General features: G+C 52.0%; 66 protein-coding genes and 1 pseudogene (2 of these 67 running past the window's edge). 52 read left to right on the forward strand and 15 right to left on the reverse strand.

Annotated elements, in window-relative coordinates; translation table 11 throughout:
* Positions 1-258: the 5' portion of a Crp/Fnr family transcriptional regulator gene (locus KVT34_RS01975; protein WP_217556402.1), read on the reverse strand. The gene continues 240 nt to the left of window position 1, outside the view; only the first 258 of its 498 coding nucleotides appear in the window; its start codon is at positions 256-258; its stop codon lies off the left edge, out of view.
* A 133-nt stretch (positions 259-391) separates the two neighbouring features.
* Between KVT34_RS01975 and KVT34_RS01980 the strand changes: the two genes are divergently transcribed.
* Positions 392-592: a hypothetical protein gene (locus KVT34_RS01980; protein ID WP_103995322.1), complete on the forward strand. Its 201-nt coding sequence runs from the start codon at positions 392-394 to the stop codon at positions 590-592.
* A gap of 136 nt (positions 593-728) precedes the next feature.
* Here the strand turns inward: KVT34_RS01980 and KVT34_RS01985 are convergent, their stop codons facing one another.
* Both KVT34_RS01985 and KVT34_RS01990 read right to left on the reverse strand, forming a co-directional pair.
* Positions 729-2027 (reverse strand): NCS2 family permease, encoded by a 1299-nt coding sequence (locus KVT34_RS01985; RefSeq protein WP_483311425.1) that lies wholly within the window; start codon positions 2025-2027, stop codon positions 729-731.
* A gap of 283 nt (positions 2028-2310) precedes the next feature.
* Positions 2311-3207 (reverse strand): LysR family transcriptional regulator, encoded by an 897-nt coding sequence (locus tag KVT34_RS01990; RefSeq protein WP_217556404.1) that lies wholly within the window; start codon positions 3205-3207, stop codon positions 2311-2313.
* Positions 3208-3378: 171 nt separating this feature from the next.
* Here KVT34_RS01990 and KVT34_RS01995 point away from each other — a divergent pair, with 171 nt between their 5' ends.
* Positions 3379-4293, forward strand: coding sequence for an NADP-dependent oxidoreductase (locus tag KVT34_RS01995; RefSeq protein WP_217556405.1), 915 nt, complete (start codon positions 3379-3381; stop codon positions 4291-4293).
* Between the two features lie 39 nt (positions 4294-4332).
* Here KVT34_RS01995 and KVT34_RS02000 read toward each other — a convergent pair whose 3' ends face one another.
* The 3 genes from KVT34_RS02000 to KVT34_RS02010 all read right to left on the reverse strand — a co-directional run bounded on the left by KVT34_RS02000 (position 4333) and on the right by KVT34_RS02010 (position 6647).
* On the reverse strand, positions 4333-4485 hold the full coding sequence (locus KVT34_RS02000) for a hypothetical protein (protein WP_217556406.1): 153 nt from the start codon (positions 4483-4485) through the stop codon (positions 4333-4335).
* A 6-nt stretch (positions 4486-4491) separates the two neighbouring features.
* Positions 4492-4959, reverse strand: coding sequence for a DinB family protein (locus KVT34_RS02005; protein WP_217556407.1), 468 nt, complete (start codon positions 4957-4959; stop codon positions 4492-4494).
* Positions 4960-5162: 203 nt separating this feature from the next.
* On the reverse strand, positions 5163-6647 hold the full coding sequence (locus KVT34_RS02010; protein WP_217556408.1) for an aldehyde dehydrogenase family protein: 1485 nt from the start codon (positions 6645-6647) through the stop codon (positions 5163-5165).
* Between the two features lie 246 nt (positions 6648-6893).
* On the opposite strand from KVT34_RS02010, the gene KVT34_RS02015 reads away from it, so the two are divergent.
* Positions 6894-7049 (forward strand): hypothetical protein, encoded by a 156-nt coding sequence (locus KVT34_RS02015; protein WP_217556409.1) that lies wholly within the window; start codon positions 6894-6896, stop codon positions 7047-7049.
* Positions 7050-7157: 108 nt separating this feature from the next.
* On the opposite strand, the gene KVT34_RS02020 is transcribed toward KVT34_RS02015, so the two are convergent.
* Complete coding sequence (locus KVT34_RS02020) at positions 7158-7385, reverse strand: hypothetical protein (protein ID WP_009675610.1); 228 nt, start codon at positions 7383-7385, stop codon at positions 7158-7160.
* A gap of 301 nt (positions 7386-7686) precedes the next feature.
* Here KVT34_RS02020 and KVT34_RS02025 point away from each other — a divergent pair, with 301 nt between their 5' ends.
* The 20 genes from KVT34_RS02025 to KVT34_RS02120 all read left to right on the forward strand — a co-directional run bounded on the left by KVT34_RS02025 (position 7687) and on the right by KVT34_RS02120 (position 23082).
* Positions 7687-8145 (forward strand): NUDIX hydrolase, encoded by a 459-nt coding sequence (locus tag KVT34_RS02025; protein ID WP_217556410.1) that lies wholly within the window; start codon positions 7687-7689, stop codon positions 8143-8145.
* A 359-nt stretch (positions 8146-8504) separates the two neighbouring features.
* Positions 8505-8978 (forward strand): hypothetical protein, encoded by a 474-nt coding sequence (locus KVT34_RS02030; protein WP_217556411.1) that lies wholly within the window; start codon positions 8505-8507, stop codon positions 8976-8978.
* A gap of 106 nt (positions 8979-9084) precedes the next feature.
* Positions 9085-10533 (forward strand): phage tail sheath family protein, encoded by a 1449-nt coding sequence (locus KVT34_RS02035; RefSeq protein ID WP_217556412.1) that lies wholly within the window; start codon positions 9085-9087, stop codon positions 10531-10533.
* Between the two features lie 14 nt (positions 10534-10547).
* Positions 10548-11069, forward strand: coding sequence for a phage major tail tube protein (locus KVT34_RS02040; RefSeq protein WP_042228246.1), 522 nt, complete (start codon positions 10548-10550; stop codon positions 11067-11069).
* 38 nt (positions 11070-11107) lie between these two features.
* The gene (locus KVT34_RS02045; protein ID WP_217556413.1) at positions 11108-11455 is read left to right on the forward strand and encodes a phage tail assembly protein; all 348 of its coding nucleotides are present in this window, start codon (positions 11108-11110) and stop codon (positions 11453-11455) included.
* 2 nt (positions 11456-11457) lie between these two features.
* Positions 11458-11610 carry a hypothetical protein gene (locus KVT34_RS02050; RefSeq protein ID WP_217556414.1) on the forward strand — a complete coding sequence of 51 codons (153 nt, stop codon included), beginning with the start codon at positions 11458-11460 and terminating at the stop codon, positions 11608-11610.
* 6 nt (positions 11611-11616) lie between these two features.
* A complete protein-coding gene (locus KVT34_RS02055) occupies positions 11617-14055 on the forward strand; it encodes a phage tail tape measure protein (protein ID WP_217556415.1) in 2439 nt (812 codons plus the stop codon).
* Positions 14052-14261, forward strand: coding sequence for a tail protein X (locus tag KVT34_RS02060; RefSeq protein WP_217556416.1), 210 nt, complete (start codon positions 14052-14054; stop codon positions 14259-14261). The genes KVT34_RS02055 and KVT34_RS02060 overlap by 4 nt, the downstream gene beginning before the upstream one ends.
* Positions 14258-15289, forward strand: coding sequence for a phage late control D family protein (locus KVT34_RS02065; RefSeq protein WP_217556417.1), 1032 nt, complete (start codon positions 14258-14260; stop codon positions 15287-15289). Before KVT34_RS02060 ends, KVT34_RS02065 begins: the two co-directional genes overlap by 4 nt.
* Before the next feature lies 1 nt (position 15290).
* Positions 15291-15707 carry a phage baseplate assembly protein V gene (locus tag KVT34_RS02070; RefSeq protein ID WP_217556418.1) on the forward strand — a complete coding sequence of 139 codons (417 nt, stop codon included), beginning with the start codon at positions 15291-15293 and terminating at the stop codon, positions 15705-15707.
* On the forward strand, positions 15704-16093 hold the full coding sequence (locus tag KVT34_RS02075) for a phage tail protein (protein ID WP_042228236.1): 390 nt from the start codon (positions 15704-15706) through the stop codon (positions 16091-16093). The genes KVT34_RS02070 and KVT34_RS02075 overlap by 4 nt, the downstream gene beginning before the upstream one ends.
* The gene (locus KVT34_RS02080; RefSeq protein WP_254634501.1) at positions 16090-16422 is read left to right on the forward strand and encodes a GPW/gp25 family protein; all 333 of its coding nucleotides are present in this window, start codon (positions 16090-16092) and stop codon (positions 16420-16422) included. Before KVT34_RS02075 ends, KVT34_RS02080 begins: the two co-directional genes overlap by 4 nt.
* On the forward strand, positions 16419-17546 hold the full coding sequence (locus KVT34_RS02085; protein WP_309244052.1) for a baseplate assembly protein: 1128 nt from the start codon (positions 16419-16421) through the stop codon (positions 17544-17546). Before KVT34_RS02080 ends, KVT34_RS02085 begins: the two co-directional genes overlap by 4 nt.
* Positions 17539-18102 carry a phage tail protein I gene (locus tag KVT34_RS02090; protein WP_217556419.1) on the forward strand — a complete coding sequence of 188 codons (564 nt, stop codon included), beginning with the start codon at positions 17539-17541 and terminating at the stop codon, positions 18100-18102. The genes KVT34_RS02085 and KVT34_RS02090 overlap by 8 nt, the downstream gene beginning before the upstream one ends.
* A complete protein-coding gene (locus tag KVT34_RS02095; RefSeq protein ID WP_217556420.1) occupies positions 18102-20555 on the forward strand; it encodes a phage tail-collar fiber domain-containing protein in 2454 nt (817 codons plus the stop codon). The genes KVT34_RS02090 and KVT34_RS02095 overlap by 1 nt, the downstream gene beginning before the upstream one ends.
* A gap of 20 nt (positions 20556-20575) precedes the next feature.
* Positions 20576-20902: a hypothetical protein gene (locus tag KVT34_RS02100; RefSeq protein ID WP_217556421.1), complete on the forward strand. Its 327-nt coding sequence runs from the start codon at positions 20576-20578 to the stop codon at positions 20900-20902.
* A 48-nt stretch (positions 20903-20950) separates the two neighbouring features.
* Positions 20951-21163, forward strand: a complete 213-nt coding sequence (locus KVT34_RS02105) for a hypothetical protein (RefSeq protein ID WP_217556423.1) — start codon at positions 20951-20953, stop codon at positions 21161-21163.
* Positions 21164-21196: 33 nt separating this feature from the next.
* Complete coding sequence (locus KVT34_RS02110) at positions 21197-21598, forward strand: hypothetical protein (protein WP_217556424.1); 402 nt, start codon at positions 21197-21199, stop codon at positions 21596-21598.
* Positions 21599-21667: 69 nt separating this feature from the next.
* Entirely contained in the window at positions 21668-22438 is a 771-nt protein-coding gene (locus KVT34_RS02115; RefSeq protein WP_254634502.1) for an N-acetylmuramoyl-L-alanine amidase family protein, read from the forward strand.
* A gap of 245 nt (positions 22439-22683) precedes the next feature.
* Complete coding sequence (locus KVT34_RS02120) at positions 22684-23082, forward strand: phage holin, LLH family (protein WP_217556425.1); 399 nt, start codon at positions 22684-22686, stop codon at positions 23080-23082.
* 383 nt (positions 23083-23465) lie between these two features.
* On the opposite strand, the gene KVT34_RS02125 is transcribed toward KVT34_RS02120, so the two are convergent.
* Entirely contained in the window at positions 23466-23894 is a 429-nt protein-coding gene (locus tag KVT34_RS02125; RefSeq protein ID WP_217556426.1) for a helix-turn-helix domain-containing protein, read from the reverse strand.
* A 240-nt stretch (positions 23895-24134) separates the two neighbouring features.
* Between KVT34_RS02125 and KVT34_RS02130 the strand changes: the two genes are divergently transcribed.
* Positions 24135-24608, forward strand: a complete 474-nt coding sequence (locus tag KVT34_RS02130; RefSeq protein WP_217556427.1) for an ArpU family phage packaging/lysis transcriptional regulator — start codon at positions 24135-24137, stop codon at positions 24606-24608.
* A 165-nt stretch (positions 24609-24773) separates the two neighbouring features.
* Here KVT34_RS02130 and KVT34_RS02135 read toward each other — a convergent pair whose 3' ends face one another.
* Positions 24774-26069 carry an MFS transporter gene (locus KVT34_RS02135; protein WP_217556428.1) on the reverse strand — a complete coding sequence of 432 codons (1296 nt, stop codon included), beginning with the start codon at positions 26067-26069 and terminating at the stop codon, positions 24774-24776.
* 13 nt (positions 26070-26082) lie between these two features.
* Positions 26083-26547: a MarR family winged helix-turn-helix transcriptional regulator gene (locus KVT34_RS02140; protein WP_217556429.1), complete on the reverse strand. Its 465-nt coding sequence runs from the start codon at positions 26545-26547 to the stop codon at positions 26083-26085.
* A gap of 173 nt (positions 26548-26720) precedes the next feature.
* Between KVT34_RS02140 and KVT34_RS02145 the strand changes: the two genes are divergently transcribed.
* From KVT34_RS02145 to KVT34_RS02165, 5 genes are all read left to right on the forward strand, one after another.
* A complete protein-coding gene (locus tag KVT34_RS02145) occupies positions 26721-27254 on the forward strand; it encodes a hypothetical protein (RefSeq protein WP_309244053.1) in 534 nt (177 codons plus the stop codon).
* A 392-nt stretch (positions 27255-27646) separates the two neighbouring features.
* The gene (locus tag KVT34_RS02150; protein ID WP_217556431.1) at positions 27647-29086 is read left to right on the forward strand and encodes an amino acid permease; all 1440 of its coding nucleotides are present in this window, start codon (positions 27647-27649) and stop codon (positions 29084-29086) included.
* A 222-nt stretch (positions 29087-29308) separates the two neighbouring features.
* Complete coding sequence (locus KVT34_RS02155; protein ID WP_217556433.1) at positions 29309-30493, forward strand: anhydro-N-acetylmuramic acid kinase; 1185 nt, start codon at positions 29309-29311, stop codon at positions 30491-30493.
* 375 nt (positions 30494-30868) lie between these two features.
* Positions 30869-31432 (forward strand): RNA polymerase sigma factor, encoded by a 564-nt coding sequence (locus tag KVT34_RS02160; RefSeq protein WP_217556435.1) that lies wholly within the window; start codon positions 30869-30871, stop codon positions 31430-31432.
* Positions 31398-32681 (forward strand): DUF4179 domain-containing protein, encoded by a 1284-nt coding sequence (locus tag KVT34_RS02165; protein ID WP_217556436.1) that lies wholly within the window; start codon positions 31398-31400, stop codon positions 32679-32681. The genes KVT34_RS02160 and KVT34_RS02165 overlap by 35 nt, the downstream gene beginning before the upstream one ends.
* A gap of 422 nt (positions 32682-33103) precedes the next feature.
* On the opposite strand, the gene KVT34_RS02170 is transcribed toward KVT34_RS02165, so the two are convergent.
* Genes KVT34_RS02170 through KVT34_RS02180 form a run of 3 tightly spaced genes read right to left on the reverse strand, consistent with a single transcriptional unit; the run spans position 33104 to position 35470 of the window.
* A complete protein-coding gene (locus tag KVT34_RS02170; RefSeq protein WP_217556438.1) occupies positions 33104-34510 on the reverse strand; it encodes a nucleoside recognition domain-containing protein in 1407 nt (468 codons plus the stop codon).
* Positions 34488-35219, reverse strand: a complete 732-nt coding sequence (locus tag KVT34_RS02175; RefSeq protein ID WP_217556439.1) for a FeoB small GTPase domain-containing protein — start codon at positions 35217-35219, stop codon at positions 34488-34490. Before KVT34_RS02175 ends, KVT34_RS02170 begins: the two co-directional genes overlap by 23 nt.
* A complete protein-coding gene (locus KVT34_RS02180) occupies positions 35216-35470 on the reverse strand; it encodes a FeoA family protein (RefSeq protein WP_217556441.1) in 255 nt (84 codons plus the stop codon). Before KVT34_RS02180 ends, KVT34_RS02175 begins: the two co-directional genes overlap by 4 nt.
* 470 nt (positions 35471-35940) lie before the next feature.
* On the opposite strand from KVT34_RS02180, the gene KVT34_RS02185 reads away from it, so the two are divergent.
* The 17 genes and pseudogenes from KVT34_RS02185 to KVT34_RS02265 form a co-directional block, all read left to right on the forward strand.
* Positions 35941-36453 (forward strand): metallophosphoesterase, encoded by a 513-nt coding sequence (locus KVT34_RS02185; protein WP_217556443.1) that lies wholly within the window; start codon positions 35941-35943, stop codon positions 36451-36453.
* The gene (gene coaD, locus KVT34_RS02190) at positions 36450-36956 is read left to right on the forward strand and encodes a pantetheine-phosphate adenylyltransferase (RefSeq protein WP_217556445.1); all 507 of its coding nucleotides are present in this window, start codon (positions 36450-36452) and stop codon (positions 36954-36956) included. Before KVT34_RS02185 ends, coaD begins: the two co-directional genes overlap by 4 nt.
* A gap of 299 nt (positions 36957-37255) precedes the next feature.
* Positions 37256-38119 (forward strand): MurR/RpiR family transcriptional regulator, encoded by an 864-nt coding sequence (locus KVT34_RS02195; protein ID WP_217556447.1) that lies wholly within the window; start codon positions 37256-37258, stop codon positions 38117-38119.
* Positions 38120-38144: 25 nt separating this feature from the next.
* Positions 38145-38441, forward strand: a complete 297-nt coding sequence (locus tag KVT34_RS02200) for a hypothetical protein (protein ID WP_217556449.1) — start codon at positions 38145-38147, stop codon at positions 38439-38441.
* A gap of 257 nt (positions 38442-38698) precedes the next feature.
* A complete protein-coding gene (gene murQ, locus KVT34_RS02205) occupies positions 38699-39613 on the forward strand; it encodes an N-acetylmuramic acid 6-phosphate etherase (protein ID WP_217556450.1) in 915 nt (304 codons plus the stop codon).
* A gap of 32 nt (positions 39614-39645) precedes the next feature.
* Entirely contained in the window at positions 39646-41067 is a 1422-nt protein-coding gene (locus KVT34_RS02210; RefSeq protein ID WP_217556451.1) for an ABC transporter substrate-binding protein, read from the forward strand.
* Between the two features lie 86 nt (positions 41068-41153).
* Positions 41154-42056: a carbohydrate ABC transporter permease gene (locus tag KVT34_RS02215; RefSeq protein ID WP_016424014.1), complete on the forward strand. Its 903-nt coding sequence runs from the start codon at positions 41154-41156 to the stop codon at positions 42054-42056.
* Between the two features lie 18 nt (positions 42057-42074).
* Positions 42075-42935 carry a carbohydrate ABC transporter permease gene (locus tag KVT34_RS02220; RefSeq protein ID WP_009675553.1) on the forward strand — a complete coding sequence of 287 codons (861 nt, stop codon included), beginning with the start codon at positions 42075-42077 and terminating at the stop codon, positions 42933-42935.
* 285 nt (positions 42936-43220) lie between these two features.
* Positions 43221-44192: a GNAT family N-acetyltransferase gene (locus KVT34_RS02225; protein ID WP_217556452.1), complete on the forward strand. Its 972-nt coding sequence runs from the start codon at positions 43221-43223 to the stop codon at positions 44190-44192.
* A 250-nt stretch (positions 44193-44442) separates the two neighbouring features.
* Positions 44443-45033 carry a hypothetical protein gene (locus tag KVT34_RS02230; RefSeq protein WP_217556453.1) on the forward strand — a complete coding sequence of 197 codons (591 nt, stop codon included), beginning with the start codon at positions 44443-44445 and terminating at the stop codon, positions 45031-45033.
* Between the two features lie 242 nt (positions 45034-45275).
* Positions 45276-45770, forward strand: a complete 495-nt coding sequence (locus KVT34_RS02235) for a hypothetical protein (protein WP_217556454.1) — start codon at positions 45276-45278, stop codon at positions 45768-45770.
* Positions 45767-47536: an ATP-binding cassette domain-containing protein gene (locus tag KVT34_RS02240; protein ID WP_217556456.1), complete on the forward strand. Its 1770-nt coding sequence runs from the start codon at positions 45767-45769 to the stop codon at positions 47534-47536. The genes KVT34_RS02235 and KVT34_RS02240 overlap by 4 nt, the downstream gene beginning before the upstream one ends.
* Before the next feature lie 25 nt (positions 47537-47561).
* Positions 47562-48017 carry a TlpA family protein disulfide reductase gene (locus KVT34_RS02245; RefSeq protein ID WP_217556457.1) on the forward strand — a complete coding sequence of 152 codons (456 nt, stop codon included), beginning with the start codon at positions 47562-47564 and terminating at the stop codon, positions 48015-48017.
* Between the two features lie 302 nt (positions 48018-48319).
* Entirely contained in the window at positions 48320-48715 is a 396-nt protein-coding gene (locus tag KVT34_RS02250; protein WP_254634504.1) for a hypothetical protein, read from the forward strand.
* A 48-nt stretch (positions 48716-48763) separates the two neighbouring features.
* Entirely contained in the window at positions 48764-49297 is a 534-nt protein-coding gene (locus KVT34_RS02255) for a MauE/DoxX family redox-associated membrane protein (RefSeq protein ID WP_254634505.1), read from the forward strand.
* Positions 49272-49685, forward strand: coding sequence for a hypothetical protein (locus KVT34_RS02260; RefSeq protein ID WP_217556459.1), 414 nt, complete (start codon positions 49272-49274; stop codon positions 49683-49685). Before KVT34_RS02255 ends, KVT34_RS02260 begins: the two co-directional genes overlap by 26 nt.
* A 55-nt stretch (positions 49686-49740) precedes the next feature.
* Positions 49741-49887, forward strand: a pseudogene (locus tag KVT34_RS02265) (ABC transporter substrate-binding protein); the annotation flags it as partial.
* A gap of 78 nt (positions 49888-49965) precedes the next feature.
* Here the strand turns inward: KVT34_RS02265 and KVT34_RS02270 are convergent.
* Both KVT34_RS02270 and KVT34_RS02275 read right to left on the reverse strand, forming a co-directional pair.
* Positions 49966-50841, reverse strand: a complete 876-nt coding sequence (locus KVT34_RS02270; RefSeq protein WP_217556460.1) for a deoxyribonuclease IV — start codon at positions 50839-50841, stop codon at positions 49966-49968.
* A 226-nt stretch (positions 50842-51067) separates the two neighbouring features.
* On the reverse strand, positions 51068-51523 hold the full coding sequence (locus KVT34_RS02275; RefSeq protein WP_217556461.1) for an SMI1/KNR4 family protein: 456 nt from the start codon (positions 51521-51523) through the stop codon (positions 51068-51070).
* An 81-nt stretch (positions 51524-51604) separates the two neighbouring features.
* On the opposite strand from KVT34_RS02275, the gene KVT34_RS02280 reads away from it, so the two are divergent.
* The 6 genes from KVT34_RS02280 to KVT34_RS02305 form a co-directional block, all read left to right on the forward strand.
* Positions 51605-52033: a GNAT family N-acetyltransferase gene (locus KVT34_RS02280; protein ID WP_217556462.1), complete on the forward strand. Its 429-nt coding sequence runs from the start codon at positions 51605-51607 to the stop codon at positions 52031-52033.
* Entirely contained in the window at positions 52026-52823 is a 798-nt protein-coding gene (locus KVT34_RS02285; protein ID WP_217556463.1) for a hypothetical protein, read from the forward strand. The genes KVT34_RS02280 and KVT34_RS02285 overlap by 8 nt, the downstream gene beginning before the upstream one ends.
* A 212-nt stretch (positions 52824-53035) precedes the next feature.
* Entirely contained in the window at positions 53036-53515 is a 480-nt protein-coding gene (locus KVT34_RS02290; protein ID WP_042228856.1) for a DUF6530 family protein, read from the forward strand.
* Between the two features lie 23 nt (positions 53516-53538).
* Positions 53539-55749, forward strand: a complete 2211-nt coding sequence (locus KVT34_RS02295) for an AAA family ATPase (RefSeq protein WP_217556465.1) — start codon at positions 53539-53541, stop codon at positions 55747-55749.
* A 39-nt stretch (positions 55750-55788) separates the two neighbouring features.
* Complete coding sequence (locus KVT34_RS02300) at positions 55789-56148, forward strand: GIY-YIG nuclease family protein (protein WP_217556467.1); 360 nt, start codon at positions 55789-55791, stop codon at positions 56146-56148.
* Positions 56149-56271: 123 nt separating this feature from the next.
* Positions 56272-56290, forward strand: the beginning of a protein-coding gene (locus KVT34_RS02305; RefSeq protein ID WP_217556469.1) for a basic secretory protein-like protein. 1580 nt of this gene lie beyond the right edge of the window; only the first 19 of its 1599 coding nucleotides appear in the window; it begins with the start codon at positions 56272-56274; its stop codon lies off the right edge, out of view.

A 56290-nucleotide genomic window follows, 5' to 3' on the forward strand; every position in this document is an offset into this window, starting at 1 on the left:
CTCTTCAAGACCGGCGTACCACTGCGCGGCCGGAATGACTTCGACTTCGCTTGTAATCAGAGCGATCGCGGTCCCGTGGTATTCTTTGGGCGTGAGCAGCGAATGATGCGGAATCAGCTCGCCGGGGTTCAGAATGTTGAACAGAAACTGTTCCCCGTTCTCCTGAAGGCGAACGACTTTAAATAGACCGCTTCGGATGCGGAACAAGGGACCTTGTTCGCCTTGGCGGAACAGCACCTCGCCTTTATGTAAAATCATCGGGGAACCCGCCTTTCTTTTTGTTCATAGAAATGTAGAAAGAATGTACCGTTTTCGCCCAGTTTCCGGTTATAATCGAGGAAGGATCTTTACAGGATACCGGAAAACCAATTTTATCGAGGTGGAAAACGTCGTGGCAACAACTTCTTTGGACGCGTTAACAACCGGCATGTTCGTAACGAGCCTGCTGCTGATCCTTTTTATCGGGTCAATGGTCAGCATGAGCATCATGCGGTTTTTTCAGAAAAAGAAAGTCCAGGGGGCCGTCTACCTCGTAGTCGGCCTCGCGGCCCTCGTAACGTTCATCGTCATGGCTTCGGGATGGAGTTCGTAACCGTCCGGCCCCGGTTAAAAAATTCGCCTGCCCGTCTTCCCGAGAAGGAAGCGCGGACAGGCGTTTTTTTGTGCCGTACCAAAAAAGTGCGCAAAGCCGGTAAACCCGGGTAAACCGGATTTGTCCGCAAAATCCGTTACTTGTTCATAACCTGCAAAATTTCGTACAGGAGAAAGAGCAGGGCAATGACGTACAAGGTTGCGGAAACCTGGCGGCCTTTACCGGCGGCAAGCTTCACGACCGGGTAAGCGATAAAGCCGAACGCGATTCCGTCGACGATGCTGTAAGTCAGCGGAATCATCGCGATCACGAGAAAAGCGGGAAACGCTTCGCTGAAATCCTCGAAAGGGATCGCTTTAATGCTGCCGAGCATAAGCGAGCCGAGGATAATCAGCACGGGCGCGATCGCGCTGTCCGGAATGGCCTGAAGCAGCGGCACCGCAAAGTAGGAGCCGAGAAACAGCACGCCGGTGAACACGGCGGTCAGACCCGTGCGTCCGCCGGAAGCGATGCCGGCCGAGCCTTCGACCGCAGATACGGTCGGACTCGAGCCGAGCAGCCCGGCGGCCACGTTCGACACCGCCGCGGCCTGAAACGCGCGGCGGTAGGTGTCCGGGCGCCCGAAGCTGGCCGTCTGGCTGTGGATCAGGCCCAGATTCTCGAAGACGATGACCATCGCCATCGAGAAGGCCGCGATCCAGAACGGAAGCGACCATAGGCTCCCGAAGGAAAGCGCGCCGAAGACGGCGGCGGCATCGCGAAGCCCGAACCCGGGGCCTTCCGCAGCCGGGTTGACCAGGCCGAGCAGCCAGGCGACGGCGGTTCCGAACACGATGGCGATGAGGAAGCTGCCGTTCACCCCGCGGACGTACAGCACGGACATGAGGGCGAGCGTCAGCAGGGTCACGACCGCTTCGGGACTGCCGAGATCGCCCAGCGCGATAAACGTCGAGGCGCTCGGCACGACGATCCCGCTTTTTTGCAGCCCGATAAACGTCAGGAACAGCCCGATGCCGACCCCGATCGCTTCTTTCAGCGTATGCGGGACCGATTGCGAGATCCGCCCGGCCAGCCCCGTGAAGGCGACCAGGCAGAAGAGAAGCCCCGAGACGAAGACGGCCGCAAGCGCTTCCTGCCACGACAGTCCCATCGTATGCACGACCGTGTACGTGAACAAGGCGTTGATCCCCATGCCCGGGACGATAACAAGCGGCGTGTTGCTCCACCAGCCGACCAGCCAGCAGCCGACGAACGAAGTGGCGATGGTGGCGATCATCCCCGCTTGAACGGGAATTCCGGCGTCCGCAAGAATCGCGGAATTGACAATAATAATATAGACGCTGGTCACGAATGACACCAATCCGGCCATGAGCTCGCGGCGCACGGTCGTTCCGTGGGCTTTAAGCCCGAACCGGCGATCGAAAAAACGTACCAACATTCATCCTTCTTTCTGAAGTATCCCTCGCCCCACCCTCGAAACGCCGGGTATGAAAATCCGTATCCGTTTCGCTTGAATCATTATAACCAGAAACACCTATGGAAGCTACCGTTATTGTGTTAGTATGGCAGCTTTCTCTCTAAAGTATCGAAGGGGGTGGACAAGCCAAGCTTCCGCAAGTCGGGCCGAACTCCGTCACAGCCCGGATCAGGATATTCTTGCACAGGGAAACTGCGTGAAACGATGAAACGATGACAAAAAGCCCTATCACAGTTCTAGATCAAATCTCCGTTGGCGTGCCGGCCGAAAAATAATGACGGATGAAGTCCCGGAATTTTTGCGCGGCTTTGGACAAATAGCGCTTTTCGTGCCAGGCCAGCTGGTAAGAGCTTAAACAGACGGGGTCCGTAATCGGAATCCGCACCATTAGAGCCGTCGGCGGCTCTTCGCTGCGGTTGCAGGCTCCTACGAAGGCGACGCCGAGACCCGCCTGAACGAGCGCCGCTTTGGCCGACGGTTCGTTGACTTCGCACGCGAAATCGGGCGTCATGCCCGCCTGCCGGAACAGCGCGTCGTCCCTTTTGCGGAAGACGTGCTCTTTTTTGTACCCGATAAAAGACTCCCCGGCCGCTTCGTTCAATGTGATGCTCGTACGGTCCGCCAACCGGTGCCCGGGCGGTACGGCCAGAAAAACTTCCTCGCTGAGGATCGGCTCCTCGACAATACCGGGGCGGCCGACCGGATAAGCGGTGAAGCAGAAATCCGCTTCCCCGCTTTCGAGCATCCCGGCCAGCTCCTCCGTCGGTGCCTGTGTGAGACGGAAGCGGACATGGGGATACAGCGCGAGGAATTCGCCCAAAGGACCTGACAGCCGGTTAAGGACCGGCGAAGCGACGGAGATGCTTCCCTGCTCCATCCCGGCCAGATCCTCGACCTCTTTGCGGCCTTCTTCCAGTGCGGTGAGGGCGACCTCCGTTTTTTTCAGGAAGGCTTTCCCGAACGCGTTGAGGGTGATTTTCCGTCCTTGGCGGTCGAATAAAGGCACGCCCAGATCGTCCTCGAGACGGGCGATTGTTTTGCTCAGCGCGGGCTGGGCGATGTGGAGCTCTTCGGCGGCTTTGGTCATGTGCTGGAGCCTGGCGACTGTGCGGAAGTACTGGAGCTGTAAAATTTCCATACGCCCCTCCTCTTATATACTCTATGGAATAAGTAATATGCGGTAAGATGTATTTTTTATTATGAGATCTTCATTATAAAATGCAGATAAGGGTGCAGGCAACAACTGAAAATGAAGCGCAGGCGGCCTATCGTGCAGCACGTGCTGCCGCATAAAGAGGAGGAAACATGGATGAAAGCAATGGGGTTTACCAAGTTCGGCTCTCCGGAGGTTCTGGAACCGATGGAGCTTGCAACGCCGCAGGCAGGCGAAGGGGAAGTGAGAGTGCGGGTTAAGGCGGCTGGCGTCCAGCCGGTCGATTGCGCGATCCGCACGGGGTTCCGGCCCCAGGGCGTAACCATATCGCTGCCTCACGTGACCGGCGGCGAGTTCGCGGGCATCGTGGATCAGACGGGGAGCGGCGTTACCGCGTTCGCGCCCGGGGACGAAGTACTCGGCTTCCGCATGCAGTACACGTACGCCGAATATGTCGTCGTCCCTCAGGAGCAGCTCGTCCGGAAGCCGGCCGCGATGCCGTGGGACGCGGCGGGCGGCCTGTCGGGAGCGGGGCAGACGGCTCTCACGGCGCTGGAAGAGCTGGCCGTCGGTCCCGGCGATACGCTGCTGATCAACGGGGCTGCGGGCGGGGTCGGGACCGTTGCGGTACAGGCGGCCCGCGCGAAGGGAGCCGCCGTGATCGGGACCGCCAGTCCCGCCAACCACGACTATTTGCGCTCGATAGGAGCCATGCCTGTCACGTACGGGCCGGGACTTGCGGAGCGTGTCCGGGCACTCGCGCCGGGCGGAGTAGACGCCGCTCTGGATGCGGGGGGAGCGGACGGGCTGCTTGCGGCGGCGGAACTCGTTGCCGACCGGAACCGGATCGCGACGACGGTCGCCTTCGAGCTTGCCGGCGAACTCGGCGTCCGCTGGATCCGCAGCAGACGGTCGGCGCAGCGGCTGGCCGAGCTGGTTGAGCTGTATACCCGGGGACAGCTCCGCATTCACATCCGGAGAGCGTACCCTTTGAGCCAAGCCGCCGAAGCGCACAGAGAGATGGAGACCGGTCACGGCCGGGGTAAAATCGTGCTGACGCTGGAAGATTGAAACCTCCACGAAGGCAGAGAGAAAAGCCTGTTGAATCATTCAACAGGCTTTTTCGGCGCCGAAGACGATCTGGTGAGCCGGCGAAGGAGCTTTGATCGGCTCTACGGATTGGAGCTGCGCCTGCGTCTTCACGGCAGTGCCTACGTTCACACGGCCTGCGCCCCGGGTGCGGTTTCGAGCGGACGCATGCACGGGGATTTACACTCCTTCGAAGCGCTCTTTCAACAGGACTATCTGTCCCAAGTGATGCTCCAGATGTTCTTCATAATCTTCGATGAGCCAGCGGAGAGTAACGGGCTCGTTTTCTCCGATTTTGCAGAGCAGATCCCCCTGCTCCGGGGTGATGGACGCGATAGTTCGCGCAGCCTGGCGGTTCAGGCTTCCCCATAAGGCGATAATTTCCTCCGAAGGAGTATGCCGGTAATCCTGCGCGGCTACCCACTCATCCTGTTTGTAGGGCTGGAACGCCGCAGGCTGCTCGGCATACCGGGTGACGATAAAACGCGGCAGATTGTTGAGAGCCGAATCGCAAAGATGGCCGAGTATTTCGTTCACGGACCATTTGTCCGCTCCGGGCCGCCTCGCAAGAAGCGTATCATCTACCGGTTCTAATAGGGACGCAATCTCATACGTTCTGTCGTGAATTCTTGCGGCAATTTCTTTCATAGGAATACCTCCGTCGGGTAGATTGATTGCTGATTTCTTACTCCAGCATACACGGAAAAATGAAATCGGAAAATTCGAAAATTTAGTTGGAATCAATCGGATATTCCGATTTATTATCTCTTTTTTTGCGCGTAAAAAAAGGCTCTATCCCTTATGGGGACAGAGCTTGACTCGGCCGAACCGTAAAACCCGTACGATCCGGCTTAGTTCATATTGATCCAGACGCTTTTGACTTCACAGTAATTGTTCAGCGCATAGGAACCCATCTCGCGTCCGAGACCGGACTGCTTGTAGCCGCCGAACGGAGAAGCCGCGTCGAATACGTTGTAGCAGTTGACCCAGACGGTGCCCGCCCGGAGCTTGCCCGCGATGTAGTGGGCATTTTTGACGTTTTCCGTCCACAGGCCGGCGGCCAGCCCGTAATCCGTATCGTTGGCGCGGGCGATCACATCGTCCAGATCTTCGAAAGGCAGGGCCGTGACGACGGGGCCGAATATTTCTTCTTTGGCGATGGTCATGCTGTCCTGAACGCCGGCAAAAACCGTCGGCGCCACGAAATAGCCTTCCTCGAATGGATTCGTTCCTCCCGTCAGCAGCTCGGCGCCTTCCTCAAGACCGCGCTCGATATAGCCGAGCACCCGGTTCTGCTGCTCCTCCGACACAAGCGGCCCGATCTGGGTGTCGGGGCTTAAGCCCGCGCCCTGCTTGAGCTTGCGGGAATACAGCACCAGGTCGGCGACGACGTTGTCGAACATCTTCTTCTGGATGAACAGCCGGGAGCCTGCGCAGCAGACCTGCCCCTGGTTGAACATAATCCCCGAAAGCGCCCCCGGAATCGCCCGGGACAAATCGGCATCGGGGAGAATGATGTTCGGGGATTTCCCGCCCAGCTCCAGCGTCACCCGCTTCAGACGGTCGGCGGCCTGGCGCATAATCGAGCGGCCGACTTCCGTGGAGCCGGTGAAGGCGATTTTGTCGACCTGCGGGTGGCCTACCAGCGCCTGGCCCGCCGTCTCGCCGTAGCCCGGCACGATGTTGACCACACCCGGCGGGAAGCCCGCTTCCTGGATCAGCCCGGCGAGATAGAGGGCCGAGAGCGGCGTCTGCTCGGCTGGCTTGAGCACGACGGTGCAGCCGGAAGCCAGCGCGGCGCCGAGCTTCCACATCGCCATGAGCAGGGGGAAGTTCCACGGGATAATCTGCCCGACCACTCCGACCGGCTCATGCCGCGTGTAGTTGAAGTAACCGCCGCTGACCGGGATCGTCTGGCCGACGATTTTCGTGGACCAGCCGGCGAAGTAGCGGAGATGCTCGACGGCCAGCGGCAGATCGGCGGCGCGCGTCTCCGCGATGGGCTTGCCGTTGTCTAGCGTTTCGAGCTGGGCGAGCTCCTCCAGATTGTCTTCGACGAGATCGGCCAGCCGGTAAATAAGCCGGCTCCGTTCCGCGGCGCTTAACCCGGGCCAGGGGCCTTCGTCGAAAGCGCGTCTGGCGGCTTTTACGGCCAGATCGATATCTTCTTCGGTCGCTTCGCTCACGACCGCCAAAATATCGCCCGTTGCCGGGTTAGGTGTCGTGAAGGTGCTCCCGTAAACGGAATCGACGAATTCTCCGTCGATGAAAAGCCGCTTTGTTCCGTTCAGGAACCGCTGGATTTTGGGTCGGACTGTCAGGGTCAGTTCGTTCATGTCACACTGCCTCCTTAGGAAAGGTATCATGCTCGGCTCAGCTAGCATCGCTTGTCATCCGTGATATTGTATCTATATCAAACTAGCGCGGAAAATATGACAGAAGTCTTGCAAAGTTTCCGGGTCTATCCCGCAGATAAGCGAACATGATAAAATAATGAGACCTTTGTTAAAAAGGGAAGAGAAGGAAGCCGGCCAGACGAGCGGGCGTACATAAGATTTGCCGGGGAAAGGGAGGTTGGGATCATGCTGCTCAGCCGGGATCAGAAAGAGCTTATTTTAGCGGTGTTGAAGAAGGAGAACAAACGGATGCTTTCGGGCCATAAAGGGCCGCTGCTTAAAAAGACCATCGCCGATTTGGAGCAGGCGCTCCGCAATGAAGCGATTAACGAAAAGCGTTGAGCGGGGAGAGATTTCCGGTCACCGGTTAAACAACAAAAAAGATCCCGGACGGGATCTTTTTCGCGGGGCCGTATGTAAGAGGCCGGATCAACTAATCGTGACTGAGTTTTAGTAGAGAGACAGGGCAAGTGTATCGCTTTCGCGGCGGGAGTGCAGAATCGCTTCCGTTCCCTCGATTTCGATGGAGATTAGGTTCTCCAGACACGTCTTTACAGCGCGTTTTCCGTTGTTCCACTTCGCTTCCAGGGCAATTTTCAATAAGCTTAATGCTTTCTTGCTCGCTTCTGTATAAAAGACGGGTATTTTTTGATTGTTAAATACGATAATGGTTTTCATGTGATTTCTACCTCCTGTAAGATAGATCAATCTTTGAAAATAGTATAAATTACGAATATTAAAGGAAACTTAAAAAAACGATAGATTTTTCAATTTTTTTTTGGAAACGATCAACCTCCGCCACAGAATGTTTGAAATTTAAGGGGAAAAGCGTTTGTTTTCATAAATTTAAAGTCAAAAACTAGGAGTTTGCCGGCTAATCCGCAAAGATCCACTTCCTACTAAACGGTTTTTCATAATATGAAACGAAATATGTTTCAGAAAAGTTTTGCTTAATGTTCAAATCCTTGGAGGTTTTAAAATGAGAACACCTATATTTTACGGTTCCGTTCATGTTTTTCTGTCCCGCAATGGGGAAACGCTTCTATTAAAGAGAAAAAATACGGGGTTCATGGACGGGAAGTGGAGTGTCGTAGCCGGAAGAATCGACGGCGGAGAAGAAGTGAAAGCCGCCGCCGTACGGGAAGCGAAGGAAGAGGCGGGAATTGACATCCGGCCCGAGGACCTGGAGATCGCCGGCATTATGCACCGCAAAAACACGAATTCCGAGTGGATCGACTTTTTTCTGAAGGCGCGCAGCTGGCAGGGCGAAATCGGCAACATGGAGCCCCATAAGTGCGAAGAGCTCCGCTGGTTCCCGGAAGACGCGCTTCCCGCCGAGATGGTGCCCTATGTGCGCGAGGCGCTTTTGAACCGGCAGGAAAGCCTCTGGTTCGAGAGCTTCGGCTGGGCGGGCGTTCCGATGCAGGCAGCACCATAAAATTACTTTAAAAAAGCTATGTTTTTGTTGTTTGTTTTTTATGGGAAAATCATGTGTTAGTTGCTTCAGAGTCAGGTATATTTATAACATAGGAAATCGAGAGAGACACACGAACACCGGAAAACACTCCAATCAGCAGCCATCGGCTTTTATAGCCCGGCTGCTTTTTTATTTCGCCGGATCATCCGAAATCTCTCTCGGTTGCCTGACCCGAAAATCCGCCCGTAACCGCCAGCCGGTCACGACGGATTTTTTTAGGATGGAAAGGAGGCGGGGAATACGAAAACAAACCGCTATAAACGTAGGCGGCCGCATGGGGCGGAGAACGCCAAAAGCGGCATCCGCGGAGGTGAAGCCCGGTGAGTACGAGCATTTTGCTTCAGACGCTCAAAAGCTTCGTAGAACAATCGGTGCGGGACACCGGAGCGGGCGATCGGCCCGTGAAAGTCCATGTCGGCTGGCTTCCCGGAGCCGAAAAGTTTCCGCCGGCCAAGCCGGATGAACCCGCGCAATTGCTGCCGGAGGGGTTGTTTCCTTTTGTCCTGCTGAGGGCGCTGGAAGGGGAGGACGGGAATGAGGAAGGCTCCGTCAAGGTCCGGCTTCATTTCGGAACTTCCTCGACCGACCCGTTCGGTTATGCGGACGTACTGAATCTGATCGAGAAAGTACGACAAGCCGTTCTTAAGAAGGAAGTCATCGGCGGGATGTTCGAGCTTCAGCGTCCGCTGAAATGGAAGCTCGCCAATACGCAGGCTTATCCGCAGTGGACAGGCGAAATGGTGACCGAATGGACCGTCCCGTCGCCCGTGCGCGAGAATCTGGTCTACGACTAAATCGTAGAGATGCAAAGTAGCCGCAGCAGCTTGAGGTTTTAAGGAGTAAGGGTTAAAGAGTTCTACCAACACCAACTTGTTCACAATCGAAGGGAGATTATTAACTATGTCAGAACGTCACGGTATTTATACAAGCGAGGTGCCTTTCTCGGTCATGACCCCGGTATCCCCGCAGGCGACCATTCCGGTCGTATTCGGTACGGCGCCCGTTCATCTGTCCAAACTGGCCGCAGCGCCGGTGAATACGCCGGTCCTTTGCAAAAGCTGGGACGAGGCGGTAGACGCTTTCGGCTACTCGGAGGACTGGGAGTCTTACACGCTGAGCGAATTCATGTACTCGCATTTCCGCTTGTACAAGCAGGCGCCGGTTGTGCTGATCAACGTTCTCGATCCGGCCGCGCACAAAACGTCCGCCGCTCCGTCCGAAGCGGTTGTGACAGCGGGAATGGCCGTACTGAGTGCGGAGGGTATCTTGCCTTCCAGCGTAACGGTTCAATCCGCGGACGGCGCGACGACTTACAGCAAGGAAAAAGACTATACGCTGGCTTTTGATAAAAAAGGCCGACTGATGCTCTCCGTTGTGAAAGGTGGCGCTATCAGCCCCGCCGCAACTGCGCTCAAAGTCGGCTACGACAAGCTGGACCGCTCCAAAGTGACGGCGGCCGATCTGATCGGCCGTACGGACGCGGCAACGGGCGAAGTGACCGGACTGGATCTGATCAAGCAGGTTTTCCCCCGCTTTCAGCTCGTTCCGACACTTGTGCTCGCTCCGGGATTCTCTCACGACCCGCAAGTCGCATCCGTGTTGGCCGCTAAAGCGGAAAGCATCAACGGCCATTTCAAAGCGATGGCGCTGACCGATCTGCCTGCCGACCGTCCGTTCACCGACCTTGCCGTTTTCAAGAAGGAAAACGGATATGCCAGCGAACGTCAAATCGCCGCTTATCCGAACGTGACTAAGGACGGCCGTACGTACCGTTTCTCCACGCACCTCGCCGGCGTCATGTGCCGCACTGATCTGGAGAGCGACGGCGTGCCGCACCGCTCCCCGTCCAACAAGCTGCTCCAAGCTGACGGAACGGTGCTGGACAACGGTAGCGAGCTTCCTCTCGGACCGGACGAAGCCGAATATTTGAACAATCAAGGCATTTTCACCGCGCTGAATTTTGTCGGAGGCTGGAAGACTTGGGGCAACCGTACGGCCGCTTTCCCGGAAATTACGGATCCGCAGAATGCGTTTATTCCGGTCCGCCGTATGTTCGACTGGATCCAGAACTCGGTCATCCTGACGTACTGGAAGCATGTCGACGATCCGGCCAACAAACGTCTCGTTGAATCAGTGACGGATTCCCTGAATATCTGGATGAACGGTCTTCAGGCGAGCGGTTATATCCTCGGGGGCCGGGTAGAGTTTATCAAAGAGGAGAATCCCGCAACCGATCTGATGAACGGCAAGCTGAAATTCCATATTTTCGTTACACCGCCGAGTCCGGCTCAGGAAATCCAGTTCAAAATCGAATATGACGCGCAGTATCTCGGCGCTATCCAATCCTAAGGAGGAATTTCAACATGGCTAAACAAGTACGCGATAAAATTGTAGGGTACACGGTATACAAGAACGGCAGTCAATTTCTGGGGGTAGCGACAGTTGAACTGCCCAGCCTCGAATATCTTTCGGAATCCGTAAAAGGTGCGGGCATCGCGGGTGAAGTCGAGAGCCCGACGATCGGCCAATTCGGTCCCATGACCTGTTCGCTGACCTGGAATACGATGGACCCGGCCGCTCTGGAGCTTCTTGCTCCCGAAGCGCATGCGCTCGATTTCCGCGCTTCCCAGCAATCTTATAATACGGCGACCGGTATTTACGCGACCGAAGGCGCCAAGATTACGGTCCGCGCTTTTCCTAAAACAGGTACGCTGGGCAGCCTCGAAGTCGGTGCGGCGATGGAAGGTTCCACCGAGTTTGAAGTCGTTTACCTGAAAGTGTCCGTAGGCGGCAAAGTGATGCTGGAAGTGGACAAATTCAACTACATTTTTGTCGTGAACGGCAAAGATCAGCTCGCATCCGTCCGCGCGGATCTCGCACTTTAATTCCAATTTATCCGATATCTGAAGGGAGAAATTAATCCATGTCCGAAAATAAAACCAAAACTCCAGCCGCAGAAGCAGGTCAAACCGAAACGGTCGATGAGCGTGTCTATAAGCTCAGTCGGCCGTTTACTTTTGAGGGAACCGAATATACCGAGCTGCTGCTTGATTTCGACAGCTTGACGGGCGGAGACCTGCTCTCTTGCGAGGGACAAATGAATACGATGTCCTCGGGTAACGAAGTCGTGCCAGTGAAGCAAATTTCCCAGACGTATCAAGCTTTGGTAGCTGCCCGCGCGGCCAAAGTCCCCATGGATCTGATTAAGGCGCTTCCCGGCAAAGATTTCTCCAAAATTCTTGTCCGGTCGCAAAATTTTTTGCTGGGCTAGGGATGGGCAGAGAAGGGGGACGCACCCTGCGCAAGCTGGTGGCCTCCTTCTCGGTTGCCACCAAGACGCCCATTCCTTACTGGCTCAGTCTTCCGGTAGCCGATCTGCTGGAGTGGACGGAGCCGATCCAAGAGGTAACTGCGAAAAGGGGGTGAGACTAGATGGCTAAAGGCTCGAAAAATCAGGCGAACGTAAGTCTTAAGCTGGATAAATCGACAGTGGAAAACGTCACTAGTATGATTAAAAATATTCAGGATGCGCTTCAACAGTTAGTTACGGTTAATATTCCACCAGGTCTATTTAAGCCGCTTAGTGAAGAAGTGAAAGAAACCGATTCTGCACTTAAGAAAGCTAAAAAGACACTCGACGGTTTTGCTAATGGACTTAAGACTATAAAAGGCATTCAGGCTTCTTTCATGGGCGTAGTCACTAAAATCGATGAATTTAATGTAGCCATGAAGCAAGTTCAGGCGTCAACAGGGGTCAGTAAAACCGAAATGGTTGAGCTGGAGGCTTCGGCGAAAGCTTTGTATAAGCAAAATCTCGGAGGTACCTGGAATGATCTTGCAGGCTCGTTATCCACCGTTAAACAGCTGACTAATCAACAGGGTGCCGCTTTACAGGAAACGACTAAAAACGCGATTGTCTTTAAAGACGTTTTCGGAAAAGATGTAAAATCGTCCGCCGCTTCAGCTGAGTACATGATGAACGATTTCGGTATTACGAGTACGGAAGCCTATAACTTATTTGCTCAGGGTGCTCAGAAGGGCCTGGAGAAATCGGGAAATCTTTTGGATTCCGTGAATAAATACGGGGCCCATTTTAAAACCATGGGTTTTTCGGCAAACCAAATGTTCAATACCTTCGGCTTGGGAACAAAGCTGGGTGCATCCGGGTTAGATATTATCGGCGGGGCCATGAAAGAATTTAGCACAACCTCTACAAGTGGCAGCAAGGATAGTGTCGCGGCATTTAAAGCCCTTAATATGGATGCTAAAAGTATGACCCAAATTTTCTCGAAAGGCGGTCCGGAAGCTCAAGCCGCTTTCAATAAAGTTGCAACTTCCCTGGCATCTATCACAGATCCGATGAAGCGCAATGAAATCGGCATTAAATTATTCGGAACTTCTTTTAAAGGACTACAGCAGGACGTGCTCATGGCTATGGGATCGGCAAGAAGCGAATTTGATATGACAAAAAATACGATGGCCCAGCTTTCCACTGTGAAATATGACACATTAGGAGATGCTTTTACATCGATTGGCAGACAACTTTTTGTTGAGATTTTGCAGCCGATTCAAAACATGGCCATGCCTGTATTAGCTCAGTTTGCAGATTCTCTTATCATTGCCATTCCGGCTGTAAAAACGGCGATTAATGAAGTATTTAACACGGTCATGACTATGGGACCTCAGATTGGTTCATTTATTACCGGTTTTTTAGAGGAGCATCAAAAAGCTATACTCGGGGTTGCTGGGGTTCTAACCCTGATTTTTGGACCTACTCTTGTCAAAACTGGTTTACAAGCTTTAACAGCAGGCTATCAAGTAGTCACAAACTTTGTTGGAAGCATTGTGAAGGCAGGTGTTGAGTCGGTCGTTGCAGCGGGTAAAATGACAGGGAGTATTATAGCTGCCATGTATAAATTCGCTGCTCAGGGATGGCAATCTGCACTAGCGTTAGGAAGAACCACCTTGGCAGCAATGAAGAATGGAATAGCCATGGTAGCTTTAGGAATTCAGTATAATCTCTTAAGGGCTTACCAAATTGCATCCGCTTTCTCGACTTGGGCTTTGACAGCTGCTACAAGAGCTCTGAACTTGGCTTTCTCAGCCAATCCTATTACATTGGTCGTAATTGCATTGGCGGCTTTAGTAGCAGGAGGAATAGCGCTCTATAAAAACTGGGATACGGTGAAAGCGAAGGCGTACGATCTGTGGACTGCCATACAGAACGCATTCGGTGGCATAGGAGCTTTTTTCAGTAATCTCTGGACGGATATAAAAAATGGGGCAATTGATGGGATAAACTTCGTCATTGATACTATCAATTCAGGCATCCGAAAACTAAACGGTGTGAGCTTCAATATACCTGATTGGCTTGGGGGCGGAACTTTCGGAATGAACATCCGGGAGATTCCAACTATCGGTAAAGGCTCTTCTTCCCAAGGAGCCCAAAATAACGGTTATCCGACTACCGGAGCAGGCTCTTCTTCCCAAAGGGTATTAATTAACGGCTATCCGCTTATCGGAACAGGTTATTCCCCCAAAGGAGCCTCATTTAACGGTTACGCTAATGGCGGGATTGTCTCAAGTCCCGAGCTCGCCTGGATCGGCGAAGGCGGAGACCGCGAAGTCATCATTCCGATCAACAATTCGGACCGCAGCCGCGGATTGTATGCGGCCGCAGGCCGGATGCTGGGCGTTTCGCCTGCCGGAGGTTCGTCCGGAAGCGGGGCCTTTGTTTTTAACCCGTCGTATAACTTCTACGGAAATGCCGATCAGGCCGCTGTCCAGCAGATGGAGCAGAGAACGAGACGGGATTTTGAAAGAGAATTCAACACCTATTTACGTCAAAAAGCGCGGGTGAGCTTCGTATGATTTACACCACGATTCAAGGAGATACCTGGGATGGGCTCTCTTATCAGTTTTACGGGAGCGAGCGGTTTATGCCGCTCCTCTTGAATTTTAACGAGAAACATGCGAATATCGTCGTTTTTCCGGCCGGCATCACACTTGAAATTCCGCCTAAACCGGCCCAGTCGTCGGATACGCTCCCACCATGGAAAAGGAGGGATCCCGTATGAAGGACGTATTGGACGGAAGGAGGGCGGAGCTGGTCGTCGAGTACAACGGGAAAGATATTACCCAATCCTTGGCGGATTCTCTTGTGGATTTTACGTACAACGATGCGGCGCCTGGATCGCTCGACGATATTCAGCTTTCGCTTGAAGACAGGCTGCAAAATTGGCAGGGGCCCTGGTCGCCGTCAGCCGGCGATACGATCAAGGCCGAAATCAGGACCTTTGGCTGGAATTACCCGGAGGAGGAACAAACGCTCCCCTGCGGGACGTTTGAAGTCGACTCCTTCGATTTCGGCGGTCCGCCGGACACCGTAAGCATTAAGGCTGTTTCGCTGCCCGTCGATTCCGGCATCCGTCAGGAGAAGCGCACGAAGGCGTGGGAAAACGTCACTCTGCGCACGTTGGCGGGCGATGTGGCACGAGCGGCCGGATTGACGCTGTTCTATTCGGCTGACGTCAATCCTTCCTATGAGAGGCTGGAACAGACCGATCAGTCCGATTTGGGCTTTTTGAACGAGCAGGCCATGAAAGAAGGAATTGCCGTAAAAGTATCCGAAGGCCAGCTCGTCTTGTTCGATGAAGCGGAGTATGAGAAAAAGGAACCGGCGCTGACCCTGGTCCGCAGAGAAGATGCCGTTGCGAGTCACAAGTTCGGCTGGAGCACCGCATATACCGCTTACCGGGCCTGCGAGGTCACTTATTCGGATTCCGCGAAAAACAAGACCTATCAGGCGATGTACGTGCCTCCGGGCGCTCCGGCGGAAGGACCGGTTTTGAAAATCAACGAACAGGTTGATTCCGAGGCGGCGGCTATGCGTCTTGCGGCCAAGAGCCTCCGCGAGAAGAACAAAGAAGCCGGAAAAGCGAGCCTCTCCTTGTCCGGGGATGTCCGCATGGCTTCGGGGGTCACCCTTCTTCTTCAGGGATGGAACCGGTTCGACGGCAAATACTTGATCGAGAGTGCAAGCCACAAAGTGGGCAGCGGCGGCTACACGACCGATATTGAAATCCGAAAAGTACTGGGGTGGTGAGATGGCTTCAGAAAATCCTGTAATCCGGGCCGGCATCGTATCCAGCGTGCAGGCTTCAGAGGGGACCGTGCGGGTCACTTTTCCGGACCGGAATCATTACGTTACGGCCGGTCTGCCGGTCGTTTCTCCCATGGGAGGATGGGCGCGCGGCAACAGCCTGCCGGCGGTGGGCGAGAATGTGCTTTGTGTCTTTGCGGGAAGCGGTCTTCAGGCGGGTTTCTGCCTGGGGACTTTTTTTACGGCCGACAAAAGACCTCCCGGCGTACCGTCGCAGCGCGGCGTGTGGTTTGAAGACGGCAGCAGCGTCTATTACGACCGGCAATCGGGCGTGCTCCATGTTAAACCTGCCGGCAGCGTGAAAATCGAGGGCGACCTGATCGTAACCGGAACTTTAACGAGAGGCGGTGAGGCGCTATGATCGGGACATTGGGCGATATTGTGTTTATTGCGACTGCCGACACGATACGGACTTTCGACGATTTTAAAAGAAGCAGCTCAAGCCGTTGGGCCAAACATGAGATTCTCGGCAAAAAAGCCAGGACGCAGTGGATCGGTCCGGGTTTGGACACGATCTCTTTTACGATGCGGTTTGACCTCCGGTACGGAATTAACCCGCGCAAAGAGCTGGACAAGCTGGTAGAAACCGAGCGTTCCGGCAAAGCGATGTCTCTCACTATAGGCGGTAAGGGGCTGGGCGTAGCCTTTTGGGTCATTACGTCTCTGGAGCAATCTTGGGATAAAGTCGATAACCGGGGCAATATTTTGCTCGCGTCGGCTTCCGTTTCTTTGGAGGAATATGTATGAAAATAGACTATACCGTTGATATGCGAGAGCCGGAAGGATTTTATTTCGGCCCCATGAGCGAAGCGGAAGAGGTCATCCAGAACTTGCGGACGATTCTGAGCCTGCCTGCGGGCTCGGCTCCTTTTGCCAGGAATATGGGGATTCCGTTCGAAGAACTTGACGAACCTATGCCCGTTGCGAAAGCCCGGATGGGCGGCAGCGTGATGAACGCGATTCTGGAACAAGAGCCGAGAGCTCTGGTGGAAGAGATCCGTTTTTACGAAGATGAAACGAGCGGAAGCGCAGGCAGGCTTATCCCTGTCGTCCGCTTTAGGCTGAGAGAGGGGTGAAAAGTTTGAACGAAGGCGCTTATCCATTCATACAGGAGGATGCGGCGGAAACGATTCAGGAAATTCTGGCCGTACATGAGGCGATTACGGGCCGTAAGCTTTTTCCGGCTGACCCCGAACGCCTTTTTTTGATGTCGCTGGCGAATATGATCGTGCATCAGCGCGTGCTGATCAACCAGACGGCGAGGCAAAATCTGCTGCGTTACGCAAGGGGAACCCTGCTCGATCATATGGGTGAAATGACCGAAACGAAGCGGCTTCAAGCGGCGCCTGCCGTTACGACTGTGGAGTTTACGCTGTCCATGCCGCTCAATTCGGCCACGCTGATTCCGAAAGGGACCCGGATCGGTCCCCAGGGCGGCGGCGGGGCGCTTTATTTCGTGACGACAGAAGTCGTCGAAATTGCGCAGGGACAGCTAAAGGCGTCCGTATCCGCGGAATGCGCGGTACCGGGGACAGTCGGGAACGGGTTTGAACCGGGGATATTGAACGTCCTCGTGGACCCGGTTCCGTTTGTCGTTAGCGTCCGCAATACGACGGAATCTTCGGGAGGTTCCGAGACCGAGTCGGACGATGCATACCGCGAACGGATCCGAACCGCTCCGGAGTCGTTCTCGACAGCGGGGCCGGAAGGCGCGTACGAATACTGGGCGAAATCGGCGAATCCCGCCATCGTGGACGTAGGGGTGCACTCTCCCGCCGAAGGCGAGGTTGTCGTGCTGCCGCTTCTGCATGGAGGCGAGCTGCCGACCGCGGATGTTCTGGATGCGGTAAAAGAGGCCGTCAACGACCGGAAGGTTAGACCGCTCACCGACCGTGTCACCGTGCAGGCGCCGGAAGCAGTGCCTTACGACATCGGCCTGACCTATTGGGTCAGCCGCAGCCGGGCCGCCGATTCGGCTGCGATTCAAGCGGCCGTCGCGGGAGCGGTCGAGGGATACCGGCTCTGGCAGAAATCCAGACTCGGCCGGGACATCAACCCTTCCGAGTTGATCGGCCGCGTGATGGCGGCGGGAGCCCTGCGCGTGAATGTCGCCAGCCCGGCGTACACGGAGCTTTCCGCCCTTAAAGTCGCTCAGGACGGCAAAGTAAATATCGTATATGGAGGGCTTGCCGATGATTGAGCTCAAACACGCAAGCCTGCTGGACATTTTGCCGCCGAATTTGAAGAGAGACGAGACCGTGAGGGCGGCGGCTCTTTCTTTGGACGGGCAGCTGCGGCAGCTTAGCGAAGAAATCGGACGTTTGACATACTACGACCGGCTGGACAAGCTGAACGAGGAAGAGGCGGACGAGCTGGCGTGGCAGTTTCACGTCGATTTCTACGAGCCGGAGCTTCCTCTGGAGCAAAAACGCGAGCTCGTCCGGAACGCTTTCCGCTGGCACAAACGCAAAGGAACGCCTTCCGCTGTGGAAGAGCTGGTCGCCGCGCTTTTCGGCGAAGGCAAAGTCGAAGAATGGTTCGAATACGGCGGTCAGCCTTTCCGTTTCCGGGTCATCACGAACAACCCGGAAGTGACGCAGGAAAGAGCGCTCGAATTTTACCGGGCGGTCGAGTCCGTTAAACGGCTCAGCGCCCGGCTCGAGCGTGTGATTTTATCCCAGACGGAAGAAATGCCTCTTTATGTCGGGGGCATTTTCCATATGGGCGAAAAAATGACAATTAGGCAGGTGGGATAATGGGAGCCTTTGGCGGATTTGTATTGACGAACAAAGGGCGAAATTTGCAGGCCAAAGCCCAGACGGGCGTAACGCTGAACTATACCCGGATGGGAATAGGGGACGGGCAGCTTGGCGGGCAGTCCATTCCGGTGTTGACTAAACTGATCGGCGAAAAGAAATCCTTGGCGATTTCGAAGCTGAAAATCCAGACCCAGGGACGTGCGGTCATCGGAGCCGTACTGTCCAATCAGGATGTGACAACCGGGTTTTATTTCCGGGAAATCGGAATTTATGCGCAAGACCCGGACGAGGGAGAAATTCTGTACTGCTACGGCAATGCCGGCGCCAACGCGGAATACATTCCGCCCGTTGGCGGGGCGGACATCATCGAGAAGTCCATCGATGCGATTGTGGTTGTAGGCAATGCGGCGAATGTGACGGCGACCATTGATAGTTCTCTCGTATATGCGACTCAAGGCGATCTTCAAGACGCCGAAAATAGGTCGAAGAAATATACCGATGAACAAATTGGGGCTATTGACGTAAACATTACGGGTGAGGAAATTTTAACGGAATTGAAAAAGGTAGACGGCGCCGGGAGCGGGCTTGACGCCGATCTGCTTCAAGGTAAATCACCTTCCGCTTTTCTTGAGAAAGCAACGGGCGGTACGATCAAAGGTCCGGTTGTGGTCGACACCACTAACCAGACCGGCAAACAAGTGTCCGTTAACGCGTGGGGGGATTTAAGCGCCAGCAGCGGCGGTCAGACCGTGTGGGGGAACAACTGTTACGTAGATCAGAGCGGGAAGCATCGCTTCTCCAATACCCACCAAACTCTCGGTGCTTCGGGTATACGGCTGAATTACGGGAATATCGAGTATTTTGATACCGGCCGGATTGCTACTACTGCCGGGGCTGAGTTCACTCCGGTTTGGAAAACGTTTATGCCATCCGTATCCAGCGGCGGCGTTAGCGAATTTTTAAAAGGGAAATTTGCAGGCGATGGCGATGCACTTTCTCTTTATGGTGTCGGTCATGTATACCAGGCTTTATTTCCGGAGGGAGCCTCTAAAGGAAGGAAAGGATATATCGGATATCCCGGGGCTGGACAGCATACCCTTAATATCGTCAATGAATACACGGATGGCGGTATTAATCTAATCACCCAGCAAGGACAAATGGCTAAATGGAACGGTGACGAGCTCTTAACGCGGAAGACAACAGTGATCAGTGGTACGGACCTCAACAATATAAAACAAACCGGCTTTTACAACGGGGAAGGCTGCCCGAATGCGCCTGGTGCAGGATGGTATTACTATGAGGTCATTTCGCACACCCTCGATACGAACTGGGTTAAACAAACAGCCCATGACTTCTTTACAGACAAAGTATTTGTCCGGAGAGGGGAATCCAGTGCAGGCGTAACGACCTGGCATCCATGGCGGCAAGTCGTAACAAATGAAACCGTTCGAGTAAACGGTGGAAAACTAGAGTATTGGAATGGGAGCGAATGGAAACCTGCCGGTCTGGGTGGAGCGGAGGGAGTGCCGGTTGGATTTGCAGCAAGTTCTACGACTTGGAGTAAATCGGTGTCTTGCAAAGAGGGGTTGCATAGTTTTTTCCCTTATAAAGATAAGCTGTATTGTCTAGATTCAAAAGGGCTCAATAAAATCGAGCTTACGGATATGAGCCTGCTTAAAACAGTTTCGTCCGACTTTAATCCGACTCATATTGCTGTTTATAAAGATAGAGTATATACCTATTCATATAACAACTATACCGTCGGTGTCTATGATCTGGATTTGAATTTGATTTTAAGGAAAGATATCGGGTATTTCAATGATGTTGCTGTAGGAAACGATGCTTTTTACGGAATCGAAAACAATTGCAGTATTTCGTACTTTGATTTGAACTTGAATCTTGTAAAGACAATACCTGGAGGTACCAACGAAACGTTCAAGAAGAAGCTAATGATCGGCTCAAATGGCCGAGTCTATTTTGATTATTATGGTAAAAGTATGGGTACTTTTCAATATTATTTGCGTGTATTGGATGCTCAGCTAAACTATATTACTTTGTATGGATTAGGAGTTTACGATACGGATTATACCGTGACGCCTAAAGGGACAGTGGCTTATCTTTATAAAGATAGCTCATGGTCGGATAAGCCGGTATATATTGGTTATATAAGACCGGATGGAACCTCCTACTCTTTTAACTCGGGAACAGAAATGATCAAAGGTTTGGGAGCCGGAATAGTTTCCGGTTTCTATATTTTTAAAGGAAATACACTTGAATTGTTATCCGAAGAAGCTCTCCCTTTAGCAAGTACCAGTTATTCTGTCTCCAGTATTTGGGATTATAGTGCAATTGTTTCTGATTCGCTGGGAGGGGTCTTAGTTCAAAGAAGAATAAGTGGGGATTATTACCTGTATCGAATTATGACTCGAATCAAATTTGAACAACCATAGATGATAACGAGGTGGAACATATGAAAGTATTTGTTAAATATGCTTCTGAGGCTGAAGAAAGAGCCCGTGTATCGCTTATTGATTACCGTCCCGACTTATTGACGGAAGAGGAATTGCAAGATGGTATTGTGATTGATTATGAGGAAGCTAAAGATGTTCCCGCAGGAAAGGCAGCGATACTTTACGTGAACCCGATGACCGGACTAGCTTGGTACGAACTCGAAGACAGGCCGCTTTCTCAAGAAGAAATGATCCGGTTATTGCAAAAAGAGCTGGAAGAAGCAAAGGCAAATGCTGCTCGTATAGCCGACATCGAATTAGCTCTAGTTGAATTGTTTTCCGCATAAAGGAGGGGCCATAGGGCCCCTCTCATACTAATTTAAGGAGGCAGCGTCATGCTAATGAACGACTTTAAAATTCGTATTTTTGCAAATGCCTGCATCACAAGATATAACAACAATGAAGGTCCAATTGAACATATTGTAGGCAGCTACAATTTAATACCGGAGGTTAAAAAAAGCATTCTTGAATACGTATATTTTAAACGTCCCGACTTTAATCCGGAAAATCAAGACCTTTCTCATCCCGAACACCAAACCGGCAGGTAAACAGCCTGCTTACGACGGGAGGTGACGATAACGATGGCCATCGCCCCTGAAAACTTCGGCGAGCATCTCGCAAGGCTGAACATGGAAAGCCGGCAGTTCCGTGCAGACATCGAGGAGCTGAAGAGATGCGAGCAAAAAAACGAAGCCGATATCCGGCAGCTGTACGCGGGCCAGGCCAGGACTGAGACCTTGGTCGGTCAGGTGCTGACGAGATTCGACGGCTTTGAAACGAGAATGTTCAACGTGTTTCAGCAGATGACCAGAGACAACGCCGAACTGCTCCAGCAGGTAACGCGGGACGGCAGCTCTGAACGCCTGGAAGGACAGAAAGAACGGACAAACGCGCAGCAGGCCTGGATAAGCTTCTCAAAATATGTAATTGCGGTTACGATTGCGGCCGTGATCGCGTATATGTTCAGCTTCTTCCCATTCTGATTGTGTCCGCAAACGGCTCTCGGCTTAACGGCTGAGGGCTTTTTCTATTTTGCAAGGAGGTTATGACTCTTGAAAAAATCTGTAATTGTCCTGGATCCCGGACACGGGATGAACGACCCCGGCGCAATCGGCAGCGGATTAATGGAAAAAGAACTCACGCTGAAAATCGCGTCCCGCATTGCGAATAAACTCCGGGGCATGGCGGATATCCGCATGACTCGCACGGATGATACGGCTTTCGATACGGACAAGTCCACCGATCTGAAAGCAAGATGCGCGTTCGCCAACCGGCTGCAAGCCGATTATTTCGTTTCGGTCCACATCAATGCGGGGGGAGGCACCGGATTTGAATCCTACGTATACAGCGGGACGGCCGCAGGCTCCCGTACGGAAGCACTCCGCTCCGTGATTCATGCCAAGGTGTCGGCGGCCTTTGCCAAATACGGGCTTGGGGACCGCGGCAGGAAGTCCGGCGATCTCGCGGTGCTTCGTCACACCGTCATGCCGGCGGTTTTGCTGGAATACGGTTTTATCGACCGGGCAGCGGATGCCTCGCTTTTGAAAAACGAGGCGTTTTTGGATCAGCTGGCCGCATCGACGGCGGAAGGTCTGGCCGAGGCTTTTGCGCTGGGACCGGTATCCGTGTCCCCGGACAAATCTCAGCCACAGGCGCAGCCCGAGTTTTCCAAAGGGTTGGAAGCGGCAATTGCCAAGCTCCACGAACACGGAGTGATCGACTCGCCTGCGTATTGGAACAGCGTAATGACCAACGGGCAGACGCCGGACACGGAGTACACGGCCCTTCTCATTCGGCGGATGGCCGATAAACTGCGAGGCTGAGTGATCACGTGAAGCGAACCGGAGCAAACTTCTGCAGCCCGTCCGCCTATTCCGCCTATTCCACACGCAGAAATGCCTTCACATAATGGGGTTAACCCATGTATCCGAAAACGGCGCGCGCGATGCTCGGCATCCGCATGACGGTGGACACCTGATCGGTTTTGCCATCCGATGGGAGCTTGCCGGCAGACTTTGTTTGACGTTTTTGATAGCTTCAACTAGGGACTTAAAGGAGGAATTCACCAGTGGCACAACAGCTGACGGATTTACTGACACCGGTCATTCTGGCGCTCGTCACGGCCTTGGCCGGCGTCTTGACTGTCTTAATTCACGCGGCCAAAACGTCGCTGATCGCCTGGCTTCAGGCCCGCACGAACGCCGCCCAGCAGGAAATCATCATGAGAGTGGCATCGGAAGCGATGGCTTTTGCGGAAACGCACGGACTGATTTTAAAAGGACAGGAAAAAATGAACGCGGCCATCGTTTATGCGGCCAACGAACTTCAAACAAGAGGAATGAACGTAACGCCCGACAAGCTTCTCGCGGCCATTCAGAAAGCCTGGATGGAATACAACCCTTCTCAAAACAAGGGGAATCAAGCTTTGGAATTGAAGGAAATCAACACGACACCGGCAGGCGAATAATGTCCGTATAATATAGAAGGAACCGTTTCATGATTACCGATCCCCTTTCAACCGAATCCGGTTGGGAGGGCTTTTTTTTGTTTCCGGTTGTTTTTGCTGACTATTTTCTGAGAATAAGTCAGGTTAGTTAGGGAGCTAAAAATGATGGAATGTAAGGGATAGTAAGCTGAGAGGAACTTTGATGATAGGGGGAAATTGGTTTTGTGCACACAAAATACGAACTTACGTTCCTATTTAGGGGTGTTTTGTGGTATAATAAGGGTACATCTCATACGGATCTCTACCATCATCTTGGAGGTGACAACCTATCGCCCCCGTGAAAGTAGACCTGAAATCATTGGCTGTCATACTTGGCATCGAGCTGAAAACCTTGATTAAGGTCGCTACTTATTCTGGCGCAGCGTGCGGACAAAAGCGATTATGTTCTTCGTCTCCGACTTCGAAAGCTCCCGACCGTCAAGTTCCAGACTGAATTGTTTCAATAATTCTTCATCCGACAGTTCGATTTTATCGACAAACTCCTTCTCGTTGCGGTGCGGGTCGGAGTTTTTGGATTGGCCGCGGGTTTCTCTTTGGTCCGTCTGGCCAGGGGAATGCTCGTGGGAGGGAAGATCCGAAAGACCGAGCAAATAATCCGTCGTGACCTGCAGAACTTCGGCAATCCGGGCGACCATATCCGCGGACGGATTTTTAATGCTGCCGTTCAGTAAAGTGCTCATCGTGGAATGCGGAATTCCGGCTCTCTGAGCGAGCTTGTATTGGGTAAGGCCCTGTTCTTTCATTAATCCTTTTATAGTATCGACAAGTGTCATGAGATTCACCCTCTATCTATTCCGGAATACTGTAATACTAGTTAAAAAACTAAGAATAGTCAAGAAAACAAGAGCATTTTAAAGGGAACATCTGTTCGTATGATGCAATCGGTCTATTACCAAATTATGATATAACGATATATTGTAATATACTAAAGATAGGAAAAGAGAGGTCCCCACGACAAGCCATGAAGCTTGCCGCAAGAGGAGATACATAGTATAAAGGAGGGCTTACCGCCTATGAAAACGAGTATCGAGATGCCGGAACTTGACCGAAAAAAGACGAAAACAGCCGTTGAGGGAGCACTGCTCAAATACCGGATGTATAAAACGATCACATTCGAAGAAAGAACGGCGACGATTACTTCGAGCTATACGGAAAAATTTCACGGGCCGACGAACGTCACAAGCGATCAGACCGCGAGCATAGCGATTTATAACGTGGAAGAACCGGAACGCCGGCGCCGCTACTGCGAAAGAATCGAGATGGCGGTAAGCCGTCTTCACCCGAAAGAAAGGCTGCTGATCGAAGAGCGATACATGAAGGACGATTATGTGAAAGATTACGCCGTTTACAATCATAGCTTCGATCCGCCGATCAGTGCGGTTACTTATTCGTCTATCCGCTGGAAAGCTTTTTATAAATTAGCGCTTATACTCTCGCTCGGGGTTCCGAGAACGGCCGGGCAGCAGCGGGAAGGGGCTACGGGCTAGAAGCAGCCGAGCGTGTGAACCACGCCCAATTTGCGGCCAAGACAGAATCAAGCGTTGGCCGCACAGCCAAAAAAGGCACGGGATTCACCGTATGCAAACAGGTGATTCCGTGCCGGGATTACAAAGAAAGCCGGGTGTATATCTCGTTCCGGGTTAAAGCGCCTCTCAAGAGGAAATTTCCATCTCCGTCACTGCCGGAACGGCGGAAGAGCCGGCATTCCGGCGTCGCGCCAACAGATAGACGCCGTACACAAGCAGGAACAGTGCCATCACACCGGCGGCAAAACGGTACATGACCGCATAGCTGGTGCCGGAGGCGACGAGACCTAGCAGCATGGAGCCGATAGCGACTCCGAAATCGATGGAGTTGTAGAACAGGCTGTTCGTGGTGCCATGCTGCTCCGGCGGCGTTTCGCGGAGCATCCAGGCCTGGGTCGTCGGCTGTAGTGCGCCGAATCCGAGACCGTAGAGCAGGGCCGAGACGATCAGCACGGGCATCGTTGTCGCCACGGACAGAACGAGCAGGCTCGCGATCAGAATGAGGGCGCCGGGAATGAGGATCGCGGCATGGCCCTTGCTGTCGAACAGGCGGCCGGAGATCGGGCGGACGACGAGAACGGTAATCGCGTTGAACAGGAAGAACAGCCCGACCTGTTCCAGATGCACTTCCTTGCCGTACAAGGCGATGAAGCTGAGCAGGCCGCCGTACGTCACCGACAGCAGCGCGTTGAGCAGAGCCGGCAGCAGCAGCTTCTTGTTGAAGCCGCTGCGCTTCGCGGCTCCGCCGGCGGAAGCTGCCGCTTGACCGTCTGCCGTCTGACCGGCAGGCGAAACGGCCGCCGACTGCGGCGGAATGCTCCGCGAGCCGATCAGCAGCGGCACGATCAGAGCGGCCGCCGCCGTGCCCATGGCGGTCAGCGGGCCGAAGCCGTAGCTGCCGATCATCGCGAGGCCGATGGTCGGCCCGACGGACATCGCCAGGCTGCTCGACAGCCCGAAGTACCCGACCCCTTCGCCGATTCTCCGGCGGGGGATGATCTGGGACACCAGCGTCGGCATAACCGTGCTGGCCATCCCGAAGCCGATGCCGAAGCAGACGCGCAGCGCCAGCAGCGCACCCATGGAGCCGGCAAACGAATAAGCCGCCGTCGAGGCGGCGGCAAATGCCACACCGCAGAACAGCAGCGTGTTGCGGTGTACACGGCGCATCAAGGCCGCCGTTACGAACCGGGTGATAATCGCCGAAATGGCGAAGAGACTGGTTAACAGACTCAACGTAAAATCGCCCGAATGAAACCGGTCCTTCGCGTAGGTGGGGAAGGGGGACAGCAGCATTTGCAGGCAGAGAAACAGAAGAAAATAGCAAAACGTAAGCATAATAAACGATTTCGTCCAGAGAGGTTCGATTTTCCCCGCATCTGGATGGTGAGGCAGTTCCAGCTGTTCTGGATGTTTAGACATGATGTAGACACTCCTATTCGCTTTCTGATGTCAATGTAAGGTTGTCGATGATCCCTCGCAAAAAAGTAATGAGCTGGTCGTACTGCTCCTGAGACAAGCCGGCGGCGGCATCGCGGATGGTCTGCTGCTCAATGGACATCGTTTCCGCGATCAGAGAGCGGCCTTTGTCCGTCATATAAATATGAAAAGAACGCCGGTCCCCCTGACCCACCTGCTTCCTTATAAATTGCTTCGACTCCAGCGAATCCAGAATGCGTGTCGTCGTCGGCTTGTCTTTACCCGCCTTGGCGGCGATGTCCTTCTGGATGAGACCATCCTGCTCGTAGATCCGGTAGAGTACCGACCATTGTTCGGGTGTGATGTCGTACTCTTTCAGCCGCTGCGACAGGCAATTGGAAATCTTCCGGTAAGCCACGCCCAGCAAAAAGCCTAAGGAATCGTTCAATCCGTTCTTATTGAAGATGGGTTCCGTTGTCATTCGATCCCTCCGCGCCAAAAAGATTGTCTTAACAACTATATGTTAAACAACTATTATTGTCAATGGAAAACGAACCGCCGAAAGCGGACAAAAGCAGCCTAGTCTTGTTGCGCCGTATGCGCCTTTGCTATAATCAGGAAAACATGCAGAGTTGAAAGGGAGAGTGTTTGGAAGTGACTGTGCTTTTATTGTTCGGTCTGGTTCTTGTCCTTATCCAAATCATCCTTGTCAGAAGGATTACGTTCCGTCCGATCCCGTGGTTTACCAGAATGGCCGCGTCGGCCAGACTGGAATCCCCCTACGCGTACGGGGGCTTTTTATTTATCGTGAACATGGTTATTTTCCTTGTCATTACGGCGCTTGTGGTGCTCACCGTCATGATGAATGTTGCGTTTTCCCTGATTTTGTTTGCGGGCGCCGGCGCGTTTATCAGCTTTATGATCTGGATTCAGATGAGCATCTCGCGAGAGGGCACGAAGAAAGAAAAGCGGATTATCGGCGGAGTCGGAAGCGCTTTTTATTGGGTGCTCACCGTCTATCTACTTTTGCAAATCTTCCTGCTTCCGCCGTCCGCCCCGGAACAAGATCCTTTCATGCAGTTTGTCGGTCTCCTGATGGGAGTCGTTATTTCCCTGACTGCGGCCGTATCCTGCTGGGTAACCGTTTACTTGGCGAAAGGCAAACCGGTTAACCCCGTCGCCCGGTAAACGACGAGCCGATAAGACCCTAATCCCTTTACGAATAAGGGCAAAATGCCGATCACAATAACCTGCCAAATTAACGGAATCTGCACAATACAGGGAACCTGTACAACAGAAGCTGCGCAACGCCTGGAACCTCCAGAAAGGAAGCTGTGCAGCAGCCCGAACCTGCAAAAATTTCTATCGGCCGTCTGCATCATGCAGGCGGTTATTTTGCTTCGGCCCTAGCCGGCCGGTAGATCTCTAGAGATTCGGCGCTTACTCGGGATTTACGACGGATTAAAAAAATGAAGCGGGCATCCGCTGTCGGTTCAACCGGATGCCGGCATACAAATGTTGCCCGGGGGGAACTCTTCTTAAAAGAACTTCATGGTTAAACTGCAAAGGAGAGACTTCCCGTGGAAAAGAAACAGACGGCCGGAGAAGACGAAAAAAAGCTGAAATGGTGGCAGCTTTCCCTGCTCGGAGTGGCGTTTACGATCGGAACCGGCTATTTCCTCGGCTCCGGTCTGGCGATTACAATCGGCGGTCCCGCCGTGCTGATCTCGTTCGTGCTGGCCGCATTCGGAACCTATATGGTCTTCGACGTGCTGGCGGGAATGACCGCTGCGGACCCCGTTAAGGGTTCTTTTCGCTCATACGCCAAAAAAGCATACGGCCGCTGGGCCGGCTTCAGCAGCGGGTGGGTGTATTGGAGCTCGGAGCTGCTCATCATGGGCAGTCAGTTGACGGCTTTGTCCCTGTTTTCCCGGTTCTGGTTTCCGGCTGTTCCCATGTGGGGATTTGCGACGGGATACGGTGTGCTCGGGCTGGGGATTATTATGCTGGGCACAAAAGGATTCGAACGGATGGAAAATTTGTTTGCCGTAATCAAAATTTCTGCCATCGTGATGTTTCTCGTCATTGCCGCGCTGGCTCTGTTCGGCATCATCCGCGGAAGCCGGGCGCCGAGCTTTCCCGTTGAAGCTTCGACACTGTTGCCCGCCGGGGCGGCGGGTCTCTGGTCTTCGCTTATTTTCGCCTTCTACGCATTCGGAGGCATCGAAATTATGGGGCTTATGGCCCTCAGGCTGCAGAAGCCGGAAGAAGCGCCGAAGGCGGGGAAAATCATGCTGATGCTGCTCGCCGTCGTGTATGTCTTGTCCATCGGACTGGCCGTCACGCTGCTGCCCTGGAGTGTCTTTCATACCAAAGAAAGCCCGTTTGTGCTGGCGCTGAGCCATTACCGGCTGCCGTTTATTCCGCACGTTTTCAACGGGGTGCTGATTATCGCCGGTTTTTCGACGATGGTGGCATCGCTTTTCGCCGTGACCACCATGCTCGTAACGTTAGCGGAAGATAAGGATGCCCCTAAGCTTTTCGCCCGTCGTTGGATAAAAAATCTCCCGCTTCCGGCGCTCGGTCTAACGGCCTGCGGGATGGGAGCCTCCATCCTTCTGGCCTTGCTTATGCCCGGGGGCGTATACGAATACATCACAACCGCCGCCGGACTGCTCCTCCTGTATAACTGGCTGTTTATTCTGATCACGGCGGGAAAACTGCTTCGTCTGAAGGCGATGGGACAGGTGAAGCGGATCACGGGCATCGCCCTTATTTTGCTTGCCGTCAGCGGAACGCTTGCGCACCACGGCAGCCGACCGGGCTTCTATGTCAGCTTGGGCTTTATCGGGATTATCGGATTGGTTACCTGGGTGATGAGCCGTAAGTGGAACAAAGCCGGAGACCGTTCGGAGCGGCAGGAACAAGTGCCTCCGGACGCCGAAGAGGAATGGGTGTTTACGCCCGCTCTTTCGATCCGTGAGAAGACGGATGTGTTTTTTCGCAAAAAATCAAGATGAGAGTAACAATGCGGATGAACGAAACATTCTTCGCAGCCGAGTCCTATATATGAAGCGGAACAAGCGATTGAAGCGAATGAAATGAAATAAAAGTTTATGAAATATTATTTCGTTGAAAAAATATTTCCATCCCTCTATAATTAATCCAACTGGAAACCCGTGCGGCCTTTTCCGCCTATTTGTTTGGAGCAGACACGGGAACGACGCTTGGGAGGGGTATACATGATACTCGGCATAAAGGAAGAAGAAGTAATCGCAATTGGGCTGATGTCCGGGACTTCGCTGGACGGGATCGATGCCGCTGTTGTGCGGATAAACGGAAGCGGGCTGGATACCCGGGTGGAGCTACTGCATTTCTACAGCAAACCTTATGACGACGCGCTGCGGGAGAAGCTGAAAGATCTTTGCTCCGTCGCCCGCTCGGACGTTGCGCTCGTCTGCGGAATGAACGTTTTCCTTGCCGAGCGAATGGCGGAGGCCGCGCTGGAGGCGGTGCGCGAAGCGGGCCTGACCATGGACCGCATCGGCTTCGTCGCCTCTCACGGACAGACGGTTTGGCACATCCCCGAGGGGGATGCTGCCGATCCTTACCTCGTCCGCTCGACTCTTCAGCTCGGCGACCTGTCCGTCCTCGCCAAGCGGACGGGCGTCCCTGTCGTCGGCGACTTCCGTCCGGCCGACATGGCGGTCGGCGGACAGGGCGCGCCGCTGGTCCCTTATGGCGATCTCATCCTGTTCCGCCATGAAACGAAAGGCCGCCTGCTTCAGAATATAGGCGGCATCGGCAACTGCACGGTCCTGCCCCCTCAGGCGGGGCCGTCCGATGTGTTCGCTTTCGACACGGGGCCGGGCAATATGGTGATCGACCAGGTGGTCTATCAGCTGTCGGGCGGCCGGCATTCCTATGACGAAAGCGGCTCGTGGGCGGCGCAGGGACGTGCGGATGAAGGGCTTGTCGCAGACGCCATGACGCATCCGTACTTCTCGTTGAAGCCGCCCAAATCAACCGGCCGCGAAGTGTTCGGCAAAGCGTACGCGGCCGATTTTATCGCGCGGGCGAAGGCCCTCGGACTGGCGGACGCGGATATCGTGGCGACGGCCACGGCGTTTACGGCCCGCACGATTGCCGAAGGCTGCCGGCGGTTCGTGTTTCCGCGCTGTCGCGTGGACGAGGTCATCGTTTCCGGCGGGGGCGCCCACAACCGGACGCTGCTGTCGATGCTCGCGGAGCTGCTGCCGGACCAGCATGTAACGACCTCGGGCGCGCTCGGTGTGCATGACGACGCCAAAGAAGCCGTTATCTTCGCGCTGCTCGGCAATGACTTCCTGCGCGGCATCCCCAACAATCTGCCCTCCGCAACAGGGGCGGCACGTCCGACCGTGATGGGAAAGCTAGCGCTTCCGTAAAAATCCCGCTGTTACTCTGCGCCGCAAACCGGGCGCTTCGCCGCAGCAGATCTGCAAAGGTTGATATAAAAGAATACTGACGGATGGAGGCACGGCTGATTATGGCGGTGTCTCTTAGTGTTTGCGCAAGGGGGCTTTTTCCTCATCCGCCAAACAGATCATTCATCGTTTAGAGCGTATCCTATACTAATCAGCTCCGGAGGACTTCCTGAAGGGGAATGTAATCTTAAAATGAATCAGTTACCGGAACTTATCTTCTTCCCCAACCTCAGAGTGAGGTAGTAACTTCCCGATGATAGGGGTATAAAGTTTTTTTCGTACAAAATGAACTTTTATCACCTCTGGGATCTCTTATTTATGAAAAGGGGAGAGAACATGAAAGTAAGCCATCTTGTCAAACAAGCAAAAAAAAACAACAAAGAAGCTTTATTACAACTAATCATGGCCGATCAGGACGCTTATTATCGTCTTGCCTATGCCTACATGGGAAACGAGCATGATGCGATGGATGCCATGGAAGACATGATTGTCACGCTGTACGAAAAGATTGATCAATTGCACAAAGGCGAGGCATTCTACAGCTGGAGCAAAACCATTCTCGTCAATCGGTGCAAAACATTACTCCGCAAAAAGGGGCGATTTTCCCCGCTGGAAGACGAGCAAGAACATTCCCTTGCCGCATTCACTGACGATAACCCGTATCACCATACAGAGTCGGAGTTGGATATGCATGTGCTGCTATCCCATCTGAATGCCCCGCAGCGGGAAGCGATCGAGCTTCGATATGTTCATGATCTTCCGTATCAGACGATTGCGGACATGACCGGTGCGCCTCTAGGAACCGTCAAATCAAGAATCTCGCAAGGACTACACAAACTAAAAGCCATAATCGGAGGTGATCGTTATGAAAACGATCGAGGAGAAATTACAGGAGTATAAAAGGGTCCAGGCTCCCTCTGAACTTGAGGGAAGGCTTCGGGATGCACTTCAGCGTGTTCCAGCCAAAAAAAGAAACATGAATAAAGCGGCGGCATGGGTTGCATCAGCTGTTGCAGCGCTCATTATGATGGTTGGTTTATATGAATATCCTGCCTTCGCTTATTACGGAAGTAAGTTGTTTAATGGAGCCGGTTTGAACTCTCTTAGTTTTTCTGAATTAACAGAGCAAGGATACGGGCAGCAGGTAAACAAAAGCACAACGTTTAAAGACGGCACAGTCTTTACCATTAATGGCGTTATCGCCGACGATAATGTATTTACCATGTATTACACCATCGATCGGCCTGCAGGGACCGAATATACGGACAAAGATTTCATCCGCAACCACTTCAGTAATTTGAAAGGGTTCTTGACTGATTCCTATTCGCAAGGAGGCGGCGGCAATCCTGGCAAAGACAAATCTCAGTTTGTCGGAGTACACCAGTTCGAGCCTGTTAGTCCATTTTCCAGAACCTTAACCTTGACATTCAATGAGTGGCTGGATAACGGGGAACGAGTATCCTATCCCATCTCCTTCGACTTTGATGCGAATAAAGCGATGAAGAGTATAATCAAAGAGGACCTTTCTGAAACCATTACTGTTGACCAGGGGAAGATCCACTATGACTCCATTACTGCTTCGCCATCTTCTACCATCGTGAAAGGGCATTATGAATTAGAGGGATCTCCGAGATTTTCAGACGAATCAAAGCTCTATGTGAATGGAACAGAAGTGAAAAGCTTAGGAATGAAGGCGAATCGTCCTGAATTTGAGCTTAAATTCGATGTGCTCCCAACAGACAAGATTCAGTCCATTGAACTTGTGCTGGAAAATTTCACAGGAATACACAAAATAGAAAAACCCATCTCTCTTGCCTCGCCATCAGATCTTTCGATCGACGTGGGTCATGAAAAGTTATGGATTCGAAACGTCACAAAAACCGATACAGGCTATGATATCGTAATCGCAAGAAATCAATTTGTTTTCTTGGAAAAGGGCCATATATCCATCCAAGCTGGCGGCAACGTTGTTCCCGTATCAGAGATTTCCTCCTCACGCCCTTGGGATCTGAAAAACGGTAATATTTTGTGGGAGCAGACATATTCTTTTAACACCAAGGACATACCGGAATTTCTGCTGCTGGACGAATTACAATATATTAAAACCTATAATAAGAAAATTTCGATTCCTGTAGAAAACAAAAAATAAACACCATGCGCTTGTTGTAATAGCTCGTCAACCTATGTCAAACAACAAAAAAAGACAGTGCTCAAGGACAGTTGAAAAAAGTGTTAAGCTGCCTTTATTAAGATGATTCCTGTATTGGACGAGAATCATCTTTTTTTTCGGTTCCATTGGGGAGGGGCCGATGCTCTTGTGTATCCTCAGCTATACGTTTATAGGGAGCGGGTTTGCGAGGGGCTATTTTTCACCCGCACGTACGACATGAAGGCTTGTGGATGGCCCTTAGCGTTCTTCTTCCATACATGTTTTTTTTGGCATATGTTCTCGCCTCCATCACTGACTCTAGTTTACAAAAAAAGTACCCGCACGCCGTGCACCTTTTTTCAAGGTGTCCAGTGTATGGGTACCGATATAGTCCGTTCCGTTCTCTTTTAGTATAAGATTGCTTAGACCCATCCGAATGCTCTGGCCGCTTGGGCGGTGGCGAATGTAACCAGGAGGGCGATAGCCAGCGGGATGAGGGCGGACAGGATCGTCCATTTCGTACTTTTGGTTTCTTTATAAATGTTGAACAGGGTCGTGCCGCACGGGTAGTGAAGCAGCGAAAACAGCATCATATTAAGAGCCGTCAGCCAAGTCCAGCCATGCTGCAGGAAAAGATCTTTGATGTTGTCCATTCCGTCCGCATCAACCATGGCGCCGGAGGACATGTAGCCCATGAGCAAAATCGGCAGAACGATTTCATTGGCCGGCAGGCCGAGTAAAAATGCCATGATGATATAGCCGTCCAGACCGATCAGATGCGCGAAAGGATCGAAGAAAGCCGCCGTATGGGCAAGGATGCTCGTTCCGTTGATCATGATGTTGCCCAGAATCCAGGTAATGATTCCGGCGGGAGCCGCTACGATAACCGCGCGTTTGAGCACGGCCCACGATTTATCGCGGGAGGAGAGCAGGATCGTTTTCCACATCTGGGGTTTCCGGTAAGGGGGAAGCTCCAGCGTGTAGTGTGTGGGAACGCCGCGGAGAGCCGTTTTGGACAGCACCCACGATACGGACAGGGTGATCACGATGCCGAATAGCACCAGCCCCATGACGAACAGGGCGGTTCCTAAAGTCTGCCAGCCTCCTGAGGCGCCGGCCGCCATGAAAAGAGAGGACAGCAGGATCAACGTAGGCCAGCGGCCGTTGCACGGGACGAAGTTGTTCGTCAGGATGGCCAGCATTCTTTCGCGGGGGGATTCGATGATCCGCGTCGACAAGATGGCCGCCGCGTTGCAGCCGAAGCCCATCGACATCGTCAGGGCTTGTTTGCCGTGTCCGCCCGACTTCTTGAACAGGCGGTCCATGTTGAACGCGACCCGGGGGAGATAGCCGAAATTTTCAAGCAGCGCGAAAATCGGGAAGAAGATCGCCATGGGCGGAAGCATGACGGAGATTACCCAGGCGGTCCCCCGGAAGAAGCCGAGAACCAGTATGCCGTGAAGCCATGCGGGTGCATGAACGGCCTGGAAACCTGCCGTCAGATAGCCTTCGATTACCCCGAAGAAATCCGCGATCCAGCCCGAAGGAACGTTGGCCCCGGCAATCGTGATCCAGAAGATCGCGCCGAGCACCGCAAACATGATAGGATAGCCCCACAGCTTGGAAGTCAGAATCTTATCGAGATTGTGCGTACTTGCAAGCTTTTTCCTGTCTTCGTAACGGACGGCGACATTGCAAATGTCGCAGCTCGTTTTATAGATGTCGCTTACAATTTCGTCCCGGATGGAACTGCCGCTCGTGATGGTCTGCGCCATGGATAGCAGGGAGTCGATCGGATCGGGCCTGTTAGTTGCATGCGGTGTGGCCATAGCTCATTACCCCCTGTCCTTGCGCCGGCGCCGTGCCGTTTAGCCGCTGTTTCAGCGAGGCGATGAGATTCTCGTCCCCGTCGAGCAGACGGAGCGCGATCCAGCGGGCCGGGTAGCGGGCTCCGAGCGTCTTGCGGACGAAAGGCTCCAGCTCCCGGACTTGGCGCTCGATTTCTTCGCTGTAGGGGATAGGCGGGGGCTCGGGATGAAGGACGCCTTCCGCTACCTTTTCGACGAGATCGAGCATAGGGCCGATACCTTTGTTGTTGCGTGCGGAAATAGCGGCCACGGGCACGCCCAGCCTCTCGCGGATCCGATCCAGATCAATCCGGATGCCGAGCTTCTCGGCTTCGTCCATCAGATTGATGCAGACAACCGCACGACTGGTCATTTCTAAAACCTGCAGCGCAAGATTCAAATTCCGTTCCAGCGAGGTCGCGTCGAGCACGACCAGCGTGACGTCCGGCTGCTCGAAGATGATGTAATCCCTGGCGGCTTCCTCATCCGCCGAATTCGAGTAAAGGGAATAAGTGCCGGGCAGGTCAATGAGCTTGTAAAGAATACCGTTCCGCTCAAATTCGCCTTCGGCGGTCAGCACGGTTTTGCCGGCCCAGTTCCCCGTATGCTGCCGGAGTCCCGTCAGCCGGTTAAACAGCGTGCTTTTGCCGGTGTTCGGGTTGCCGGCCAGTGCTACGGTATAGGATTTCACAGACTGTCGCCTCCTTCCGGCTCCGTATAAATGAGGGAACTTTCTTCTTTCCGGAGCGCGATGGTTGTATTGCTGACACGGAATGCGGTCGGATCGCCGAGCGGGCTTCGCTGGATCACTTCCACGCGGTTACCCGGCACGAATCCGAGATCAAGGAGCCGTCTTCGCATTCCTCCCTGTACCTCGATCCGGCTTAACCGGACAACGCTTCCCACCTCAACTTGGTCCAATGACAATTCTGATAAAGACATAGGGCCCACCTTTCTTTTTCCCTTCGGACAAACTGTTTGCCGAGTGCAAAATTTTATTTATGGAAATACGCCTTCCGTTAATGCCGCTTTATGATGTTAGTATAGGCAAACAGTTTTAGACTGTCAACAAAAAGTTTCTCTAGGGAAAAACTTTTAGAAGGAGGAATAAATCGGGGATGGCCGCACGGTAACGAATGTCCTAATTAGTTAGCCACATCTTATGTGAAAGAAAAATGGGGGAACCTTGTTCGCCCAAAAAAACTTGATTTTATTTTGAATGAAACGATAGGGGCCGAAGCTGGGGTGTTCCGTTCTTGCAGGGGGGGATGGGGGAGCGGTATGGCATCGTGCCAGGCGATCGAACATGAACTGAAACGTTAGTGCCTTTTTGCGGCTAAGTTGGTAAACTAACAGGTATGAAGGGGCTGACTGGAATAACCATCCGGACTATTATGTAAGGGGGAGTAAGCATGCCTAACGATTTTTTTATTTCGGACCATCATTTCGGGCACAAACTGATTATCGATTTCGAGTCCCGGCCTTTTGCGGATGCGGACGAAATGACGGACATCATGATTCAAAAATGGAATGCCGCCGTCGGAAGCGAGGACAAGGTGTTTCATCTGGGGGACTTTTCGTTTCTGAATCAGGAAAGGACACAAGAAATCGTCCGAAAGCTGAACGGCTATAAATTTCTTGTTCTGGGCAATCACGACAGAGGCAGGTCCCGGTCCTGGTGGCTGGACGCCGGATTTGACGAAGTGAGCGAATTCCCGGTTCTGTACAAAGACTTCTTCCTGCTGTCGCACGAACCGGTTTATATGAACAAACATATGCCGTACGTCAATGTGCACGGTCATATCCATGGACAGAAGTATGAGGGCAAGAACTATTTCAACGTGTGCGTGGAGCACTGGGACTATACTCCGCTGACCTTCGAACAGATCCGGGATGCGGTTGTGGTCAGCGAGGAGCAGGCATGATAGCCGTATACGCGGGAAGTTTCGATCCCATTACCCTCGGGCATACGTCGGTTATCGACAGAGCTACGAATCTGTTCGACGAGCTGCACATTCTGGTTGCGAACAACCGCACCAAGAAGCATCATTTTACGATCGGGCAGAGGACCGAGCTGGTCAGGCTTTCCGTTCCGCCGGGCAAAAGGATCAAAATCGTCGCTTTCGAAGGCATCGTGGCGGACTATGTTAATGAAACGGGAGCCAAGGCGATTGTCCGCGGCATCCGCAACGCGACGGATTTCGAATATGAAATGCAGCTGGAACAGTACGTCCGGAATACGACGAAAGCCGATACCGTCTATTTATCGCCGTATACGCCGAACATGCAGACGAGCAGTTCTCTGGTCCGGATGTTTATTGCGACCGGAAAAATCGAACCCGCCCGAGCTTTTATGGTCGAGGCCGCTTTCGAGCAGATGAAAGTGTATGAGAGCGAGAACAATCAGAGACGCAGCGAAAACGAGTAGGACGGGCCCGCCCTTCCGTTTCTTCCGCCCCGAATTACCGGCACTTCCACAAAAAGCTTGCAGTCAAGTCCATCGGGACTGGATCTTGCGGGCTTTTTTCTATTCATTGGCTTTTAATCTCGCCAGTAGGGAACATTTTCCTCTCCATTTCTATTATTTTTCATTTTTAGCTATTAATCTTGTATTTTATAATAATTGCGCTTATGATGAAATTGTTTTAGAGGTGAACCATGTTGACGCCGTTTCACCTTCTTTTGTTACGGTTCAGTTTCAAGAATTCATAGCGAGTAGGGAAAAATATGGCCATAAATGATAACGTTTTAATTAAAATCCGCCAAATGAAAACGAGTCTGACTCCCGTCGAGAAAGCGGTAGGCGAGTATATCCTGGAGAACGTGGAGGAGATCCCGCACCTCTCGATCAAAAATCTGGCCCGGCTGACCAAGACCAGCGACGCCTCTGTGCTGCGGTTCTGCAAAACGATGGGATATCCGGGCTACCGCAGCTTTATCGTCAGCATCTCGGCTTCCCTCGGCTCCATGCACGAAGAGGATGCGAACCCGTACCGGGATATCCAGCCGGGAGACGACCTGTCCACGATTATTTTGAATATTTCGCGCACGAACAGCCAGTCCATTGAAGATACGCTGCAGGTAATCAACAAGAGCGAGATTGCGCGGGCCGTTGATGTGCTTCGCACATGCAGGCGGATTGCCTTCTTCGGAATCGGGGCATCCGGTCTGGTCGGAACCGATGCGGAGCAGAAATTTACACGGATCAACAAGATGTGTCACACCTATACGGACGGACACAGTATGCTGACGGCGGCAACGCTTCTGGAGAAAGGCGATGTGGCTATCTTCATCTCCAATTCGGGAGAAACCGTCGAGATCCTCGACGCGCTGGAAATCGCCAAAAAGAACGGCGCTTGTCTGATCGCCATAACGAAGTATACAAAAAGCAGGCTGGCCGATCAGGCGGACATTCTGCTCAGCATTTCCACGCCGGAAATTACGATACGAAGCGGCGCGATGGGTTCGCGGATAGCCATGCTGACCGTCGTCGATATTCTTTTCGCCGGAGTGGCAAGCGCGGAATACCAGCACGTGAAAAAATATTTAGCCAAAACGCACAATATTGTGGCGGGGAAGCAGCGGCGTTAACGAACCGAAAGAGGTGGAATGCAGCGTGACCGATACAATAGCGGAGCAAACGGCCGCCCGCCTGGCGCGGTTTTCGGCTGATGAAAGAGCAAGGTTTGCATCCGTGGCGGAAGAAATATTCGGCAAACCGGTGAGTCTTGCACCGGAGAGCATCTCCGATCGGGAGACGAAGGATCTGCACATCCTTTACGATGTCCTGGGCGGAATGCTTCTGACGAAAGAGCACGCGCCGCGTCTCCATGAGAAAATGTTTGCGGGTATGCAGGATCTGGAGCTGCCTTCGGAAACCCAGTTCGGTTGTACGGATGAAAGCGACCGGTAATCTTCTTCCTGATCTGCGGCAGCGCCCAAGCATAAACCGCCGCCGGATCGAATATGTCAAATCAAGGACCGAATAAGGTCCTTTTTATTTTGCGCGAAAAGAAAGAGAAATGCTGCGGGGCAAGGAAAAAAAGAAAATAAAACAACAATAGAATATTCCATCATAAAATATTATTTCAAAAACTGTTGACCAAACTGAAATTTCTCGTTAAGATGAAATCAAGAAGTTGAACTAAACAGATGGGGGGGGAGAAAGCTGTGGATGAGTATCTGGCGAGACTAACGACCGAAGAGATCAACAAGAAGACACTAAAGATGGACGAATATACGACGGAACAGATGCTGCGTCTGATGAACGAACAGGATGCGACGGTTCCGGCTGCGGTTGCGGCTGAAATACCGCAAATTGTGAAAGCGGTTGATATTTTGCACGGAGTGCTTAAAAACGGCGGCAGAATGTTCTACATCGGAGCGGGATCTTCGGGCAGGCTCGGTGTACTCGACGCATCTGAATGTCCTCCAACTTTCGGTATCGATCCTCTGCGGGTGCAGGGGCATATCGCCGGAGGAGATGGGGCACTAAGAATAGCTGTAGAAGGTTTTGAGGACAATAAAGATGAGGGAATCGCTCTTATCGAACGGTGCGGCGTAACGGACAAAGACGCGGTAATCGGAATCACGGCCAGCGGAAGCGCACAATTCGTCATTGCCGGCTTGAACAAGGCAAGGGAAATCGGAGCGGCGACCATCGGTCTGGTGAACAACAAACATTCCAAACTCGAATCCGTTTGCGACGTATGCATTGCCCCGGTTGTCGGGCCGGAAGTCATTATGGGATCGACCCGGTTGAAAGCGGGTACGGCACAGAAGCTGGTCCTGAATATGCTTACGACCTGTACGATGGTGAAGCTCGGCAAAACCTACAACAATCTGATGGTGGACCTGAAAGCCAGCAACATCAAGCTGAAAGACCGCTCCATACGCATCATAAAAGCGGCCACGGGCGTGGATGACAAGACGGCTGCTGCGGTTTTGGAAAGCGCTTCCATGAGTTGTAAGCTGGCGATCATGATGATCAAAAGCGGCTTGGACGCGGCGGAGGCGCAGCGGGTGCTGGATCAGTGCGAGGGCAGTTTAAAAGCGGCAATACGAACCACGACCAACGTGGTGTAAATTTTCATATCCTTGGGGGAGGCTTGTTATTCATGAAAAGAAAATTGCGTGCAGCAGCATCGGTATTGGCATTAACCATGGCAATGTCCACACTGGCGGCTTGCGGAGATTCCGGTAAAAAAGAAGGCGGCGCGGCGGGCGATCCGAACGCCAAAGATACCATCACGGCCCTGCTTCCGCCGGTTTCCGCGAGTTACCAGAACAATTTTGCCCAAATGGCGAAAGATTTCAATGCGCTGTATCCGAACCTGACGCTGAAAATCGAGCCGGCAAGCTGGGAAGACATTACACAGAAGCTCGATACGCAGGTGAATGCGGGCAGCCCTCCCGATATCGCGTTCATGGGTTCCGACGGCATTTCCAAGTACATGCAGCAGGAAATGATGATGGACATCAAGGACGTGGCTACCAAAGAAATGATTGAAGATTTCGACCCCGCTCCGCTTGAGTATATGAAGAAAGGCGACGGCCTCTACGGCTTCCCGGGCTATATGGAAGTTCACGCGATCGGCGGCAACCGCGAATACCTCGAGAAAGCGGGCATCGACTGGAAAAAAGTCCAGAAAGACGGATGGACGTTTGACGAGTTCCGCGAAGCGATCAAGAAAGGCGTCGTTTCCGAAGGCGGCAAAACATCCCGTTACGGCTTCGTGTTCGCGACTGCGGGCGTAGCGTCCAAAGACTATCTCAACATTCTGATCAAAAATGCCGGCATGCCATCGCCGTTCACCAAAGATCTGAAATACGCGTACACCAGCAAAAACTATCTTGAAGTGTTAAAAGATATCCGCACGATGATCGATGACGGCTCCATGCCGAAAGAGCTCAGCTCCATCGACGCCGGTAAACGCTGGAACATGTTCCTGACCGGTCAAACGATGATTACCGGTAAAGGCCTGGCGACGTTCGAGAACTCCGCCAAGAAAAACAACGAGAAGCTGAAAGCCAATGACGGCAGCGCCGTTAAAGGAAGCGTTCCGGTTGAGTACACGGTTCTGCCGGTTCCGACTTTCGCCGGACAAAAACCGCAGTCCAGCGTAGCGGTCGACGGTTACGTGACTTTCCGCGGCTCGAAAGAACCGACGGCCGAGCATAAAGCCAACGTCGTAAAAGCGGCCTACTTCCTCGCAAGCGGTAAAGTAGCGGCAACGACGAACAACGACCTGTTTGTCGCTCACATTACGAAGAGCGGCAAGAAAGAAGCCGAAAGCATGACCGTTAACCGCGATGCCGACAACAAAGCGGCGGTTGAAACGATGCTGAAGAATGCGGCTCCTGCCCGTCCGGATATCCCGGCCGACCTGGGCGCCAAAGCGATCAAGCTGGAAGAAGAAGTGATCATTCCTAAGCTGCAGGCGTTGATTTCGGGAGAAATGACTCCTGAAGCGATGTTCGAAGCGGTTAAATCGGCCGCCGTGCAAACGTTCGGCGCGGACGGTGTCGTAAAAGAATAGAGAGTTTGGAATCGGATAGCCGTGTGCCTCAACATGCGGCTATCTGATATGTAGAATGACTTAGAGGATGGAGAGGGGTGCGGGAGATGACTCAACCAGCTAAACCGGTTAAAAGACGGAAAATCAGAGGAGACGGCGCCTGGGGCTATGCCTTTATCGCGGTTGCGCTTCTCGTCTATGCGCTGTTTACGGCTTATCCGGTTATTAGTGCCTTTATCATTAGTTTTCAGAAATACAGACCGCTGGGTTCCACCTTTATCGGATTCGACAATTACACGGCGACCTTTAAAGACCCGCTGTTCTGGAAATCCGTCGTAAATACGATCGTGTATACGGTTCTGACGGTGCCTGTCGCCCTGTTCCTTTCTTTTGCGGTTGCGATCCTGATTCTTCCGCTGAAGAAAAAACTGCAGACGACGTTCAAAGCGATTTACTATTTGCCTGCCGTAGCTTCCGGCGTTGCCTTGTCGGTCGTATGGCTGTGGATTTTCGACCCGATGCCGTCCGGTATTCTGAACAAACTGATCAGCTATATCGGAATCAGCAATCAGAACTGGCTCGGATCAAGCGCTACCGCAATGTTCTCATTGGTTCTCATGGCCTGGCTGTCCAGTCACGGCACAAGCATTATTATTTACCTCGCCGCGCTGCTGGGTATTGATGAGAGCTATTACGAGGCAGCTGAGCTTGACGGAGCGTCATTCATTAAAAAGCTTTGGTATATCGTGATTCCATGTTTGAAACCGACTACATTGTTCCTGCTCGTAACGGGCGTTATCGGCTCGTTCCAGGTTTTCCAGAACGCGTATCTCATGACGGGCGGCGGTCCGGACAATGCGACGACGATGGTCGGCCTGCTCGTATTCAACAACGCGTTCAAATACTTCGACTTCGGCAAAGCGGCCGCACAGTCCCTGATTTTGGCCTTTATTATCGCGGGGATCTCACTGGTTCAGTTCAAATTCCTCGGCAAAGAAGTGGAATATTGAGGAAAGGGGGGGCGAGATATGGCGCTCTATAACAATCACGCAGGAAATCGCGCGGCCAGATACAGCCGGAATACAGTCATTATCGTAATCCTTACCCTGTTTGCTCTGGCTACGATTTTCCCGATTTACTTTATGCTTATTTCATCCTTTGGAGATCCGATCGAAGCTGGCGCGGTGAGCTACTCCCTGCTTCCAACCAAATTTACACTGGAATCCTACAAGTTTTTCTTCGATTATAGCGAGTATTCCATCCGCTGGCTGCTCAACTCTCTGATCGTAGCCACGACCGTGATGGTGTCCAATGTGATTTTCGCCAGTATGGCCGGTTATGCCTTCTCGAAAATCAAATTCAAAGGCAGAGCGATGCTGTTTACCATCCTATTGATCGCGATGATGATTCCGTATCAGGTTACTCAAGTTCCGCTTTATATCCTGATCGTAAACATCTTTCATATTCAAAATACGTACAGTGCGCTCATTCTGCCGGGTCTGGTGACGGTGTATAACATCTTCCTTGCTAAGCAGTTCATGAGCAGCATTCCGACCGAGATTATCGAAAGCGCCAAGATTGAAGGCTGCAATCAGTTCCAGATTTATTTCCGGGTCATTCTTCCGTTGTCCAAAACGGTATTGGCCGTTATGGCGATCCTGACGTTTATGGACAGCTGGAACACCTTCTTCTGGCCGTTCCTCGTTACCAATACGATGGATATGCAGACCATTCAGGTCGGACTTAAAAACTTCCGGTTTGCGAACACGACTTATTTTGCGCCGATGATGGCGGGTGCCACCATCTCCGCCCTGCCGATGTTCGTTCTCTTCTTCAGCCTCCAGAGATACTTCCTTGAAGGTGTCACTGTCGGTGCGGTGAAGGGGTAACACAAGCGCGCCGAACCGGCTGTCTCCGTTACTCGTAACGGAATAACGGGCCGGCGGGATTACGGCACACTAAACCAAGACGGGCTTTTGCTTCCGAAAAGCGGCCGCATGCAGGCATTCGAACATTCTTTCGATGCCGGTGCGGGTGCTTTGTCCGAGAATCTCGGCGGAGTACAGGGGCCCGTTTTTTATAGGCGGAAACGGGGACCTGCGGTATGGTTAGGCCCGGCGGGCTTACAGCGGCGGACATTACAAGTTTATGAGGTATGAGGAGGGAGTATCATCATGAGGATCGAATCATGGGATCCATCTTATTCGGACGCGGTGATCCGGCTGTGGAACACGGAAGCCGTAAAGGACGGTTACAAAGAGCTGACCGGCCGGAGCTTTAACGAGATTTTCCTGTCCAGTCGTTATTTTGACAAAGACAATACGTTCGTTGTGCGTGAGGAGGACGGAACAATCACGGGATTCGCTTGCGGCTGCACAGGCAGCGATCTGCCTTTGGGCGCTGTCGCAGGCTATATCACCTGCATCGTGTTGTCTGAGGACCGTCAGACAGATGCGAATTACCGCCTGCTTCTGGAAGCGCTTGAAGGGCGGTTCCGGCAGCTCGGCAAAAAGCAGGCCGATGTTCTGTTCTTCAATCCGATGATGCTGCCGTGGTACATCCCGGATACGCCGGGGCACGAACACAACAATGCTCCGGGGGTTCCGGCGGACAGTCGTTTGTACGGATTTCTGCTCGGCGAAGGGTACATCGAACGCGCCAGGGAATGCGCCATGTACTTGAACCTGTCGGAGTTTTCTATTCCGGACGAAATCCGGGCCAAGGAAGCGCGGACCGCCGCAGAGGGCTATGCGGTCGAACTTTTCGACCCTGCCCGACATGAAGGCATCGAGGCGATGCTGCAGGGCTTCGACAACCCGCTGTGGCAGCAAGAAATCGCCGCCAGTACGGCAAACGGCGTGCCCGTCGTTATCGCGGCCCACCGGGGACAAGCGGTCGGTTTCGCAGGTCCCGTTATCCGGCAGGAAAGCGGCCGCGGCTATTTTGCCGGCATCGGCGTTCATCCCGATCATGAAGGGCACGGGCTGGGCAGCCTGCTTTTCTTCAAGCTGTGCGAAGCTTTTAAGGGGATAGGCACGGAGTACATGTCCCTCTACACGGGCAGCACCAACCCGGCCATCCGAATATACGAGAAGGCGGGCTTCGAGACCGTGAAACAATTCGCCGTCATGCGGAAGGAGTTGTAGGGCGGTTTTCCGCGAGTGCAACCTTGGTCAGGTACTCAGCCGATGCGGCTGTAACGGAGCGGATGGCTTTAACCATCCGCAAAAGGCATCCTATTAGAAGGATGTCTTTTTTCTTTTCAATAATACGAGGACAAGCAATAGGATGATAAAAGGAAAAAAATATAAAAACAATCTAATATTTTTATAAAATCCCTTTAATAATCATGGATTCCTTCTTATAATGATACCAATAAGCGCGAGGGAAGGAACGATGGGAATGGAAGCGGAACTGGAACTGGAACGGTTAAAACGGCTCGTTTTTCAACTCTTATTAACGACGGAGAACAGGACGACGGATTTTCTCGAACTGATCATGGGAGAAACCATGATTCCTTGTGTTCTGAAGCAGGTAACGGCCACTCAAGCACCCTTATTGGCGGTAAAAGAAGGCCCGCGGGATGCGGTACTTAGAGAATCACTTCTTCGCGCAGAAAAAAGCGGCCTTGTCGTTTCCCAGAATCTCGCGGTGATGTATCCCGATTTTATCCCTCTGCCGATTCATCTAAAGCTTGCGCAAAAAAAAGAAGGCATCGGCAAAATCATGCGGGATTTGAACATTCGCAGCACCCGGACCGTTCTGGACTTCGGATGGAGAATGCCGGAGCATACGACCGATCTGAACGGAAATCCTTATTCCGTTACCTTTGCGGACAACACGGCCGTTCCGTATAAACAATACACGATCACTTTTGAAGAGTTCGCTACGCCGGGTTTGCATCTGCTGGAATATTTCAATCCGCGGATGCTCGAAGGCAAGGAGGTTCAGGCTGGGCAGGGGATCTATAATGCGGGAGTTAACTGAGCAAGCAACGAAAGTTGGCAGCAAAAAGACACTGATTTTTCAGTGTCTTTTTTTATTTAAACTGTTATAAAATTGATTTTTTATAAAGATAAGAAGTAAAAGTAATGATATTACCATAAAAAGTAATAGAAATACACTTACATTCAATTTGGGTAAAAGGTAAGATATAAACAAGAAAGTTAAATAAAGGAAAACAAAGAAAATAGTTGAATTTACATTCCGTTTTACCGGGAGGGAAGAAAGTGCATTCGGTACAAGAGGAAAAAGATCATAGAAGATTCCTAAAACAAACGATCGAGCATTTCAAACTAGGTAAATATTTTCCCGAAGAACTGATTCTTCTTGCCAAATCCGATCCTGTAAGCTTTGAGTGGATAAGGCATACCGAACACGGGACAATCGTTTTCCTGATGAGCATCGGCTGCTCCGCCTGCAACATGGATTATGCGGTTTCCTTTATGAACAGTCAACCCGGATTTAACTACTGCATCCTTTTCGAAGGAAGCCAGGAGTCGGTGGAGGAGCTGCGCAGGGAACTCGATCCGGAGGTACGGATTCACCGGTGCGAGACGGCTAAATTGCAAGCCCAGCTTAAGATAAATGCGGTCCCTTACGCGATTGTGCTGAACAAAGTCGGACAGGCTGTAGGAGCGGATATTTTTGACAAGCTAGCAAACTTGAACCGCGCGGCTGCCCCCTTGATCCGGGTCTATCACAATCTGAATCCGGACAAATGAAATCGCTTGCATATACGATTCGGACGACATGGAGCGCTTTTTCCAAGGTGTATGCGTTTAACAAAATCATCGTTCTTTTCTCCTTGTTCGCATACGTCTTCTCGGCTGTCCAAGCGAATGTAAGCGTTTATCTCAGCAAGTTAATCGTAGATCAGCTGACGATTAAAAACTTTTATCTGCTGATGGGCGGTATTGTGCTCTTAATCTTGTTTCAACTACTACGGGCGGCTTTGGATGCGTACGCTCAGCTGAAGAGCCGTAAGATGAGCCTGATGTTTGCCATCCAGTGCGAGGGCAAGCTCATCGATCTTGTAGAGAAGACGGACTTGATCGAGAAAGAACACCCGCGTTTCAAAGGCGATTTTTCTTACTGGTCTTACAGCAACAATAAATATTACGATACCTACTTAATCGCTATCGGCCTGATCAAACAAATCATACTCGCGTCATTGAGCTTGTTCTTTCTTCTTCACTCTTATTGGCTTACGGGAATTCTCGCTCTACTGGTCGGTACATGGCGAGGTGTTTACGATCTGCTGGCCGTACGCCGGCGGGTTGAAATCGATGAGCAGCTTATGAGGAACACGCGGAACCATCATTATTATTACGATCTCCTTACAAATTCCGAGACCCAGAAAGAAATGATGCTGTTCCGGTTGTTCCCTTACTTTAGAAAGCGCTGGCTGGACAAGAAGACGGAATACGCGGAGCTGCAAATCAAGCTCGACAAGCTGAATCACCAACGAACTTATCGCGGCGAACTTCTCTCGATCTTAAACACTGCTGTAGTTACGGTCATAACCGCTTACTTGATTTATAAAGGTTCTTTGAGCATCGGTGATTATGTGGCGATCACGATGGCGCTCAGCATGACGGAAAACAATATCAGCTCTATGTTCACTTCTTACTCGCGATTAAAAGAATACTGCACGCACATCGCGAAGCTGAAGCTGATTGAAGAGAAAAACGAGGTGGCCGTCAGTGCCGAGAAAAACGTCCGCAGCAAACCGTTTGTTTTCGAAAAGGATATCCGGATTCAAGACTTATTTTTCCGCTATCCGAATCAGGATCAGCCTGCTCTAAACGGGATCAGCGCTGAAATCAAGAAAGGAGAAGTTGTCGCCATTCTGGGCGAGAACGGCTCCGGCAAATCGACGCTCATTAAACTGCTTCTCGGGCTGTATCAGACGGAAGAAGACTCGATCTTTTACGACGATGTCAGTATGAAGAATATGGACCGATTTCAGATGTGGCAAAAAAGCAGTGCCGTATTCCAGGATTTTATCCGGTACATGACGGACGTAAGAGAAAATGTGGCTGCCGGCAATATAGATGAAATCGAAGATTCGGAGAAACTCGAGCAGATGCTTGCCAGAGTCGGTTTGGCCGATGTCTTCAAGCACGGTCTGAATAGCCGGTTGGGGTTTCTGGATGACGGTGCGGTCAATCTGTCGGGAGGACAATGGCAAAGACTCGCTTTATCCCGCGTTTTTGTTCGCGACGACGATGATCTTGTCGTGTTCGATGAACCGACCGCTGCCTTGGACCCGCTCAGCGAGGTTCGTTTGATGAATGACCTTCTGGGACACTTTAAAGGCAAAACCGTCCTGCTTATTTCCCATCGGGTCGGAGTCGCACGGAATGCCGACCGCATTATCGTGATGGAACGCGGACGAATTGCCGAGACAGGAACTCACAATGAACTGTTGGAACGTCAAGGTCTCTACAACGAGATATGGAACCAGCAGAAGCAGTGGTATGTGTAACGAAATCACAAGGAGGGAAATGTCCATGACGTCATCTGCGAAACCGTCCCGCTTGTCGGATACCGGTCTGCCTTTAGGCGCCTCGCTGCCCGAACTCCCGGACAACTTGAAGGAAGGCATTGGGGCTGCCTGGAACCAATCGGGCACTATTCGAGTCCTGCTGTTCGCCTCCGTTTATTGCACGCATTGCATAGATCTGCTGCCTCATCTTCAGACGATCGCGGAGAATCATCCGACTTTTTCTTTCGCTCTCTTCACTACCGGAGACGAAGAGGACCATCGCAGCATGAAAGAGTATTTCGGCTGGGATTTCTCCGTAAACACGATGGATCAAAGCGATATGGAAGCTTATTTCCAGGTTACCACTCTACCTTTTATGATGCTCATAGACAAGTCGGACATTATAGCGGCCAAAGGTGTCATCTACAATGCCGATGATTTTGAACAGATCCTGCGAATCAGCGGAATTCATTTGACTTAAACGCGGTATCACGGTGCTTGTCACCTTCACGATACAAATCCGCCTATGAAAGGAGGTGAAAAAGATGGCTTGTGAATGTCCGGATGGAACTGTTTTGAGTGAGTCCAGAGCTTGCCTGACTGGCTACTGCACGGCTAACGGAACTCAATATCCTAAAATTTTGACTTCCACTAAAAGTGTGGGCTGCAAAGACGGTAGAACAGTAGTTTGCAATTATAATGCTGGTTGCTGCTATTAAGCATTACAAAGGAGAAGGGCGATTGTCCCTTCTCTTTTATTCCATTTCAAAGGGGTTGCGTGTATTGAACGCTCAATTACTCGTCTGCGATCAGATTACGAACAATACTTTACTGGGAGGCCATTCCTTAGGCACTGTATTGAATCAAGTGTCTATTCCGGCGCTGCCCTTTGTGATAGAAATGCATGTCCTGATCAAATTGTTCGATTTGCCGCGTGATGAATTTGTCGACACCGCCTTGATCATCACAAACTCGTCGGGAGAAATGATTGATCGTACTCCGGCTACGGTTCTGCGTAATTACAGAGCGGAAGATCAGGTTCCCGGAGTGGATCAGGATGTATCCCTCCACTTGATCGTGACGGAACCGGGGATTATTTACATCCGGTGTATGGTAAACGGAGAAGAAGCGGCCTGGTACCCGTTAACGATTCGTCTGCAAGAACAAAAAGTCTCTTAAATGCTGGTTACACTCGCCGCTTTATAAAAGAAATGGGTGATTACAAAAATGATCCAGTGGTCTGGCTATGTTCTGGATATGACTATGTCGGTTCTGTTTTTCATGCCGTTTTACATAAAAGCCATCCGATTCCGCAATTTCCGGATCGAGTTGTACTCCTACGGCATCCTTCCCCGTTCTCTCGTTTCGATAGCGGCTTTGGTCGTCCTGTCAGTGGAGTTTCTCCTGTTTCTTTCGTTTGCCGTAGGATTGCTTGGAGGGTGGAGGGAGCTTGCCGCAATCGTTCTGCTTGCCGCGTTTGCCTTCTTTTCATGGCGGAAAACTAAACTTATGGGTGTCGATACGTGTGCCTGTTACGGAGAAATCGCATTTCTGAACCGGTCTCCGGTTTACCGCAATGCGATTCTAATCGGGTTGCTGGTGGTTGATTTGCTGCTGCCTGCTCCCGAACTAGATGGATACGTCCGAATCACTTCGCTCCTTTTTGTAATGGCTTTGTCGATTTCAATCGGGCTGCTTCAATCCGCATGGACCAAGAGGAAGAGGAGGAAGCACCGTGAGCACTCTGCTGTTTCTATGTAACCTGGTCTGGTTCCTTGCTTGTGTGCTGCTCTTGTTCATTCAAAAGCGGAAAGAGCGCGACGAAGTAACCGCGTTGATCGAAGAAATCAAACGACTTTCGGGCAGGCAGCGAAGCGTGACGAGGATAATATTCGCGGATCATAAAGCCCCTGCCTTTCAAAAAATCGACTCCCTGCTCTCGACAGGTGCTGACGGTCCCGAAACCATCGTGGTGATCGATGCTCCTTCCTGGTTGATCGCCGCCAGAGAAAAGAAGTGGGCAAAGCATGAGGTGATCGATGCCAAAAGGCTACCTTCCATGAGCAAAAACGGGATTATTGTGATTCGCGGCGGAAAGTACGATATTTACGATGAAGCGGCAGCATATCTGGCGTATACGGCATCGTAAGACTCATTCATGGCTGCCGCAGGCACCATGGCGAGCAAACAAAAAGGCACGCAAATGGAAACAGATTCCCGCGGTGAAGGAAGGGCGGCTAATCGAGATCAGTTTCGGTTTGTCGTACTACAACGACATCTATTCGCTGGACAAGCAGTTGGATTTTGTTATGGACAGCCTGCTGGCGAAGGCGGAAAAGCGGATAAACTGAATACGCAAACGGTCCGCGATCAGTAGTCGCCGTTCTTGCTTACATACAAGAAACCACAGCCCGTGCAGGCTGTGGTTTTCACTTGACGATCGGCTCCGCAACCTCTCTGCGCAGCAGAGCGATCTCATGTTTATACGGAGCGTTTTTATATTTAACCGGACCGATGGAGGGTGTCTCCAACAGTTTAGGCACTCTATCAAACCGGGGATGATGAACGATATAATCGAGGGCTTTAAGCCCGATGAAACCGTGTCCGATGTTTTCATGCCGGTCTTTGCGCGAGCCTCGTTCGTTTTTGGAATCATTGACATGAATGACCCGTATGCGGTCCAGCCCGACGATTTGATCGAATTCTTGCAAAACTCCGTCGAAATCCTCGGCGATGTTGTAACCGGCATCGTGGATATGACACGTATCGAGGCAGACGGATAGCCGCTCATTATGGGTGACTCCGTCGATGATCCGGGCAAGTTCCTCGAACGTCCGGCCGCATTCCGTTCCTTTTCCCGCCATCGTTTCGAGCGAGACTTGGACGTCCCTTTTCTCCGTCAGAACCTCGTTCAATCCCTCGATAATTCTCCGAATCCCGGCCTCGGCTCCTGCTCCCATATGTGCACCGGGGTGAAGGACGATCTGATTCGATCCCAACGCTTCCGTCCGCTGAATTTCAGTACGCAGAAACTCGATGCTGTATTCGAAAGTCCGCGTATTCACGGTATTCCCCAAATTAATGAGAAAAGGAGCATGGACCACGATATTCGAAATGCCATGGGCTTTCATATGCGCTTTTCCCGCATCAAGGTTGAACGCTTCAATAGGTTTGCGCCGTGTATTTTGCGGGGCACCCGTGTAAATCAGAAAAGTCGTTGCGCCGTAAGAGGCCGCTTCTTCGCTTGCCCGAAGCAGCATCGTTTTCCCGCTCATGGATACGTGCGAACCGATAAGCAGCGACATGTTCTCGCCCCCTTCATTTGTAGGATGTCTTGGTGATGGAAAGGTGGCGTCCATGAACCGTTTAATTCTAGTTTAACAGTTGCTGCCTCTTGTGTTGAGAGGGAGTTGCAGGGAAACCAATAAAGGCCGGGAAGAATTCCACGGCCTTTCGCGGCAATACTCGATTGGATTAATGAATGTGCCAAGTTTTGCGACAGAAATGCAGCGGGCTATCCCCGGAATAGAGTTACTCGGCTGTATAAGGCTGCAGGCGGGCGGCAAATTCGACAAAATTGTCGGCTGCCTTCCTGACGTTCTGCTCCATCAGCTCCTGCGCCTCTTCGAGCGTTTCCGACTCGCTTTCCGCGTCCTCCCGCACCATCGCTTCCTCGTGATCCATGAGAACAACGGCAGGGCAGGAGGGGTTCGTGCGGTAATCGAACAAGTAGTTGTTGCCGCTGCTTACGCTCCACGCAAAAGGAATAAGCCGTTTGGGGTCGGGGTTCACTTCATCCACAAGACTCCGATTTGTTTCGATGAAGCGTTCATCCAGCTCGGAGAATCGGACTTCCCAGTCGGTGACGTCTCCGTTTTCAACGAAGTTATATCCCTGCTGCTCCACCTTTTGCAAAAAGTTTAAATAATCGGATGGGAAGACGATTCCATAGTACTGCTCGATTTTTCTCCATGCATGGTTTTTCATGGGCTGCGTCCCTCTTTCTTTCCCGTTCGGATGGTTTATGATAGATAAAGTATAACTTATTAAAAATAAAGGAGAAAGACCATGCAAATTGTTTCGGCTGCCGATGCGGATTTTGATTACCTGCGTGATCGCGACCCTCATATTGAAGAAAATCTGATTCTGCCTAAAATTAGAAACAAGGAAATTTACATGCTGCGGAATGAAGAGAACGTGAACATTGGCTGGATGAGATACGGATATTTTTGGGATAACACTCCGTTTATGAACATGATCTGGATCGACGAACCGTATCGGGGCGGAGGTTTCGGGAAAGAAGTTGTCCTTTTCTGGGAAAAGGAAATGACACAGCGCGGGTTCAAGCTGGTTATGACCTCTACTTTGGCCAATGAAGAAGCGCAGCATTTTTACAGAAAGCTGGGGTACCGGGATGCGGGATGTTTGCTGCTCGAAAACGAACCCCTGGAAATCATCATGACCAAGAGATTGTTAGGACGTGAATCGAGTGGATAAAAAAGCGAAAAAAATATTGGCAACCACTTTTTGGTCTGCCGCGGGCTGGAAAAACAGACCGGAAGTTTATGCCGGTGACGATTTTGAGTATGCCAAAAGCAAAGGACTCATGTTCGATCCCCTTACCACTAGGCATGACGAACTGGTCAAACGGCTTCGCGACCTCCATCAGACCATCACCAAAGAGCGGGTTGCCGCCGCGTTTCTGCATAGTCTTTCTACTAAAAAGGTCCATTTGCGAAGCGCTCTTTCAAGCTGGGCTTTGACTGCGGAGATGCCCCATCATACATATGGCGAACGGAGCGCAGTGCGGCCCAATTACAGCAGCTGCGGGGACTGCAATTACAGAGGGATAATGTCGGACCGCGACTATGTGAATGCGGATCTGAACGTGCTGAATTTCGAGCGGGTCAAATGGGGAGGAATTCGATTGAACCACCTTCTTTACTGCTGGCTGGATCTCGAATTGTTCAGCAAAGAAGAAGAAGACTTTGAGGTTACCGCCGAGGATAAGACCATCCTTCGCAACATGATCGATGCAATTCAGGAATGTGAAGAGCATGATAGCGCCCGGAAGCTGGAAAAGCGCTGGAAGGATATACTTCCCTCGAGCAAGAATGAACGGGATGTGGTCATGGAAATATGGGGGTATGCGGGATTGCTGGTGCCCGGGGACACACCTCGCAAGCGTCGCGGCGGAGACCATGATTTGAATTCCGTGGCGATTTGGCAGGGGGATGACCGTTATTCGCGGGAAGCGATGGAGTTTTATTTCGGGGCGTATTTGTAGGGAAGACTGTTCACTTTAAGCCATATCATACAGGGCCGCTGAACCGACTGGTTTAACGGTCCTTTGTTTTTGAGCAGCTTGCCCCGATTGACAGAGTTTGGAATGAAGAGTATGATAACTTTAGATTTAGTAATTTAGTAAATTAGTAAATCAGTGAACGAGAAAATCGGATAACCAGCAATTTATCGAAAATGAATTGGAGCGTGTTAATGATGAAAATCCCGACAACGTTAAAACATAAACCGGTCATCGTATCCGAAAATTACGAGCAGGTAGACGGACGCCTCGCCCGGAACACGGACGCCAAAGGATTGTCTCTGGGGCTGGCCCAGTGGAATGACCGGGGAAAGGTCGATATTTCGGCAAAAGTATGGAGGCACACGGGAGAGAAGTGGTCCAGACAGTCCGAGGAGCTGCCCATGCACCGTGTCCTTGACCTCGCTATTCTGATTTGCAGAAGCAGCTTATATTTTCAGGATGCCTACCGTTTCCCGAAATTGTATGATCCCGAAAACCCCATGATCGACCGAATCGGGCTGCAGGGAGATGCGATGAGTGTATCCGTTTGCGAGGACAATCCCATGCTGGATCAAGACATCAAGCTTTTTGCCCAGGCTCTTAGCGAGGATGGCGAAATGATCGGGGAGCGGCTTCGCGTGTTATCCCGGCTGTTGGAGGAAATGGGGTATTGACCCTTTTAAAGAGGTGAAAAGAGTTGAACGTCAACCAGGATTATTACGTGTCTCCCGGCAGGAAACTGACGAATGCGGAACAAGCGCTGGTTTGGAAAAAACCGGCCTCCCATAAGGTCAGCGAAGAGGAAATTCGGATTTGCCAAGAAATCAAGCGCAACTGGAACCGCGGGGAAATGAAAATCGCCAATATTTTGCTCGAAGGGGACGCGGGCTCCGGTAAAACCCAGCTTGCCAAAGCCTTGTCGGCTGATTTGGGGCTGCCTTATACGAAAGTGACCTGTTTTGCCGATATGGATAAATCCGATATTATCGGAGCCATATTGCCGGTTATTTCAGCGGATCGAGTTGAGAAGATGGAAGCGGCGGAGCAAACCGTTTTGAGGGCCTTATATGACAGCGACGGTTTTCAAAGCGCGGCCGAACTCGTGATGAACGTGCTTGGAGGTACCCGGGAAGAGGCTGCCTTAACGATGAAGCAGCTGCTGAACAAGATGGAGCAAAACTCCGGTGACGATGTGGTGGAGTACCGGTTTTATCCCTCCGAAATCGTCAGAGCCTATCGTAACGGCTATCTTCTCGAAATTCAGGAGCCGACCGTTATCCGGGACGCCGCGGTGCTAATGGCGCTCAACTCCGCCTTGGAGCCGGATGGCAGCATTAATCTTCCTACGGAAATCGTTCGCAGACACCCGGACTTCGTCGCGGTCATCACAACTAACCGCAGTTATGCGGGAACAAGACCGTTAAACGAAGCCCTGCGCGACAGAGTGCAGCATACGGAGAAGATGGACCTGCCGACCAAAGAAATCATGGTAGAGCGGGCCATGTCTAAAACCGGCTACAGGAATGAGAAGGTACTCGCTATTTTAGCGGATGTCATTGTGGTTTTGGATAAAACCGCCCGGGCCCATGCGATTAAAGGCGTTGCGGGTATGCGTTCCTTTTTTTACTGGGCGGATGCGGTTGCCGGCGGCGCTATAGCCAAAGAGTCCCTTTACCACAAAGTCATCTACAAGATTACAACCGATTCCGAAGAAATCAGCTTGCTGGAAGAGGCGTTAAAAAACCGGGGATTACTGGACGTGCTTGACCAAGTCGATGCCGAAGCAAAAAAAAAAAGAATAACGGACGAAGCGGAACTAAAAACAGAGGGAACGATCGGCAGCACGGATTTTAATCAGGACAATGAGCTTGAAGAACCTGGGATCGTTTTGAAAAAATCCGCCGATAGCGACGAAAATACGTCCGAGGTTTCGGATGACTCCACCACCACGGAATTTTCGGACAGGAAAGAGGACGGGGCTGCGAAATATCATCAGGCCAATCTTGAAACGAAGTCTGAGGAAGCCAGGCAAAAGGAGCGGGATTACCGCAAAAAGCTGAATCGCGACGCCCGGGAGATCGTGTCCGGTTCTATTCATAACAAGGTGAAGCTTATCGTTCACCGTCCGGATTATGATAACGACTCCGAGCTGGAATATGCCCGCTTAAGTGAGGAACTGATGCCTGTCGTCTGGGAGATTGCCAGAAAAACACTCCCGCTGCTGGAACATGAGACCTCTTCGGAATTTGCGAGGCGTCAATATTACGGCAGCAAATTTCAGGCGGACAGCATTGCGTACCGGGATTTCAGGACGTTTGCCAAAAAACTTCCGCCAACCGATTCCCCCTCTCTTGTGGTCGGTCTAAGGGTGGACGAATCGGCATCCATGTCCGCTTTCGGGAGGCTGGAAGCCGGAAAGCGTGCGGTGATAGCCGTCTATGAATTTTGCCAAATTTGCCGGATACCCGTCTTGATCTACGGAGATACGGCGGATGCTTCCAGGCTGGAACAAATGTCGATTTACGCCTATACCGATTTGGACAAAACCGATCCCAACGACCGGTACAGACTGATGGGCATTCGCGCCAGAAGCAACAACCGAGACGGGATGGCTCTTCGAATTATGGCAGACCGGCTAGCCGCTTCACCGCAGCAGACCAAATTGCTCATCAGCATAAGCGACGGGCAGCCCAAAGCGATGGACGATTATACCGGAGCCTACGCCATCAAGGATATGCAGCAGACCATGGCTGAATATGAACGCAAAGGAATCACCTTTCTAGCAGCCGCGATAGGCCAGGACAAAGATGTCATTCATCAGATCTATGGAAGCGAGAGATTTTTGGATATCACGAGTCTTCCGGATTTGCCGGCTAAGTTAGTCCGGATTATTGCCCGGTATTTGTAAAGATCCATTTATCATACAGAGGCGAAAGGAGAGAAAGACATGGACAAAAACAAACGCAAGGAGCTTTTGGAAGAATACAAGCAGGTGAAGACCTACATGGGGGCCATTCAAATTCTCAACAAAACCAACGGCAAACTATACGTGGACACCTACCCCAACCTGAAAAACAAATGGATCACCCTGCAAGCCCAGCTGGACATGGGCAGGTTTGCCAACGCTCAGCTTCAGAAAGATTGGAAAGAACTGGGCGCGGAAAACTTCGCCTTCGAGGTGCTGGAGCAGAAAGAAGCTTCGGAAATTACAGACATGCGCTGGGAGAGGAAGCAGTTGAAAAAGCGGTGGCTGGAGAAGCTGCAGCCTTATGGGGACAGGGGATATAATAAGCCGCCTGAAGAGTGATAATAGGAACTTTTTTATATCCTCTTAAAACTTTCCTTAATTCTTGCTATGTGAGAATCACATCCTTTTATAGTATATTTTACTAGTAAATACCAAATAAAAGGATAGAGGAGAGGACGAAACGTGAGGAAATTTAAAGCTC

Source organism: Paenibacillus sp. GbtcB18, assembly GCF_019091125.1.
Lineage (GTDB): Bacteria > Bacillota > Bacilli > Paenibacillales > NBRC-103111 > Paenibacillus_F > Paenibacillus_F chitinolyticus.

Coding starts and splice junctions, on each gene's coding strand:
- KVT34_RS02245 (WP_217556457.1), top strand. CDS start 47,562: ATGACGTCATCTGCGAAACCGTCCCGCTTGTCGGATACCGGTCTGCCT.
- KVT34_RS02220 (WP_009675553.1), top strand. CDS start 42,075: ATGGCGCTCTATAACAATCACGCAGGAAATCGCGCGGCCAGATACAGC.
- KVT34_RS02035 (WP_217556412.1), top strand. CDS start 9,085: ATGTCAGAACGTCACGGTATTTATACAAGCGAGGTGCCTTTCTCGGTC.
- KVT34_RS02100 (WP_217556421.1), top strand. CDS start 20,576: ATGAAAGTATTTGTTAAATATGCTTCTGAGGCTGAAGAAAGAGCCCGT.
- KVT34_RS02180 (WP_217556441.1), bottom strand. CDS start 35,470: ATGTCTTTATCAGAATTGTCATTGGACCAAGTTGAGGTGGGAAGCGTT.
- KVT34_RS02255 (WP_254634505.1), top strand. CDS start 48,764: ATGATCCAGTGGTCTGGCTATGTTCTGGATATGACTATGTCGGTTCTG.
- KVT34_RS02275 (WP_217556461.1), bottom strand. CDS start 51,523: ATGAAAAACCATGCATGGAGAAAAATCGAGCAGTACTATGGAATCGTC.
- KVT34_RS02090 (WP_217556419.1), top strand. CDS start 17,539: ATGATTGAGCTCAAACACGCAAGCCTGCTGGACATTTTGCCGCCGAAT.
- KVT34_RS02050 (WP_217556414.1), top strand. CDS start 11,458: ATGGGCAGAGAAGGGGGACGCACCCTGCGCAAGCTGGTGGCCTCCTTC.
- KVT34_RS02055 (WP_217556415.1), top strand. CDS start 11,617: ATGGCTAAAGGCTCGAAAAATCAGGCGAACGTAAGTCTTAAGCTGGAT.
- KVT34_RS02240 (WP_217556456.1), top strand. CDS start 45,767: ATGAAATCGCTTGCATATACGATTCGGACGACATGGAGCGCTTTTTCC.
- KVT34_RS02045 (WP_217556413.1), top strand. CDS start 11,108: ATGTCCGAAAATAAAACCAAAACTCCAGCCGCAGAAGCAGGTCAAACC.
- KVT34_RS02060 (WP_217556416.1), top strand. CDS start 14,052: ATGATTTACACCACGATTCAAGGAGATACCTGGGATGGGCTCTCTTAT.
- KVT34_RS02075 (WP_042228236.1), top strand. CDS start 15,704: ATGATCGGGACATTGGGCGATATTGTGTTTATTGCGACTGCCGACACG.
- KVT34_RS02025 (WP_217556410.1), top strand. CDS start 7,687: ATGAGAACACCTATATTTTACGGTTCCGTTCATGTTTTTCTGTCCCGC.
- KVT34_RS02005 (WP_217556407.1), bottom strand. CDS start 4,959: ATGAAAGAAATTGCCGCAAGAATTCACGACAGAACGTATGAGATTGCG.
- KVT34_RS02130 (WP_217556427.1), top strand. CDS start 24,135: ATGAAAACGAGTATCGAGATGCCGGAACTTGACCGAAAAAAGACGAAA.
- KVT34_RS02290 (WP_042228856.1), top strand. CDS start 53,036: ATGAAAATCCCGACAACGTTAAAACATAAACCGGTCATCGTATCCGAA.
- KVT34_RS02170 (WP_217556438.1), bottom strand. CDS start 34,510: ATGGCCACACCGCATGCAACTAACAGGCCCGATCCGATCGACTCCCTG.
- KVT34_RS02280 (WP_217556462.1), top strand. CDS start 51,605: ATGCAAATTGTTTCGGCTGCCGATGCGGATTTTGATTACCTGCGTGAT.
- KVT34_RS02270 (WP_217556460.1), bottom strand. CDS start 50,841: ATGTCGCTGCTTATCGGTTCGCACGTATCCATGAGCGGGAAAACGATG.
- KVT34_RS02230 (WP_217556453.1), top strand. CDS start 44,443: ATGGGAATGGAAGCGGAACTGGAACTGGAACGGTTAAAACGGCTCGTT.
- KVT34_RS02080 (WP_254634501.1), top strand. CDS start 16,090: ATGAAAATAGACTATACCGTTGATATGCGAGAGCCGGAAGGATTTTAT.
- KVT34_RS02015 (WP_217556409.1), top strand. CDS start 6,894: ATGCTGCTCAGCCGGGATCAGAAAGAGCTTATTTTAGCGGTGTTGAAG.
- KVT34_RS02125 (WP_217556426.1), bottom strand. CDS start 23,894: ATGACACTTGTCGATACTATAAAAGGATTAATGAAAGAACAGGGCCTT.
- KVT34_RS02215 (WP_016424014.1), top strand. CDS start 41,154: ATGACTCAACCAGCTAAACCGGTTAAAAGACGGAAAATCAGAGGAGAC.
- KVT34_RS02155 (WP_217556433.1), top strand. CDS start 29,309: ATGATACTCGGCATAAAGGAAGAAGAAGTAATCGCAATTGGGCTGATG.
- KVT34_RS02040 (WP_042228246.1), top strand. CDS start 10,548: ATGGCTAAACAAGTACGCGATAAAATTGTAGGGTACACGGTATACAAG.
- KVT34_RS02020 (WP_009675610.1), bottom strand. CDS start 7,385: ATGAAAACCATTATCGTATTTAACAATCAAAAAATACCCGTCTTTTAT.
- KVT34_RS02210 (WP_217556451.1), top strand. CDS start 39,646: ATGAAAAGAAAATTGCGTGCAGCAGCATCGGTATTGGCATTAACCATG.
- KVT34_RS01995 (WP_217556405.1), top strand. CDS start 3,379: ATGAAAGCAATGGGGTTTACCAAGTTCGGCTCTCCGGAGGTTCTGGAA.
- KVT34_RS02185 (WP_217556443.1), top strand. CDS start 35,941: ATGCCTAACGATTTTTTTATTTCGGACCATCATTTCGGGCACAAACTG.
- KVT34_RS02140 (WP_217556429.1), bottom strand. CDS start 26,547: ATGACAACGGAACCCATCTTCAATAAGAACGGATTGAACGATTCCTTA.
- KVT34_RS02135 (WP_217556428.1), bottom strand. CDS start 26,069: ATGTCTAAACATCCAGAACAGCTGGAACTGCCTCACCATCCAGATGCG.
- KVT34_RS02010 (WP_217556408.1), bottom strand. CDS start 6,647: ATGAACGAACTGACCCTGACAGTCCGACCCAAAATCCAGCGGTTCCTG.
- KVT34_RS02110 (WP_217556424.1), top strand. CDS start 21,197: ATGGCCATCGCCCCTGAAAACTTCGGCGAGCATCTCGCAAGGCTGAAC.
- KVT34_RS02070 (WP_217556418.1), top strand. CDS start 15,291: ATGGCTTCAGAAAATCCTGTAATCCGGGCCGGCATCGTATCCAGCGTG.
- KVT34_RS02095 (WP_217556420.1), top strand. CDS start 18,102: ATGGGAGCCTTTGGCGGATTTGTATTGACGAACAAAGGGCGAAATTTG.
- KVT34_RS02165 (WP_217556436.1), top strand. CDS start 31,398: ATGAAAACGATCGAGGAGAAATTACAGGAGTATAAAAGGGTCCAGGCT.
- KVT34_RS01990 (WP_217556404.1), bottom strand. CDS start 3,207: ATGGAAATTTTACAGCTCCAGTACTTCCGCACAGTCGCCAGGCTCCAG.
- KVT34_RS02225 (WP_217556452.1), top strand. CDS start 43,221: ATGAGGATCGAATCATGGGATCCATCTTATTCGGACGCGGTGATCCGG.
- coaD (WP_217556445.1), top strand. CDS start 36,450: ATGATAGCCGTATACGCGGGAAGTTTCGATCCCATTACCCTCGGGCAT.
- KVT34_RS02065 (WP_217556417.1), top strand. CDS start 14,258: ATGAAGGACGTATTGGACGGAAGGAGGGCGGAGCTGGTCGTCGAGTAC.
- KVT34_RS02195 (WP_217556447.1), top strand. CDS start 37,256: ATGGCCATAAATGATAACGTTTTAATTAAAATCCGCCAAATGAAAACG.
- KVT34_RS02160 (WP_217556435.1), top strand. CDS start 30,869: ATGAAAGTAAGCCATCTTGTCAAACAAGCAAAAAAAAACAACAAAGAA.
- KVT34_RS02300 (WP_217556467.1), top strand. CDS start 55,789: ATGGACAAAAACAAACGCAAGGAGCTTTTGGAAGAATACAAGCAGGTG.
- KVT34_RS02105 (WP_217556423.1), top strand. CDS start 20,951: ATGCTAATGAACGACTTTAAAATTCGTATTTTTGCAAATGCCTGCATC.